54 protein-coding genes and 1 pseudogene (1 of these 55 cut by a window edge) are annotated in these 57,157 nt (G+C 68.2%); 31 read left to right on the top strand and 24 right to left on the bottom strand.

Features of this window, described 5'->3' with window-relative positions; all coding sequences use genetic code 11:
• Positions 1-1,238, bottom strand: the 5' portion of a protein-coding gene (locus tag JO059_RS13240; protein ID WP_293319359.1) for a PE family protein. 373 nt of this gene lie to the left of the window's left edge; only the first 1,238 of its 1,611 coding nucleotides appear in the window; its start codon is at positions 1,236-1,238; its stop codon lies beyond the left edge, outside the window.
• A 154-nt stretch (positions 1,239-1,392) separates the two neighbouring features.
• On the opposite strand from JO059_RS13240, the gene JO059_RS13235 reads away from it, so the two are divergent.
• From JO059_RS13235 to rfbA, 3 genes are read left to right on the top strand one after another with little or no spacing between them, the layout of a single operon-like run.
• On the top strand, positions 1,393-2,157 hold the full coding sequence (locus JO059_RS13235; protein ID WP_293319358.1) for a maleylpyruvate isomerase family mycothiol-dependent enzyme: 765 nt from the start codon (positions 1,393-1,395) through the stop codon (positions 2,155-2,157).
• 29 nt (positions 2,158-2,186) lie between these two features.
• Positions 2,187-2,555 carry a nuclear transport factor 2 family protein gene (locus JO059_RS13230; protein WP_293319357.1) on the top strand — a complete coding sequence of 123 codons (369 nt, stop codon included), beginning with the start codon at positions 2,187-2,189 and terminating at the stop codon, positions 2,553-2,555.
• A gap of 18 nt (positions 2,556-2,573) precedes the next feature.
• Positions 2,574-3,440 carry a glucose-1-phosphate thymidylyltransferase RfbA gene (gene rfbA / locus JO059_RS13225; RefSeq protein WP_293319356.1) on the top strand — a complete coding sequence of 289 codons (867 nt, stop codon included), beginning with the start codon at positions 2,574-2,576 and terminating at the stop codon, positions 3,438-3,440.
• Here rfbA and JO059_RS13220 read toward each other — a convergent pair.
• From JO059_RS13220 to JO059_RS13170, 11 genes are all read right to left on the bottom strand, one after another.
• Complete coding sequence (locus tag JO059_RS13220; RefSeq protein ID WP_293319354.1) at positions 3,391-4,656, bottom strand: YibE/F family protein; 1,266 nt, start codon at positions 4,654-4,656, stop codon at positions 3,391-3,393. The genes rfbA and JO059_RS13220 overlap by 50 nt on opposite strands.
• A gap of 214 nt (positions 4,657-4,870) precedes the next feature.
• Complete coding sequence (locus JO059_RS13215) at positions 4,871-5,389, bottom strand: hypothetical protein (protein WP_293319352.1); 519 nt, start codon at positions 5,387-5,389, stop codon at positions 4,871-4,873.
• On the bottom strand, positions 5,386-5,796 hold the full coding sequence (locus JO059_RS13210) for a hypothetical protein (RefSeq protein WP_293319350.1): 411 nt from the start codon (positions 5,794-5,796) through the stop codon (positions 5,386-5,388). The genes JO059_RS13215 and JO059_RS13210 overlap by 4 nt, the downstream gene beginning before the upstream one ends.
• A gap of 372 nt (positions 5,797-6,168) precedes the next feature.
• Positions 6,169-7,470: a pyridoxal phosphate-dependent aminotransferase gene (locus tag JO059_RS13205; RefSeq protein ID WP_293319348.1), complete on the bottom strand. Its 1,302-nt coding sequence runs from the start codon at positions 7,468-7,470 to the stop codon at positions 6,169-6,171.
• 30 nt (positions 7,471-7,500) lie between these two features.
• Positions 7,501-10,395: a (Fe-S)-binding protein gene (locus tag JO059_RS13200; protein ID WP_293319346.1), complete on the bottom strand. Its 2,895-nt coding sequence runs from the start codon at positions 10,393-10,395 to the stop codon at positions 7,501-7,503.
• Positions 10,396-10,494: 99 nt separating this feature from the next.
• Positions 10,495-12,177, bottom strand: a complete 1,683-nt coding sequence (locus JO059_RS13195) for an Hsp70 family protein (protein ID WP_293319344.1) — start codon at positions 12,175-12,177, stop codon at positions 10,495-10,497.
• 75 nt (positions 12,178-12,252) lie between these two features.
• Positions 12,253-12,774 carry a hypothetical protein gene (locus JO059_RS13190; RefSeq protein WP_293319342.1) on the bottom strand — a complete coding sequence of 174 codons (522 nt, stop codon included), beginning with the start codon at positions 12,772-12,774 and terminating at the stop codon, positions 12,253-12,255.
• 35 nt (positions 12,775-12,809) lie between these two features.
• The gene (locus tag JO059_RS13185; RefSeq protein ID WP_293319365.1) at positions 12,810-13,331 is read right to left on the bottom strand and encodes a hypothetical protein; all 522 of its coding nucleotides are present in this window, start codon (positions 13,329-13,331) and stop codon (positions 12,810-12,812) included.
• Between the two features lie 344 nt (positions 13,332-13,675).
• Positions 13,676-14,158, bottom strand: coding sequence for a (2Fe-2S)-binding protein (locus tag JO059_RS13180; RefSeq protein ID WP_293319340.1), 483 nt, complete (start codon positions 14,156-14,158; stop codon positions 13,676-13,678).
• Positions 14,151-15,038 (bottom strand): xanthine dehydrogenase family protein subunit M, encoded by an 888-nt coding sequence (locus JO059_RS13175; RefSeq protein WP_293319338.1) that lies wholly within the window; start codon positions 15,036-15,038, stop codon positions 14,151-14,153. The genes JO059_RS13180 and JO059_RS13175 overlap by 8 nt, the downstream gene beginning before the upstream one ends.
• Positions 15,035-17,356, bottom strand: a complete 2,322-nt coding sequence (locus JO059_RS13170) for a xanthine dehydrogenase family protein molybdopterin-binding subunit (RefSeq protein WP_293319336.1) — start codon at positions 17,354-17,356, stop codon at positions 15,035-15,037. The genes JO059_RS13175 and JO059_RS13170 overlap by 4 nt, the downstream gene beginning before the upstream one ends.
• Before the next feature lie 51 nt (positions 17,357-17,407).
• Between JO059_RS13170 and JO059_RS13165 the strand changes: the two genes are divergently transcribed.
• Positions 17,408-17,971 (top strand): nucleotidyltransferase family protein, encoded by a 564-nt coding sequence (locus tag JO059_RS13165; RefSeq protein ID WP_293319334.1) that lies wholly within the window; start codon positions 17,408-17,410, stop codon positions 17,969-17,971.
• Here JO059_RS13165 and JO059_RS13160 read toward each other — a convergent pair.
• Positions 17,968-19,422 carry an amino acid permease gene (locus JO059_RS13160; RefSeq protein ID WP_293319333.1) on the bottom strand — a complete coding sequence of 485 codons (1,455 nt, stop codon included), beginning with the start codon at positions 19,420-19,422 and terminating at the stop codon, positions 17,968-17,970. The genes JO059_RS13165 and JO059_RS13160 overlap by 4 nt on opposite strands.
• Positions 19,423-19,771: 349 nt before the next feature.
• Between JO059_RS13160 and dnaK the strand changes: the two genes are divergently transcribed.
• The 4 genes from dnaK to JO059_RS13140 are packed head-to-tail and all read left to right on the top strand — an operon-like array spanning position 19,772 to position 23,960.
• Complete coding sequence (dnaK, locus tag JO059_RS13155) at positions 19,772-21,652, top strand: molecular chaperone DnaK (protein WP_293319332.1); 1,881 nt, start codon at positions 19,772-19,774, stop codon at positions 21,650-21,652.
• A complete protein-coding gene (gene grpE, locus JO059_RS13150) occupies positions 21,649-22,332 on the top strand; it encodes a nucleotide exchange factor GrpE (RefSeq protein WP_293319331.1) in 684 nt (227 codons plus the stop codon). The genes dnaK and grpE overlap by 4 nt, the downstream gene beginning before the upstream one ends.
• Before the next feature lie 39 nt (positions 22,333-22,371).
• Positions 22,372-23,553 carry a molecular chaperone DnaJ gene (dnaJ, locus tag JO059_RS13145; RefSeq protein ID WP_293319329.1) on the top strand — a complete coding sequence of 394 codons (1,182 nt, stop codon included), beginning with the start codon at positions 22,372-22,374 and terminating at the stop codon, positions 23,551-23,553.
• Positions 23,553-23,960: a helix-turn-helix domain-containing protein gene (locus tag JO059_RS13140; protein WP_293319327.1), complete on the top strand. Its 408-nt coding sequence runs from the start codon at positions 23,553-23,555 to the stop codon at positions 23,958-23,960. Before dnaJ ends, JO059_RS13140 begins: the two co-directional genes overlap by 1 nt.
• Positions 23,961-23,962: 2 nt before the next feature.
• Here the strand turns inward: JO059_RS13140 and JO059_RS13135 are convergent, their stop codons facing one another.
• Together JO059_RS13135 and JO059_RS13130 are read right to left on the bottom strand one after the other, a co-directional pair.
• Positions 23,963-24,853, bottom strand: coding sequence for an aldose 1-epimerase (locus tag JO059_RS13135; protein WP_293319325.1), 891 nt, complete (start codon positions 24,851-24,853; stop codon positions 23,963-23,965).
• A gap of 3 nt (positions 24,854-24,856) precedes the next feature.
• The gene (locus JO059_RS13130; RefSeq protein ID WP_293319323.1) at positions 24,857-26,014 is read right to left on the bottom strand and encodes an FAD-binding oxidoreductase; all 1,158 of its coding nucleotides are present in this window, start codon (positions 26,012-26,014) and stop codon (positions 24,857-24,859) included.
• Positions 26,015-26,144: 130 nt separating this feature from the next.
• Here JO059_RS13130 and clpB point away from each other — a divergent pair, with 130 nt between their 5' ends.
• The 6 genes from clpB (at position 26,145) to JO059_RS13100 (ending at position 32,691) form a co-directional block, all read left to right on the top strand.
• Positions 26,145-28,703 (top strand): ATP-dependent chaperone ClpB, encoded by a 2,559-nt coding sequence (clpB, locus tag JO059_RS13125; protein ID WP_293319321.1) that lies wholly within the window; start codon positions 26,145-26,147, stop codon positions 28,701-28,703.
• 151 nt (positions 28,704-28,854) lie between these two features.
• Positions 28,855-29,703, top strand: coding sequence for a trehalose monomycolate transport factor TtfA (gene ttfA, locus JO059_RS13120; RefSeq protein WP_293319319.1), 849 nt, complete (start codon positions 28,855-28,857; stop codon positions 29,701-29,703).
• Positions 29,703-30,464: an SDR family oxidoreductase gene (locus tag JO059_RS13115; RefSeq protein ID WP_293319317.1), complete on the top strand. Its 762-nt coding sequence runs from the start codon at positions 29,703-29,705 to the stop codon at positions 30,462-30,464. Before ttfA ends, JO059_RS13115 begins: the two co-directional genes overlap by 1 nt.
• Positions 30,451-30,999 (top strand): orotate phosphoribosyltransferase, encoded by a 549-nt coding sequence (gene pyrE, locus JO059_RS13110; RefSeq protein WP_293319315.1) that lies wholly within the window; start codon positions 30,451-30,453, stop codon positions 30,997-30,999. Before JO059_RS13115 ends, pyrE begins: the two co-directional genes overlap by 14 nt.
• Positions 31,000-31,150: 151 nt before the next feature.
• Complete coding sequence (locus JO059_RS13105) at positions 31,151-32,050, top strand: hypothetical protein (protein WP_293319313.1); 900 nt, start codon at positions 31,151-31,153, stop codon at positions 32,048-32,050.
• On the top strand, positions 32,047-32,691 hold the full coding sequence (locus JO059_RS13100) for an RNA methyltransferase (protein WP_293319311.1): 645 nt from the start codon (positions 32,047-32,049) through the stop codon (positions 32,689-32,691). The genes JO059_RS13105 and JO059_RS13100 overlap by 4 nt, the downstream gene beginning before the upstream one ends.
• Before the next feature lie 10 nt (positions 32,692-32,701).
• Here JO059_RS13100 and JO059_RS13095 read toward each other — a convergent pair whose 3' ends face one another.
• The gene (locus JO059_RS13095; RefSeq protein WP_293319309.1) at positions 32,702-33,667 is read right to left on the bottom strand and encodes a LysR family transcriptional regulator; all 966 of its coding nucleotides are present in this window, start codon (positions 33,665-33,667) and stop codon (positions 32,702-32,704) included.
• A 22-nt stretch (positions 33,668-33,689) separates the two neighbouring features.
• On the opposite strand from JO059_RS13095, the gene JO059_RS13090 reads away from it, so the two are divergent.
• The 8 genes from JO059_RS13090 (at position 33,690) to JO059_RS13055 (ending at position 42,359) form a co-directional block, all read left to right on the top strand.
• Entirely contained in the window at positions 33,690-34,865 is a 1,176-nt protein-coding gene (locus JO059_RS13090) for an XdhC family protein (protein ID WP_293319307.1), read from the top strand.
• Between the two features lie 31 nt (positions 34,866-34,896).
• Positions 34,897-35,775, top strand: a complete 879-nt coding sequence (locus JO059_RS13085) for a xanthine dehydrogenase family protein subunit M (protein WP_293319305.1) — start codon at positions 34,897-34,899, stop codon at positions 35,773-35,775.
• Positions 35,776-35,836: 61 nt separating this feature from the next.
• Positions 35,837-36,316 carry a (2Fe-2S)-binding protein gene (locus JO059_RS13080; RefSeq protein ID WP_293319303.1) on the top strand — a complete coding sequence of 160 codons (480 nt, stop codon included), beginning with the start codon at positions 35,837-35,839 and terminating at the stop codon, positions 36,314-36,316.
• Positions 36,313-38,721 carry an aerobic carbon-monoxide dehydrogenase large subunit gene (locus JO059_RS13075; RefSeq protein ID WP_293319301.1) on the top strand — a complete coding sequence of 803 codons (2,409 nt, stop codon included), beginning with the start codon at positions 36,313-36,315 and terminating at the stop codon, positions 38,719-38,721. The genes JO059_RS13080 and JO059_RS13075 overlap by 4 nt, the downstream gene beginning before the upstream one ends.
• Before the next feature lie 12 nt (positions 38,722-38,733).
• Entirely contained in the window at positions 38,734-39,603 is an 870-nt protein-coding gene (locus JO059_RS13070; RefSeq protein ID WP_293319299.1) for an XdhC family protein, read from the top strand.
• The gene (locus JO059_RS13065; protein WP_293319297.1) at positions 39,600-40,478 is read left to right on the top strand and encodes a MoxR family ATPase; all 879 of its coding nucleotides are present in this window, start codon (positions 39,600-39,602) and stop codon (positions 40,476-40,478) included. The genes JO059_RS13070 and JO059_RS13065 overlap by 4 nt, the downstream gene beginning before the upstream one ends.
• Positions 40,479-40,493: 15 nt before the next feature.
• Positions 40,494-41,141, top strand: a complete 648-nt coding sequence (locus JO059_RS13060) for an SRPBCC family protein (protein WP_293319295.1) — start codon at positions 40,494-40,496, stop codon at positions 41,139-41,141.
• A 6-nt stretch (positions 41,142-41,147) separates the two neighbouring features.
• Positions 41,148-42,359: a VWA domain-containing protein gene (locus JO059_RS13055; protein WP_293319293.1), complete on the top strand. Its 1,212-nt coding sequence runs from the start codon at positions 41,148-41,150 to the stop codon at positions 42,357-42,359.
• On the opposite strand, the gene JO059_RS13050 is transcribed toward JO059_RS13055, so the two are convergent.
• Positions 42,337-43,050, bottom strand: coding sequence for a molybdopterin cofactor-binding domain-containing protein (locus tag JO059_RS13050; protein ID WP_293319291.1), 714 nt, complete (start codon positions 43,048-43,050; stop codon positions 42,337-42,339). The two genes, JO059_RS13055 and JO059_RS13050, sit on opposite strands and share 23 nt — an antisense overlap.
• Positions 43,051-43,403: 353 nt before the next feature.
• Here JO059_RS13050 and JO059_RS13045 point away from each other — a divergent pair, with 353 nt between their 5' ends.
• Together JO059_RS13045 and JO059_RS13040 are read left to right on the top strand one after the other, a co-directional pair.
• A complete protein-coding gene (locus JO059_RS13045) occupies positions 43,404-44,534 on the top strand; it encodes a glycoside hydrolase family 76 protein (RefSeq protein ID WP_293319289.1) in 1,131 nt (376 codons plus the stop codon).
• On the top strand, positions 44,531-46,492 hold the full coding sequence (locus JO059_RS13040) for an acetoacetate--CoA ligase (RefSeq protein WP_293319287.1): 1,962 nt from the start codon (positions 44,531-44,533) through the stop codon (positions 46,490-46,492). The genes JO059_RS13045 and JO059_RS13040 overlap by 4 nt, the downstream gene beginning before the upstream one ends.
• Here the strand turns inward: JO059_RS13040 and JO059_RS13035 are convergent.
• Positions 46,451-47,164, bottom strand: a complete 714-nt coding sequence (locus tag JO059_RS13035; RefSeq protein WP_293319285.1) for a DedA family protein — start codon at positions 47,162-47,164, stop codon at positions 46,451-46,453. The genes JO059_RS13040 and JO059_RS13035 overlap by 42 nt on opposite strands.
• A gap of 86 nt (positions 47,165-47,250) precedes the next feature.
• On the opposite strand from JO059_RS13035, the gene fbaA reads away from it, so the two are divergent.
• On the top strand, positions 47,251-48,285 hold the full coding sequence (gene fbaA / locus JO059_RS13030) for a class II fructose-bisphosphate aldolase (RefSeq protein ID WP_293319283.1): 1,035 nt from the start codon (positions 47,251-47,253) through the stop codon (positions 48,283-48,285).
• 7 nt (positions 48,286-48,292) lie between these two features.
• On the opposite strand, the gene JO059_RS13025 is transcribed toward fbaA, so the two are convergent.
• Positions 48,293-49,138 (bottom strand): hypothetical protein, encoded by an 846-nt coding sequence (locus JO059_RS13025; protein WP_293319281.1) that lies wholly within the window; start codon positions 49,136-49,138, stop codon positions 48,293-48,295.
• Between the two features lie 47 nt (positions 49,139-49,185).
• Here JO059_RS13025 and JO059_RS13020 point away from each other — a divergent pair, with 47 nt between their 5' ends.
• Positions 49,186-49,611: a DUF3151 domain-containing protein gene (locus JO059_RS13020; RefSeq protein ID WP_293319279.1), complete on the top strand. Its 426-nt coding sequence runs from the start codon at positions 49,186-49,188 to the stop codon at positions 49,609-49,611.
• Here the strand turns inward: JO059_RS13020 and JO059_RS13015 are convergent.
• The 4 genes from JO059_RS13015 to JO059_RS13000 are packed head-to-tail and all read right to left on the bottom strand — an operon-like array spanning position 49,605 to position 52,188.
• Positions 49,605-50,507, bottom strand: a complete 903-nt coding sequence (locus tag JO059_RS13015) for a cation diffusion facilitator family transporter (RefSeq protein WP_293319277.1) — start codon at positions 50,505-50,507, stop codon at positions 49,605-49,607. The two genes, JO059_RS13020 and JO059_RS13015, sit on opposite strands and share 7 nt — an antisense overlap.
• A 42-nt stretch (positions 50,508-50,549) precedes the next feature.
• Positions 50,550-51,326, bottom strand: coding sequence for a site-2 protease family protein (locus JO059_RS13010; RefSeq protein ID WP_293319275.1), 777 nt, complete (start codon positions 51,324-51,326; stop codon positions 50,550-50,552).
• Complete coding sequence (locus tag JO059_RS13005) at positions 51,323-51,790, bottom strand: hypothetical protein (protein ID WP_293319273.1); 468 nt, start codon at positions 51,788-51,790, stop codon at positions 51,323-51,325. Before JO059_RS13005 ends, JO059_RS13010 begins: the two co-directional genes overlap by 4 nt.
• Positions 51,787-52,188: a DoxX family protein gene (locus JO059_RS13000; protein WP_293319271.1), complete on the bottom strand. Its 402-nt coding sequence runs from the start codon at positions 52,186-52,188 to the stop codon at positions 51,787-51,789. Before JO059_RS13000 ends, JO059_RS13005 begins: the two co-directional genes overlap by 4 nt.
• A gap of 183 nt (positions 52,189-52,371) precedes the next feature.
• On the opposite strand from JO059_RS13000, the gene JO059_RS12995 reads away from it, so the two are divergent.
• The gene (locus tag JO059_RS12995; protein WP_293319269.1) at positions 52,372-52,707 is read left to right on the top strand and encodes a hypothetical protein; all 336 of its coding nucleotides are present in this window, start codon (positions 52,372-52,374) and stop codon (positions 52,705-52,707) included.
• 6 nt (positions 52,708-52,713) lie between these two features.
• On the opposite strand, the gene JO059_RS12990 is transcribed toward JO059_RS12995, so the two are convergent.
• Positions 52,714-53,361, bottom strand: a complete 648-nt coding sequence (locus tag JO059_RS12990; RefSeq protein WP_293319364.1) for a peptidase M50 — start codon at positions 53,359-53,361, stop codon at positions 52,714-52,716.
• A gap of 128 nt (positions 53,362-53,489) precedes the next feature.
• Here JO059_RS12990 and JO059_RS22950 point away from each other — a divergent pair.
• The 4 genes and pseudogenes from JO059_RS22950 to purT form a co-directional block, all read left to right on the top strand.
• Positions 53,490-53,582, top strand: a pseudogene (locus JO059_RS22950) (hypothetical protein); the annotation flags it as partial.
• Between the two features lie 204 nt (positions 53,583-53,786).
• A complete protein-coding gene (locus JO059_RS12985) occupies positions 53,787-55,130 on the top strand; it encodes an adenylosuccinate synthase (RefSeq protein WP_293319267.1) in 1,344 nt (447 codons plus the stop codon).
• Positions 55,127-55,765, top strand: a complete 639-nt coding sequence (locus tag JO059_RS12980) for a PaaI family thioesterase (RefSeq protein WP_293319265.1) — start codon at positions 55,127-55,129, stop codon at positions 55,763-55,765. Before JO059_RS12985 ends, JO059_RS12980 begins: the two co-directional genes overlap by 4 nt.
• A gap of 107 nt (positions 55,766-55,872) precedes the next feature.
• On the top strand, positions 55,873-57,157 hold a 1,285-nt coding region (gene purT, locus JO059_RS12975), incomplete at its 3' end, for a formate-dependent phosphoribosylglycinamide formyltransferase (protein WP_293319263.1).

Raw genomic sequence — 57,157 nt, 5'->3', positions numbered from 1 at the left:
CCGCCCATCACGGGCCCGGCGCTGCCGCCGTTACCGCCTGCCCCGCCGGAGCCGCCGAGGCTGGCCCCGCCGTCGCCGCCGAGTCCGCCGTTGCCGGAGATTCCACGGGTGTCGCCGCCGGTACCGCCGGCGCCGCCGATGCCGCCGACGCCGCTGGCGGTGCCGCCGGACCCGCCGGCGCCGGCAGAGCCCTCAAAGATGCCGGAGACGCCGCCATCGCCGCCTCTTCCCCCGGCGGTGACCCCGCTGCCGCCGTGGCCGCCGGGTCCGCCGTTCCCCCAAATCGAGCCGGCCCCGCCGTGGCCGCCGGCACCGCCGTTGCCGGCATTGCCGACCCCACCTTCGCCGCCGGCCCCACCGGAGCCAAGGAACCCGGCATTGCCGCCGGCCCCCCCGCTACCCCCGTTGATGGCGCCGGCGCCACCGGCGCCGCCGGCGCCACCGGTGGGCTGCGTCGGTCCGCCGATGCCGCCGGTGCCGCCGAGGCTGACAAGTCCGGCGTTCCCGCCGGCCCCGCCATTCCCGCCGGACCCGAGCGATGACGAACCACCGGCGCCGCCGGTGCCGCCGGCGCCCAGCAGCCCACCGTTTCCGCCTGCACCGCCGTTCCCGGCGGCTTGAGCGAAGGTCGAGGACCCGCCGGCACCACCGGCCCCGCCGCCGCCGAACAGCGCGCCGGTCCCGCCCTTCCCGCCGTTGCCGGCCGGGCTAGTGGCGGTTGCGGCGCCGCCTGCTCCGCCGGCGCCGGCGGAGCCGAACAGGCCGGCGTCACCGCCGTTGCCGCCGTTTTGGCCGGGCGCGCCGGACCCGCCGGCCCCGCCGTTGCCGATCAAGATCCCGCCAGGTTGCCCGTTCTGCCCGGTCCCAGGGGCCCCGTTGGCGCCGTTGCCGATCATCGGGCGCCCGAACAGCGCCTCGGTCGGCGCATTGACGAAGCCCAACAGGGTGTCCTGGACATTGGCGGCCTCGGTGCCGGTGTACGCCGCCGCGCCCGCGCTCATGGTCTGCACAAACTGGTCGTGGAAGGCCGCGGCCTGAGTGCCCAGCTTTTGAAAGGCCTGCGCGTGGGCGGAAAACAGCGATGCGATAGCAGTCGACACCTCGTCGGCACCCGCGGCCAACAGGCCCGTGGTCGGGGCCGCGGCGGCCGCATGGGCCGCGCTGACCGTCGTACCGATACCGGCCAAATCCGAAGCCGCCGCACCCAGCGCCTCCGGTGCCGCGATCAAAAACGACATACCCACACCTTTCATCAGCTGATCACAGGCGAGGCTCGCCCCCGGTCACGATCGAAACAATCTCCCCGGACGGACGTTATCGTGATCGCCGGCTCCCCGGGCTGTCTTTCGCGCTTTCCGGGGGCGATGCGGGCCGGCGGGTAGCCTGACCTCCGTGGACCATGCCGCCGCGTTTCTCGCCGAGAACCGCGCTTTTGCGGAGCTCTTCCGCGATGTCGATGCGTCCGTTCCGGTGCCCACATGCCCGGGCTGGAGCCTGGCGCAACTGCTGCGGCACGTCGGGCGCGGGGACCGCTGGGCGGCGCAGATCGTGCGCCAGCGCCTCGACGCCTTCCTCGATCCCCGCGCGGTCGAGGGTGGCAAACCCCCGCCTGATCCCGCCGGTGCGATCTCCTGGTTGCACGGCGGAGCGCACGAGCTGGTGACGGCTGTCGAGGCGTGGTACCTGGAAACCCCGCCAACGCCGGTGTGGACCTTCCTCGGCCCGCGCCCGGCCGACTGGTGGATCCGGCGGCGCCTGCATGAGACCGTGGTGCACCGCGCCGACGCCGCCATTGCCACCGGGGCCGAGTTCAGGATCGAAGCCGATATCGCGGCCGACGGAATCACCGAATGGCTTGAGCGAGTTGCGATTCAGGCGGGGAGCGACGGGTCGCCACTCCCCCTCGCCCAAGGCAACACCCTCCACCTGCACGCCACCGACCCGGGGCTGGGCGACAGCGGCGAATGGACCGTCCGAGTCCAGGAGGGCGCCATCGTGTGGTCGCACGCCCACGGCAAGGGCAGCGCGGCGCTGCGCGGGGGCGCCGCCGAGCTGCTGCTGGCGCTCACGCGTCGGCTGCGTGTGAGCGACGCGGGAATCGAGCTGTTCGGCGACGACAAGGTGTGGCAGGACTGGCTGGACCGTACGCCTCTCTAGCCGGGCATGCACGCGGTAACTTGCTGACCATGAGCACTTCGGAGATCGCCACCGTGCTGGCGTGGCATGACGCCCTCAATGCCGGCGACCTGGACACCTTGGTGTTGTTGTCGAGCGACGACATCGAGATCGGCGACGCGAACGGCGCCGCACAGGGCCATCAGGCCCTCCGTAGTTGGGCCGGTTCGCGCGAGGGCACGGCGGAGCCGGGCCGGATGTACGTGCACGACGGCGTCGTGGTCGTCGAGCAAAAGGTCAGCACCCCGGACGGGGCCGTCTACAACGCGGCATCCGCATTCCGGGTGGTCCACGACCGTGTCACCTCGATATTCCGGCACGAGGACCTGGCGTCTGCCCTGGCGGCAACCGAGCTCACCGAGTCCGACTTCGTCAACTAGGGGGAATGCGAGTCCGTCATGCGCGGGATCATCTTGGCCGGGGGCTCGGGCACCCGTCTTCATCCGATCACGATCGGTATCAGCAAGCAGTTGCTGCCGGTCTACGACAAACCGATGATCTACTACCCGCTGTCCACGCTGATGATGGCCGGAATCCGCGACATTCTGGTGATCACCACGCCACACGACGCGGGCGGCTTTCAGCGCCTCCTCGGCGACGGTTCGCAATTCGGCATCAACCTCAGCTATGTGACGCAAGAGCGCCCCGACGGTCTCGCGCAAGCTTTCGTGTTGGGCGCCAACCACATCGGCAACGATGCGTCTGCACTGGTATTGGGGGACAACATCTTCTACGGTCCCGGCCTTGGCACCAACCTTAGACGCTTCCAAAGCGTAAGCGGCGGAGCAATTTTCGCGTATTGGGTGGCGAACCCGTCGGCGTACGGCGTAGTCGAATTCGGGCCCGACGGCATGGCGCTGTCGCTGGAGGAGAAGCCGGCCACCCCGAAGTCCAAGTACGCGGTACCAGGCCTGTATTTCTATGACAACGACGTGATCGAAATCGCCAAGAGCTTAAAGAAATCGGCGCGCGGCGAATACGAGATCACCGAAGTCAACCAAATCTATCTGAACCGGGGCAGGCTGGCGGTCGAGGTGCTGGCCCGTGGCACGGCCTGGCTCGACACGGGGACTTTCGACTCGCTGCTGGATGCCAGCGACTACGTCCGGACGCTGGAACGGAGGCAGGGACTGAAGGTCAGCGTTCCCGAGGAAGTCGCCTGGCGCCAGGGCTGGATCACCGACGACGAACTCGCGGCACGCGCCCGCGACCTGCTCAAGTCCGGATACGGCGGCTACTTGCTGGAGCTGTTGGAACGGAGTTGATGCCGGCGGGTTTGGCCAACACCGCGGCGATCGCCGTTGTCAACGGCACCGACAGCGCCAAAGCGATGCCGCCCACCGCCGAGCGGGTCAGCTCGATGGCCACACTTTCGCTCGTCACCACGTCACCCAGCGAGCGATTGGAGACGCTGAACAGCAGCAGCAGGGGGAGCGACGTGCCGGCGTAGGCCAGCATCAGGGTGTAGACCGTGCTGGCGATGTGGTCGCGGCCGACCCGGATCGCGCCCGTGAAGATGGCCCGCCGGGAGCCGCCGAGGTGGGCGAGCTCGAAGACCGTCGACGCCTGGGTGACGGTCACGTCATTCAGCACCCCGAGCGACCCGATGATGAACCCGGCGAGCAGCAACCCGCTGATGGACACGTTGCCCAAATAGGCCGACACCTGGCTGTTCTGGTCATCCGACAACCCGGTGAGGTGTGCTAAATCGACTGCGGCCCAGGATAATCCAGCCGCCAGCAGTAGCGACGACAAGGTGCCCAGCAGGGCGGCGCTCGTTCGCAGGTTGATGCCGTGGGCGAGGTATATCACCGCATAGAGGATCGCCGCCGACGACACCAGCGCGACGGGCACCGCGGGGGCGCCGCCGCGCAGCGCCGGCAGCAGGAACACCACCAGCACCGCGAACGCGACCACGATGCCGACCAGCGCAAGCAGCCCGCGCCAACGGGCCACCGCGACGATCACCACGGCGAATGCCAGCCCGAACGCGACCAGCTGCCAGCCGCGTTCGAAGTCGTAAAACGCGTAGTTGGTCGTGCCCTGGTCGTCGACCTGCCGGACGAGCCGCACGCGATCACCGGCCGCGAAGTGGGCCTGTCCCGGGCCCGGAGAGGATTCCAACAGCGTGTCGGCGCCGGCGTTCGGCCCGGAATCGATCGCCATCAGTGTTTGTACGCACCGCCCGGCGCCGGGGGCCGCCGGTTTGGGGGCCGTGGTGAGCACCTGACCCGCCGACGCGCTGCCGCAGTCGCCCAGCGCGCTGGACAGAACGTGCCCCCGTTGGGTGCTCACCGAACCGCCGGAGGAGTTCTGGAACGGCAGCGGGATGTCGACGTGCTGCCTGCTCGGCCACAGCCAGGCCGCACCGGCTACCACTGCCGCACCGATCAAGACCAGCAACCCGATGACAATCTTGGCGGGCAGGGGAGCCGGCGGAGACGGTCCCGACGACAGCGTGTGCGAATGCGAGTGCGTCACCCGGTCGAGGGTAAAGGGCGCCGCGACCCGCGTACTGATGCGTGGGGCAGTCTGGTGCCAAATCGCCAAACCGACACATCAATGGGCCGGGAAATTCCACACCACCATCGACGACTCATTTCACGGAGTCGTGGGCGAACGCGTATACACCTGCGTAGAGGGTGGCCCGTTCCCAACACATGTGAGTCGGTGCGCTTGCTGCAACGCCCGCGGCCTATACCGCCGCGTCAAGTGGCGGAATTGACCCGAAATTGCCGATCGACCAGCCATCAACGCAAGCGAGCCGACCACGCCACACAGCTTGCGTCAACGGCTCTGCGCCGCCAACGAAGGCCTGCGCATGGCGCAAGTGAATATGTCGGGGAGTCGGAGGCGGTGTTTTGGATGCCCTACTCTCCTTGACTTCTTTCTCTGCATTCGCCAACTGTGGTCGGTAAAGATCCGCGAAACTCTGCGCAGCGGCTCGGTCCGAGTGGGGGCTCAGCGTGCTTTCGTCAGTGATGTTTTTGATGAGCAGTCGGTAGAATTGTGCCGTGGAAATCAACATTCCCGAAACGACACAGCCACCGACATACAACGTCACTCCGATCTCCGCCGCGTCTACAACATTGAGGAAATGGACTAGACGCATGAGCTCGGGGTCAAACGGTCGGGTCGTTTCCCGCTCCTCGCGAAGGAAGGTAGCCTCCGCCTCGCTGATGGCCGCTGACGACCCTGGTCCTTCTTCAGTCATGTACTCACTCGATCTCTTAGGAGTAGCGGCTCAAACTCCTTGAACGACTCGACCACTTCCCTGGTTTGCGCCGGTAGCGAAGCGTTCGTATGGAGCTCTAAGATCGTTTGATAGACGCTTGTAACCGACGCGGCGGTCACCGATGGTGACGTGGGTATCGGTCCGCCAAATAAGGATCTGGGCTCGACATGGTGCTCGATCCATCGCCTAATGAGGGCGGTCGTCTTGATGTTCTCCTGTGCAGCCCGCTCGCGGACCCGTTGAAGTACCTCAGCCGGCAACCGCACGGTAATCCCAACCATCGGCGACTGGACGATCTCATCGTCGAGTTCAGCGTCGACGATTTCTGCACTCGTGTCAGTGTTGTCATAGTATTCGCGTAATTCTTTCAATTTCTTCTTATTCATGTGCTCTACCTCGCTTTCTTTCTGAACTCTCGCTTTTCCGCGTCGACCATGTCTCGTGCGGTCACGATGTACATTCCGCCATCCAGGGCCTAAGAGGTCACTACGAAGAGGTATCGACCGGCTTGGCTCTGACCGTAGAAAAGCATCGTGTCGCTCCGCCCCCGCTTCTTCAGGCGTGGGCGGGTATAGATTGCCTCTTCCACTTCGTGCGGTGACACGTCGTGTTCGGCGATATGGTCTTCGCTCTCCTCGGTCCAGGTGATCGGAGGCAGCACACTTAGCAAGTGTAACGCGTTGCGTTACGAAATGTTCCCTCGGGTCTGTGACGAGCACAAATCGACTGGGGTTAGAGGGCGTCGGGCTGGCACTCGCCTACTGGCGATAGCTGGTCAAGAAGTTGCCGAGCCGTTCGATCGCGGCCGCGAGATCACGCGACCACGGCAAGGTCACAAGGCGCAGGTGGTCCGGCTCCGGCCAATTGAACCCGGTGCCCTGGGTGACGAGAATCTTCTCCGAGAGCAACAGGTCGAGAACGAGTTGCTCGTCGTCCTCGATGTCGTAGACCTCGGGGTCGAGCCGCGGGAACGCATACAGGGCGCCCTCGGGTTTGACGCACGAAACCCCGGGAATCTCGTTGAGCTTCGTCCAGGCCACGTCGCGCTGCTCGAGCAGCCGCCCGCCGGGTAGCACCAGGTCTTCGATGCTCTGGTGGCCGCCGAGCGCGACCTGTATTGCGTGTTGCGCCGGCACGTTCGGGCACAGCCGCATGTTGGCCAGCAAGCTGATTCCCTCGATGAAGCTCTCGGCGTGGTCCTTGGGGCCGGTGACGGCCAGCCAGCCGGCTCGGTAGCCGGCGACGCGATAGGCCTTCGACAGGCCGTTGAAAGTCAGACACAGCATGTCGGGCGCGAGCGAGGCCACATTGATGTGCTTGGCGTCGTCGTAGAGGATCTTGTCGTAGATCTCGTCGGCCAGCAGCAACAGCTGGTGCTTGCGTGCCAGCTCGACCATCTGAGTGAGGACCTCGCGGCTGTACACGGCGCCGGTCGGGTTGTTCGGGTTGATCACCACCAGCGCCTTGGTTCGCTCGGTGATCCGGGATTCCAAATCGGCGATATCGGGCTGCCAGTTCTGGGTCTCGTCGCACAGATAGTGCACCGGGGTACCTCCGGCCAGGGAGGTCGACGCCGTCCACAGCGGGTAGTCGGGCGCCGGGATCAACACCTGATCGCCGTTGTCGAGCAGCGCTTGCAGCGTCATCGTGATCAGCTCGGAGACGCCGTTGCCCAGGTACACGTCGTCGACGTCGAACCGGGGAAATCCGTCGACCAGCTCGTAGCGGGTCACGACCGCCCGCCGCGCCGGCAGGATGCCCTGCGAGTCGGAGTAGCCCTGGGCGTACGGCAGGGCCTGGATCATGTCGCGCATGATCACGTCGGGCGCCTCGAACCCGAATGGCGCCGGATTGCCGATGTTGAGCTTGAGAATGCGGTGCCCCTCGGCTTCCAGCCGCGCGGCATGCTGGTGCACCGGTCCGCGGATTTCGTACAGGACGTCCTGCAGCTTGGACGACTGCGCGAACGCGCGCTGCCGGTGGTGCCCGCCGTGATGGCCGGAGCCGTGCGCGGGCAGCTGGTGAGTAGTCACCTCACCTATGGTGCCATCGTTGTCCACCGGAATTTGCTGAACGACCTCAATCTGTGATCAGCGCTTGCCCGGTGGGCGCGCACCGCGTGCGATGCCCAAGCCTTTTACGGGTGCCGCCGGCGGTGCCGCGTCGCCGTCGGGGTGCGCCGACGGCTCCGGCTTTTGCTCGGGCTCTGTCTTGGCCTCCGGTTGCTCGGCCGGGGCCTCGGTTGCCACAGCCTTTTCCGCGGCCGCCGGGGCCGCGGATTTCTTGGCGCCGGGTCGCTTGGCGCCGGCGGCGATGCCGAGCCCCTTCACCGGCGCGGCGGGCGCCGCGGGCGCCTTGGTTTGTGCGGCCGGTTCGGCAGGCTCGGCGGGCGCCTCGGTTGCCTTGGCGGCCGGTGCGGCCTTCTTGGCGCCGGGTCGCTTCGCGCCCGCGGCCAGGCCGAGCCCCTTCGCGGGCGCGGCGGGCGCCGCCGGAGCACTTGTTTCGGCGGGCGGCTCGGCCGGCGCCTCGGTTGCCTTCGCCGCGGGCGCGGCCTTCTTGGCGCCCGGGCGCTTGGCGCCGCCGGCGATGCCCAAACCCTTGGCCGGCGCGGGAGACGCGGCCTTGGCCGGCTCCGGCTCGGCGGCCTTGGCGGGCGCGGGCTCCTCGGCCTTGGCCGGCGCCTCGGCGGGCGCGGCCGGAGCGGCGGCCTTGGGCGCAGCGGCGGCCCGCTTTTCCGCCTCCTTGGCGGCCGTGCCCTTCGCCGGCAGCGTCGCCTTGTCGTATTCGAGCGAACCGAGCAGCACCTGCGCCACGTCGAGCACCTCGACGCCGCTGCGACCGGCTTCTTCCTGGCGGTCGTTGACGCCGTCGGTGACCATCACCCGGCAGAAGGGGCATCCGGTGGCGATCGTGGCGGCGTTGGTGGCCAGTGCCTCGTCGACGCGCTCGTGGTTGATCCGCTTGCCGATGTGCTCTTCCATCCACATGCGCGCACCGCCCGCGCCGCAGCAGAAGCTGCGTTCGGCGTGGCGGGGCATTTCGGTGAGTTTTGCGCCCGCGGCGCCGATCAGCTCACGCGGCGCCTCGTACACCTTGTTGTGTCGGCCCAGGTAACACGGGTCGTGGTAGGTGACGTCCTGCGAGACCGGGGTGACGGGCACCAATTTCTGGTCGCGGACCAGCCGGTTGAGCAGCTGGGTGTGGTGCAACACGGTGTAGTTGGACCCCAGCTGCCGGTACTCCCTACCGAGGGTGTTGAAGCAGTGCGGGCAGGTGACGACGATCTTGCGGTCGACGGTCTCCACACCCTCGAACACCCCATCCAGGGTTTCGACGGCTTGGGCCGCCAGCTGCTGGAACAGGAACTCGTTGCCCGATCGGCGCGCGGAGTCGCCGTTGCAGGATTCGCCGGTCCCCAGCACCAGGTACTTCACGCCGGCGATGGCGAGCAGTTCGGCGACGGCCTTGGTGGTCTTCTTCGCCTTGTCGTCATAGGCGCCCGCGCAGCCCACCCAGAACAGGTACTCGAAGCCGTCGAAGCTGTCGACGTCCTCGCCGTAGACGGGGACGTCGAAGTCGACCTCGTTGATCCAGCTGGTCCGGTCCGAGGCGTTCTGGCCCCACGGGTTGCCCTTGGTTTCCAAGTTCTTGAACAGCGTGGACAGCTCGGACGGGAATTCCGACTCCATCATGACCTGGTAGCGGCGCATGTCGACGATGTGGTCGACGTGCTCGATGTCCACCGGGCACTGCTCGACGCAGGCGCCGCAGGTCACACAGGACCACAGCACGTCGGGGTCGATGACGCCGCCCTGTTCGAGGGTGCCGACCAGCGGCCGGGTTGCCTGCTCCGGACCGGAGCCCATGACTCGGCCGAAGCCCGACTCGGGTACGTGATGCTCCTCGGCAGCCTTCTCGCCGCCCAGTTCCTCGCCGATCCCACCCTCGGGGGTGTTCTCGAGGGGTGTCTCCTTGTCGCCCAGGATGTAGGGCGCTTTGGCCATCCAGTGGTCGCGCAGGTCCATGATGACGAGCTTGGGGGAGAGCGGCTTTCCGGTGTTCCAGGCCGGGCACTGCGACTGACAGCGTCCGCACTCCGTGCAGGTCGCGAAGTCGAGCATGCCCTTCCAGGTGAAGTCCTCGATCTTGCCGCGCCCGAATTGCGCGTCGTCAGGCGGGTTTTCGAAGTCGATCGGCTTGCCGCCGGACTCCACCGGCAGCAGCGGGCCCAGGCCGTCGGGCAGCCGCTTGAACGTGACGTTGATCGGCGCCAGGAAGATGTGCAGGTGCTTGGAGTGCAGAACGATCAGCAGGAAGGCCAGCATGACGGCGATGTGCAGCAGCAGGGCGGTCGTCTCGATGTATTCGTTGGCCGGCTCACCGAGCGGGCGCAGGATTGCGCCGAACAGGTGCGACAGGAACGCCGGCTTGCCGTAGGGCAGCGTGCCGTTGTTGACCGCGGACCCGCGGACCAGCACGTACGTCCAGATGACGTTGAAGATCATGAACAAGATCAGCCACGCACCGCCGGTGTGCGAGCCGTAGAAACGCGACTGGCGGCCGTACTCTTTCGGCTCGCTGCGCAGCCGGATGATGGCGAAGGTCGTGATGCCGAGGAAGACGGCGGTCGCGAAGAAGTCCTGCAGGAAGCCCAGCGCGTCCCACCGCCCGATGATCGGGATGTGGAAGTTCGCCTGGAAGAGGAAGCCGTACGCCTCGATGTAGACCGTGAGCAGGATGAAGAAGCCCCACATTGTGAAGAAGTGGGCCAGGCCCGGGATCGACCACTTCAGCAGCCGGCGCTGCCCGAAGACCTCGGCGATCTGCGTCCAGATCCGGGTGCCGAGGTTGTCGGTGCGTCCGGTGGCCGGCTGGCCGGACATGATCAGCTTGTACAGCCACAGGACCCGCCGTACGGCGAGTACGAGCACGACCACCGTCATGCCCATGCCAATTAACAGTCTGATGAGCATCTGCGTGGTCACAGAAGATTTCTCCCATGCATCGTCAAACAGCGCGTTTTTGCCTGCTTAGGCCCAGCTCATAGTGACACCCGCCCGACTTTCGGTGCCAGGTAGGTGGACCTAACCGAACGGCGGGACCGGTACCGGCAGCGGCAGCGGCCGTTGTCGAGTGGGGGTCGGCGCCGCGGTGGTCGGCGCCGCGGTGGTCGGCGCGGCGGTCGTGGTCGGCGCCGCTGTCGTGGTCGGTGGCGCGCTGGTCGTGGTCGGCGGCGCCGTCGTCGTGGTGGGCGCGGGTTGGCTGGTGGTCGCGGGTGGGGGCGGCGGCGCGGAGGACGACGGTGGCGGCGGTGGCGGCGGGATCACCGTCACGGTGGTGCTGTTGTCGGGGCCGGTGATGGTCACCGTTTGCGACGTTTGCGGGGGCGCCGGCTGACCCGGCGGGGTGGTGTTGACGGGATTGGTCTTGTTGTGGCCGAGCGTCAGCCCCAACAACACCGCCACGAGCACGGCCGCGGCCGCGCCGACCACGCTCAACACCAGCGCGGTGCGCTTGTACCACGGCAGCCGCGCGTCCTCGGCGGCGTACCGGTCGCCGTCCGGATGGCCCGAAGTCGCCGGCTCCCTGGCGTATTCGCCCGTCATGTCGGGACCGGTGTACGGCACCGGCTCGGCCGCATCGTCGGCGTCCTCCGACCAGGCCATGGGGCGCGCCTCGGCGACTCGGGCGGTGTCAACCATTTCGGTCGGGGTCTCGACCAGCGGGCTCGCGGCGGTCGCGAAGCCCGCGGAGCCTTGTTGCTGGCCGAGCACCGCAGCGCCCAGGGCGGCGCTGGCGGCGGGTTGGGCAGCGCTGTGGATCGGTACCTGCAGACCGGCCAGTCGCGTGGCGAGCAGCGGGATGCCGGCACCGCCGCCGACCATCGCCACGGCCGCCAGCGCAGATCGGGGAAGTCCCTTGCGCTGCAGCACATCTTCGAGATTGCTGAGGAACCGGTCCAGCGGTCCGGAGATCAGGTGCTCTAAATCGGTCCGCGACAGCGCAATATCGCCGGAACCCGTCGCGATCGTGGCCGCCGTCGCCGTCGACAGCCGCTCCTTGGCGCGGCGACACTCGCCGATCAGACGGGTTTGTCCGCCGATGCGGCTGGTGCTCGCAAGGTCCGCCGTTGTGACGCCGGACGCGGCCGTCCGCACGTGGTCGGCGATGAGCTGATCGATCAGGTCGCCGGAAAAATCGGCGTATCGCACCGACGGGCCGATTTGCTGAAAGTTCGACGAGGCGTTAGCCGCGGTGATGGTCGTGCCGCCCGCGCCGAAATCGCACAGCGCGACGACGCCCTCGGTGGGGAATCCCGGTTCTGCGCCCAGCACGGCGAGCGCCGCCGCGGCGTCGGAGATCAAATTCGGCGGCTCCCCGCCCCGCGCTAGATCCTGCTGGGCGAAAAACTCCTCGCGCAGCGCGTCGGCCTGGGACTCGGACCAGTACGCGGGAACGGCGACCGTCACCGGTGTGCCGTTCCCCACCGTGCGTGCCATCGCCTCGATCGCTTCGACCGTCAGCACCGCGCCCGGGTACTTCGTCCCGTCGGCCGCCACCAGCGGACTCCGGTCGCCAACCCGCTCGACGAATCCCCGCAGCACCAAGCCGGGTTCGGTCAGATTTGGGTTTTCTTCCGGCAGCCCGACCTCGGTCGGCCTGTGCTCGAACAGCGTCAACACCGAACTTCGGATCACCGGGGTGCCACCTGCGCGGACCGCGACCAGGTTGGCCATCCCGATCGACAACCCGAGCGCCTCGCTCATATCGCACACCCCTGTGTCTGTTGGATTCCAGCGAGTCTAGGAGCAAGCCCGATCACGGCCGCGGCGCTGAGGTGATCAGTAATCGGGCATGCCGGGCGGAAGCGTGATCGCGGGCATCCCGGGAACGTTGATGACCGACGGCAACGACGGCAGATGGTGCCGATGCGTTGGCGGCTGCTGGGTGGGCTGGCGTGTCGGCTGCTGGGTCGGCCCCTGCGTCGGCTGCTGCGCCGGCGACTCGACCGGGGTGCTCGTGGGCGGCGGCGCGGGCGATTCGGTGGTCGTCGGCGGAGCCGTGGTGGCCGACGTCGTCGGGGTCGTGCTGCTGGGGGCCGGGCTGGTTCCTTCGCCCCCGTGAATCAGGTCCATGACGCCGTAAACGATGAGGCCGATCAGAATGAGGACGACGATCAGCCAGGCGATGAGCCCGACCGGCTTGCGATACCAGGGCGTCGGCTCGGTGGCCTGGTCGAAGGGATCCAAAGACTCGGGCGGCTCCGGTTGCCCGGGCGGGGTTTCCTGCTGCTCGCCAACACCGTATTCGGCGTACCGCGTCCGCTGATCCTGGAAGTCATTCGGTGGGCCATTGCTTGCCACGGCACCGATGGTACTGACGTCGGCTATCCGCCTGCTCAGAACGTATTCACTTTCTCGATGCTGACGAACATGCCGTGGCCCGTGCGGTCATTGGTGAAGCGGGTGCCGTCGGCTGTCGCGCTTATCGTCCAGCCCTGCGCCTGGTAGGTCTTGTAGTCGATGGTGACGGTCGGAATCGCACCCAGGTTGCCCAGCACCCATTGCACTGAGCCGCTGGAATTGATGCTGACGCCGTTGGCGTGTTCGCCGTCCTGCAGGGGGGAATTGGTGAACGGTGCCTCGCAGCCCACGCTTTCCTTATTGATCTGGCAGCGCGTCATGCCCGACTTCGTTTCGATGAAGACGTAACCGTTCTGGTCGGGCGCAAGCGGGATGGCGCCGGCGGGCGCGGTCGGGTTCGCCGGAGAGCTGGACGGCGCCGGTGTCGAGCTGGGCGCCGACGGCGCGGCGGTCGGGGTGGTCGGCCTGGGCGTGGGAAACGTGGGCTCGGTCGGCCCCGCGCCGGGGGCCGCGACCGGCCGGCCGTCTATGTGGGAGCTGCAGCCGGAAACCGGCATGGCGCTCACGAGCACCGGCGAGAGCAGCAGCGAACCACCGGCGAGACCCCATCGTGCCTTCTGCGATAACCGCACGCGTTACTCCCGAAAAGTCTCAGATATCGGGACCAGATTACGCACGCGGTGACGAAAGTGACTGCAGTGACGCGCCTACCGATGCGGGCAGATGCCGCACCGATGGTGAAGTTTTACCGCCGCGTGACCGACCGGGGCGCCGCGCAGACCTTCGGAGAGTGCGCGCATGATCGCCGGCGTGGTCGGCCGCCGTTTGCGCCAACTCCCGGCGGGGACCGGCGGCGCGAAACACCGACTCGGCTTCCGATGCCCGTGGGACACAATGGATGTCAATGCGTTGCGCGCATCAATTCGGCGGCTCGACGGGCGGCCGCGATGATGCCCTGGTAGCCGGTGCACCGGCAGAAGTTTCCCGACAAGCCCTGCCGTATCTCGTCGTCGGTGGGGTCCGGGTTGTCGCGCAGCAGTGCGGTGAGCGACGTGACGAAGCCGGGAGTGCAAAAGCCGCATTGCAGTCCGTGGCATTCCCGCAACGCCGCCTGTACCGGCGACAGCGTGCCATCCGGCGACGCGATGCCCTCGACTGTTGTCACCTCCATGTCATCTGCCTGGACCGCGAACATCAGGCACGACCGCACGGCCTCGCCGGCCACCAACACCGTGCACGCACCGCACGCCCCATGCTCGCAGCCGAGGTGGGTGCCGGTGAGCCCGCACCGTTCCCGCAAAAAATCGGCCAGGGTCATGCGCGGCTCGACGCCTGCCGCGACGGGATTGCCGTTGACCGACAACTGGACGGGTTGTTCATGCATTGCGCGGCCCCAGGATGGCCTCGGTGGTGGCCTCGTTCCAGGCGCGCTCGGCCATCGCGGCGCCGACCCTGGTGCGATACGAGGCCGACCCCTGCAGGTCGGTCGGAACGTCGTCGAGCCCGGTCATCGCGAGGCGGCCGATCTCGTCGGGGGTCAGCTCGCCGATCGGCTTGCCGACGAGCGCAGCCTCGGCCGCCGTAGCGCGCTTTGGCGTGGCCCCCAGGCCCAGCAGGCCGATGGCGCAGCGGGACACCCGGTCAGCGGCGTCGAGCTGGACGGCGACCAGCGCCCCGGCGATCGCGAAATCGCCGTGCCTGCGCGAGAATTCGTGGATCGAAAAGCCGGATCTGCCGTTCCACACCGGGAATCGGACCCCGGTCAACACCTCATCGGATTCCATCGTCGTCTCCCACAACCCGGCGAAGAAGTCGGCCGCGGCGATCTCCCGCCGCCCCCGCGGCGACATCACCTCCATCACCGCGCCCAGCGTCAGCGCGACGGCCGGGTATTCGCCCGCGGCGTCGGCGTGCGCGATCGACCCCCCGACGGTGCCGCGGTTGCGGATCTGGAAGTGTCCGACGAACGGCGTCACCCGCGTCAGCAACGGAACCGCTTGCCGCACTTGGTCATCGGAGCCCACCCTGGCCTCGGTGGTTCCGGCGCCGATCCACAGCTCATCGCCCCGACGCTCGATGCCCTGCAGCTCGCTCAGTCGGGAGATATCGACCAGATGGTCGAAGTAGGCCAGCCGCATGGACAGCATCGGCACCAGGCTCTGCCCGCCGGCCAGGATCTTCGCGTCATCGCCCAGTTCCGCCAGCAGGCCAACGGCGTCCTCGACCGTGTCGGGGCGGTGGTAGTCGAATGCGGCGGGCTTCACCGGTCGGCCTCCGCGAGCAGCGACGCGATCGCCGCCGGGGTGGCCGGGAGCCGGGTGATCGTCACGCCCAGCGGCGCCAGCGCGTCGTTGATCGCGTTGATCACCGCGGGCACCGAGCCGATCGCTCCGCCCTCGCCCGCGCCCTTGTACCCGCCGGGGCCGGGACCGGGGATCTCGACGTGGCCGAACTCGATCGGCGGGACCTCGGTGGTGGTCGGCAGCAGATAGTCGACGAACGTGGTGGCCAGGGGGTTGCCGTCCTCGTCGTAGGCGAGGTTCTCCAGCAACGCGCCGCCGATGCCCTGGACGGTGCCGCCGGCGATCTGGCCCTCGACGATCGCCGGGTTGATCATGGGCCCGACGTCCTCGCTGACGATGTAGCGCAGCAGGGTGACTTTGCCCGTCGCCGGGTCGACTTCACAGGTGCAGACATGGGTTGCGTTGGACCACAGGATGGGCGCCTTGGCGACGTAGCGGGCGGTTGCCTCGAGCTCGGGCGACATTCCCGGGGGCAGCATCTGAGGCTGGTAGTACGCGAGGTAGGCGAGCTCGCCGAAGGTCACCCGCTTCGACGCGTCGCCGCGCACCAACGCCGTCGAATGCGCCAGCTCCACCTCGGATTCGGCCACCTTGAGGCGATGCGCCGCAAGCGCGACGATTTTCTGGCGAAGGATTCTTGCCGCCTCGTCGACGGCTCCTGCGGTCATCGGCCCGCTGCGGCTGCCCTGTGTCCCGGCGCCGTAGGGCGTGATCGCGGTGTCGCCCTGGATGGTGGCCACGTCGTCGATATCGGCGCCCAGGGCGTCGGCGGCCAGCTGAATCACGGTGGTTTCCAAGCTGTTTCCGCTCGAACCGCCGTTGACGTAGACGTTGATCGTGCCCGTCGGCTCGATCCGGATGGTCGCGCCTTCGGTGGCCAGGTGGCCGGTCGCCGCGCCCGTCGGCTCGATGTAGGCCGAGAAGCCGACACCCAGGTAGCGGCCCTGGCCCAGCGCATCGGCCTGCTCCTTGCGAAAACCCTCGTGGTCAAGGACTTTCACCGCTTGCTCGAATGTCTCGATCGGGGCGACGTGGTCATACGGCATGCCGTTGGGGTTGAGGTAGGGCATCTCGTCGCGGCGCAGCAGGTTGCGGCGGCGGAGCTCGACCGGATCGATGTTCATTGTGCGTGCGGCGACATCGAGGAGGATTTCGCGCGCCAGCGACTCGAACTGCCACGGGCCCCGGTAGGCGGCCAGACCGCTGGTGTTGGAGAAGACCGTCTGATATTTGAAGCTGGCCTTCGGCACGCGGTAGGGCCCCGGGAAGAACATGCCGATCGCGGCCGTGGTCAGCACGGGGTAGGGCGTCGGATATGCGCCCACGTCCTGCAGGAAGTCGATGTCGGCCGCTGCGATGTTGCCCTCGTCGTCGAACGCCATCCGCGCGGTGCCCGTGACATGACGCGCCTGCCCGGCCGACATGAGGTTCTCGCGCCGGTCTTCGATCCACTTGAGCGCCGCGGGCACCTTGCGGGCGGCCAGCATGATGCACATGTCCTCGCGCATCGGCACCACCTTCTGGCCGAAGCCGCCGCCCGTGTCGCGCGCGATCACCCGAACGCGTTGCGCCGCAATGCCCAACAGGCGCGCACAGAAGGCCCGCAATTCGTGCGGGGTCTGGGTGGACGCCCACATGGTGAGCTCTTCGGAGGCCGGCGCCCACTCGACGATCAGTCCGCGCGTCTCGATCGGCACCGGCGCGTAAATCTGTTGGTAGATGCGCTCTTTCACCACGCACGCCGCCGATGCGAATACCTCCTCGTCCGGCGGGGCTCCGGCCAGTCCGCCCGCGACGTTGTTCGCGTAGCTCTCGTGCACCAGCACATCCGAGGACTGCGCCCGGGTGAAGTCGACGATTGCCGGCAGCGGCTCGTAGTCGACGTCGACCAGTTCCACGGCGTCCTCGGCGATGTAGCGGTTCTCGGCGACGATCAGGGCGACCGGGTCGCCGACGAACTTGACCTCGCCGTCGGCCAGCGGCGGCCGCGGGGTGTCCGGAACGTCCTTGCCGGCCACGGCGTGCCACGCCTCGCAGGCGTCGGGGTTGAGGTCGGCCGCGGTGAACACCGCGCGCACTCCCGGCAGCGCCAGCGCCGCCGAGGCATCAATGCCGTTGATCGCTGCGCGCGCGAACGGGCTGCGGACGAAGCAGGCGTGCAGCATGCCCGGGCGGGAGATGTCGTCGACGAAGCTCCCGCGGCCGGTCAGCAGCCGGCCGTCCTCCACCCGTTGAACGCGCGTTCCGGCGTACCGCGGCGCCGGGGCGTCGTGAGCCATCGCGCTCCATCCATTGTCGTCAAATGAGAAGCCCAATGGCATTATAGGAGAGTGCCGTTATCGCAGTCGAGGGGCAAGACGCCACACACCGTCGGCGTGCTGCTCGCCGCGGGGGCCGGACGGCGCTACGGCAAGCCGAAGGTGCTGGTCCATGGCTGGCTGGCGACTGCGCTCGACGCGCTGCGGGGCGGTGGCTGCGAGGAAGTCGTCCTGGTCTTGGGCGCCGCCGCCGTGCCGGCCCCGCCCGGCGTGACCGCGGTCGTCGCGCCCGACTGGCAGGTGGGATTGAGCGCCTCGGTCCGCGCGGGCCTGACCCAGGCCGACGCAATGCAGGCCGACTACGCCGTGCTACACGTCATCGACACTCCGGACGTCGGTCCCCCGGTGGTGACGCGGGTCGTGGACCGGGCCATGGCATCACGCGGCGGGTTGGCCCGGGCGTATTTCGGCGACCGCCCCGGGCATCCCGTCGTGATCGCGCGCCGGCACTGGCCGGACGTGCTGGCCGAGCTGTCCGGGGATGCCGGCGCGGGGGCCTACCTGGGGGGCCGGCGGGACGTTGAGGTCGTTGACTGTAGCGATCTTGCCGACGGACGTGACATCGACTCTCGCTAGACAGCGAGCGGCGGGTCCGTCGTGGGGACCGCCGCCGCGGCGTCGCGAACATCCCGCACCCGATTGCGGACCAGGAACCAGCCCCCGACGAGCGCGGGCACGCCGATGACGGTCGCGCCGAGCAGGTACGGGCCCTGCACCTTGTCGAAGAACATCAGGACCACCACGCCGACCAGGAAAGCCAGCGTGAGGTAGCCGCTGTACGGCGACAGCGGCATCCGGAAACGCGGCCGCTCGACCCGCCCAGCCTTCGCCCACCGGTAGAACTGCAGCTGGCTCGCCACAATCGTCCCCCAGGCGAACACGATGCCCACCGCCGCGATGTGCAGCACGATCTCGAACGCCTGGCTCGGTTTGACGGCGTTGAGCACGATGCCCAGCAAGCCCACGCCGCTCGTGAGCAGGATGCCGCGGTAAGGCACGCCCCGCTTCGACATCGGCGCGGTGAACTTGGGGCCGCTGCCGTTGATGGCCATCGACCGCAGGATGCGGCCCGTGGAATACAGCCCCGCGTTCAGACTCGACAGCGCGGCGGTCAGCACCACCACGTTCATCACGCTGCCCGCCCCGCTGACACCGGCCTTGGAGAAGAACGTCACGAACGGGCTGACGTTGGCCTTGTAGGCGGTGTAGGGCAGCAACAGGCCCAACAGGACGGTGGACCCGATGTAGAAGACCGCGATGCGGAACACCACCGAGTTGATTGCCCGCGGCATGACCTTCTCCGGGTTTGCCGTTTCCCCGGCCGCGATGCCGACCAATTCGATGGCGGCGTAGGCAAACACCACTCCCGAGGTGACGAGCACCAGGGGCAGCAGCCCGGTGGGTACCAGCCCGCCATGGGTGTTCCATAAGCCGGTCCCGGTGTCATGACCGTCGATCTTGATGCGCCCGACCAGAAAAACCGTGCCGACAACGAGAAAGGTCACCAGTGCCAGCACCTTGATCAACGAGGCCCAGAACTCCAGCTCACCGAAGGCCTTCACCGAGATCAGGTTCATCGACAGCACCACCAGCAGCGCGATCAACGCGATGGTCCACTGCGGGACGACGTGGAATGCCTTCCAGTAGTGGCAGTAGTGCGCGATCGCGGTGGTGTCCACGATCCCCGTCATCGACCAGTTGAGGACATACATCCAGCCGGCAACGAAAGCCAGCTTCTCGCCGAAGAATTCGCGAGAGTAGGACACGAACGATCCCGTCGACGGGCGGTGCAGCACCAGCTCGCCGAGCGCGCGCAGGATGAGGAAGACGAAGATGCCGCAGACGCCGTAAACGAGGAACAACCCCGGGCCCGCCGATGCGAGCCGTCCGCCGGCGCCGAGGAAAAGACCGGTTCCGATGGCGCCACCGAGCGCGATCATCTGAATCTGACGGTTCTTGAGGGTCTTGTGATATCCCGTTTCTTCGCGCGCGAACGTCGATGGCCGGGGCGGCTCCGGGGTCGTCAATCGGGCTCCTATCGCCGTCGGTTCAGGTATTGCCGCGCGACGCGGCGCACCCGGGAACGGACTGGCAGTAGGCTATATCACCGGACGCAGTCGGGCATTGGCAGTTTGCCCAACACCACTGAAACGATGGGTGCGCTGGGCGCGCGCACCCCACTGCCGGGGGGCGACCGAAGTGCTCATGTGAACCCCCGGGAACAAGACGGCGGCGATGGCCGTTACCATGGTCAACAAGTTGAGTGGATCCGACTCAAGTCGAGGGTTGACACCCGTGCGCCCGGGGGCGCAGGCTTGAGCGGGGTTCACTCAGCATAGTGCACAGCAGAAGCTCTACAACTCAGGAGGAATCACTATGGCTCGTGCGGTCGGCATCGACCTCGGGACCACCAACTCCGTCGTCTGTGTCCTCGAGGGTGGCGACCCCGTCGTGGTCGCCAACTCCGAGGGCTCGCGGACGACCCCGTCCATCGTCGCGTTCGCGCGCAACGGTGAAGTGCTGGTCGGCCAGCCCGCCAAGAACCAGGCGGTGACCAACGTCGACCGCACCGTGCGTTCGGTCAAGCGGCACATGGGCACGGACTGGTCCATCGAGATCGACGGCAAGAAGTACACCGCGCAGGAGATCAGCGCCCGCGTGCTGATGAAGCTCAAGCGCGACGCCGAGGCCTACCTCGGTGAGGACATCACCGACGCGGTCATCACGGTGCCCGCCTACTTCAACGACGCCCAGCGCCAGGCCACCAAGGAGGCCGGCCAGATCGCCGGCATGAACGTGCTGCGCATCGTCAACGAACCGACCGCCGCGGCACTGGCGTACGGCCTGGACAAGGGCGAGAAGGAGCAGACGATCCTGGTCTTCGACCTGGGCGGCGGCACCTTCGACGTCTCGCTGCTCGAGATCGGCGAGGGAGTGGTCGAGGTCCGGGCCACCAGCGGCGACAACCACCTCGGCGGCGACGACTGGGACGACCGGATCGTCAACTGGCTGGTCGACAAGTTCAAGGGCACGACCGGAATTGACCTCACCAAGGACAAGATGGCCATGCAGCGGCTGCGCGAGGCCGCCGAGAAGGCCAAGATCGAACTGAGCTCGAGCCAGAGCACGTCGATCAACCTGCCCTACATCACCGTCGACGCGGACAAGAACCCGCTGTTCCTCGACGAGCAGCTGACCCGCGCCGAGTTCCAGCGCATCACTCAGGACCTGCTGGACCGCACCCGTCAGCCGTTCAAGTCGGTGATCTCGGACGCCGGTATCTCCGTCGCCGACATCGACCACGTCGTGCTGGTGGGTGGCTCGACCCGGATGCCCGCGGTGACGGACCTGGTCAAGGAGCTCACCGGCGGCAAGGAGCCCAACAAGGGCGTCAACCCCGATGAGGTCGTGGCCGTGGGAGCGGCCCTGCAGGCCGGTGTCCTCAAGGGCGAGGTGAAAGACGTTCTGCTGCTTGACGTTACGCCGCTTAGCCTGGGCATCGAGACCAAGGGTGGCGTGATGACCAGGCTCATCGAGCGCAACACCACGATCCCGACGAAGCGGTCCGAGACCTTCACCACGGCCGACGACAACCAGCCGTCGGTGCAGATCCAGGTGTATCAGGGTGAGCGCGAAATCGCCTCGCACAACAAGCTGCTCGGCTCGTTCGAGCTGACCGGCATCCCGCCGGCGCCCCGTGGCGTCCCCCAGATCGAGGTCACGTTCGACATCGACGCCAACGGCATCGTGCACGTCACGGCCAAGGACAAGGGCACCGGCAAGGAGAACACGATCAAGATCCAGGAGGGCTCCGGCCTGTCCAAGGAGGAGATCGACCGGATGATCAAGGACGCCGAGGCGCACGCCGAGGAGGACCGTAAGCGTCGCGAGGAGGCCGACGTACGCAACCAGGCCGAGACGCTGGTCTACCAGACGGAGAAGTTTGTCGCTGAACAAAGGGGCGCAGCGGCCGAGTCCGGCGGAACCAAGGTGCCCGAGGACACCCTGAACAAGGTGGATGCCGCGGTGGCCGAGGCCAAGACGGCGTTGGCTGGCACCGACATCGCCGCGATCAAGTCGGCGATGGAGAAGCTGGGCCAGGAGTCGCAGGCGCTCGGGCAGGCGATCTACGAGGCCACTCAAGCCGCGGGCGCTCAGGGCGCAGGTCCTGGCGGCGCCCAGTCCGGCGGTGCGTCCGGCTCCGCTGACGATGTCGTGGACGCGGAGGTGGTCGACGACGACCGGGAGTCCAAGTGACCGAAAGCAATCCGGAACACGTGACGGTCACCGACAAGCGGCGGATCGATCCCGAGACCGGCGAAGTTCGGCACGTCCCTCCCGGCACTGGACCGGGAGGGACGCCGGGGGGGACTGCGCCCGGGAACTTTTCGGGTGAGTCGCCCGAGGAGGCCAACAAGGCGGCCGAATTGCTCTCCGATCTGCAACGCGTACAGGCCGACTTCGCCAACTACCGCAAGCGTGCGCTGCGCGATCAGCAGGCCGCGGCGGATCGGGCCAAGGCAAGCGTCATCAGCCAGTTGCTGGGCGTGCTCGACGATCTCGACCGGGCTCGCAAGCACGGCGATCTCGAGTCGGGACCGCTGAAGTCGGTGGCGGACAAGCTGATGAGCGCGCTGACCGGGCTCGGCCTGACGGCGTTCGGCGACGAGGGCGAGGACTTCGACCCGGTGCTGCACGAAGCGGTGCAGCACGAGGGTGATGGCGCCGACGGCTCGAAACCGGTGATCGGCACGGTCATGCGGCAGGGCTACAAACTGGGCGAGCAGGTGCTGCGCCATGCGCTGGTCGGTGTCATCGACACCGTTGCCGGCGCCGGTGAGACGGTTGTCGAGCCCGATGGCACCGAAAGCACCGAAGGCGCCGAGAGTGCGGGGAAATCCGATTCGGACGAAAAGGCCGACGCCAGCGGCGAATAGGAACAGAATCAACGACAGAAGGTGAGGGGGTGACGCAACGTGGCCCAACGTGAATGGGTCGAGAAAGACTTTTACAAGGAACTGGGCGTCTCCTCTGACGCCAGCGCCAAAGAGATCAAGACCGCCTACCGCAAGCTGGCATCCGATCTGCACCCGGACAAGAACCCCGCCGGGGCCGACCGGTTCAAAGCGGTTTCCGAGGCATACAGCGTGTTGTCCGATGAGGCTAAGCGCAAGGAGTACGACGAGACCCGCCGGCTGTTCGCCGGCGGCGGGTTCGGTGGCGGCCGCCGGTTCGACACGGGCGGCTTCGGGGGCTTCGGCGGGGGCGGCTATAACTCTGATGGCGCCGAATTCAACCTCAACGACTTGTTTGAGGCGGCCGGACGGTCCGGCGGCGCCAACATCGGCGACCTATTCGGCGGCTTGTTCGGCCGCGGCGGGAGCCCGCGTCCCAGCCGGCCGCGGCGCGGTAACGACCTGGAGACCGAGACCGAGCTGGACTTCGTCGAGGCCGCCAAGGGCGTGGCCATGCCGTTGCGGCTGACCAGCCCGGCGCCGTGCACGAATTGTCATGGCAGCGGGGCACGCCCGGGCACCAGCCCGAAGGTCTGCCCGACGTGCAACGGCTCCGGTGTGGTCAACCGCAACCAGGGCGCGTTCGGGTTCTCCGAACCGTGCACCGATTGCCGGGGCAGCGGCTCGATCATCGAGCACCCGTGCGACGAGTGCAAGGGCACCGGCGTGACCACACGGACGCGCACCATCAACGTGCGTATACCGCCCGGTGTCGAGGACGGACAGCGGATCCGGCTGCCCGGACAGGGCGAGGCCGGGTTGCGGGGTGCGCCGTCGGGTGACCTTTATGTGACGGTGCATGTGCGGCCGGACAAGGTCTTCGGCCGCGAGGGCGACGATCTCACGGTCACCGTTCCGGTCAGCTTCACCGAACTGGCTTTGGGCTCAACGCTTTCCGTTCCCACCCTGGACGGCAAGGTCGGTGTCCGGGTGCCCAAAGGCACCGCGGACGGTCGCATCCTGCGGGTGCGCGGCCGCGGTGTGCCCAAGCGCACCGGCGGCAACGGAGACTTGCTCGTGACCGTGAAGGTGGCGGTGCCGCCCAACCTGGAGGGCGCCGCCAAGGAGGCGCTCGAGGCCTACGCCGCGGCCGAACGGTCCAGTGGTTTCAACCCACGAGCGGGATGGGCGGGTAATCACTGATGGCGAGAAACCCTGGGGGCAAAAGGGAATCGGAATCCCGAACATTTTTGATCTCCGTGGCCGCCGAGCTGGCCGGCATGCACGCGCAGACCCTGCGCACCTACGACCGCCTCGGGCTCGTGAGCCCGAGGCGGACTTCCGGTGGCGGCCGCCGCTATTCGCAGCGCGACGTTGAACTGCTGCGTCAGGTGCAGCGGCTCTCTCAGGACGAGGGCGTCAATCTCGCTGGGATCAAACGGATTATCGAACTGACCAATCAGGTCGAGGCGTTGCAGTCGAGGATCAAGGAAATGTCGGAGGAGTTGGCGGCGCTGCGTGCCAGCCAGCGCCGCGACGTCGCGGTGGTGCCCAAGAGCACCGCGCTGGTGGTTTGGCAGCCGCGCAAGCCCGCCCGTGAGCGTGGGTGAAGCTAGACGCGGATGGAGAACTGCGTCGCCGCCGGTTCGCAAGGACGCGCGGTCCGGTAGCCGCCGCGGCGCAACGCGTCGGTAGGTGCGGCCATCGGCTCGAAGCAGACCAGGTCCTCCGCCGGCGGAGCGAAGATTTGCGCCGCCGGATAGCCGTGTTCGAAATGCACCTCCAGCCGGCGCCCGCCGCCGGATACGGCGAACACCGCGCCGTGGGGCACTTGGTCGTAGGCGTCGTCGAAGCCCTTGTCTCCCAACGGCTCCTGGATGGCAGGCTGGGGGTTGGTTTCCCCGGTGGGCAGTCCTCGGTCATCGAGGCGCAAATGCCGCAGCGGCGGCGTCTCGATGATCCATTCGCCGCGGGCCACGCCGGGTAGGCGCAGGTAGGGGTGGAAGCCAAAGCACAGCGGAACCGCCCGGTCGCCGGTCGCGGTGACCGTCGTCCGAACCGTCAGCGTCCGATCGGCCAGGCGCACGGCGATCGTGAGCACATGCGGGTACGGGAAGCTGGCGAGCAATCCCGGGTCATCGCCGAAGTCCACCTCGGCGGTCAGCTCGTTCTCCGATTGCGCGGTCACTCGCCAACCCGGATAGGCGGCCAGCACGCCGTGGATGGGCAAGCCGTTGGGGTCCGGACGAACGTGGTTTTCGCCCGGGGTCAGCGTGACCGTCACGTGCTCGGCGGTATAGGTGTTGGCGCCCAATCGATTCGCCCACGGATACAGGATCGGGATGCCCATCGTCTTGCCGGCGCTGATATAGGCGTCCAGGCCGCGCCGTTGGCCGAGCAGCTCCACGCCGGCGTCGGTCAGCGAGATGCCGATCATGCCGGCCTCGGGCACGAACTGCGCGGCCACCGGTGCGGACGGGTCGGTCAGTGTGACGATATGCATGGCCTACCTCGATAGCGGATCGTGCTGGATACGTTGCAGCGGAGCGCCTTTGGCGACCAAAGCGGCTTTCGTCGCCCGGACCATGGCCGGCCCGCCGCAGATCAGGATCTGCCGATCGCCCCAGCCGCCGTATGTGGTCACCACCTCGGGGAGCCGGCCGGTCTGGCGCACATGCAGGCCGCGCGGCGGGGTGACCTCCGGATAGTCGGCCGCCCACGACGGGTCGCGGCTGTACTCGGAAACCGGCGAGACGGACAGCCACGGATTGTGCTGCGCGACCTGCCACAGCGTGGGCAGGTCATAGAGCTCGCAGGGGTAACGCGCGCCGAAGAAGAGGTGCACGCGCGGGTTCTCAGCGTAACGACTGAGGTCCATGATCAGCGCCCGCAGCGGGGCCAGGCCGGTGCTACCCGCGACCATCAGCACGTCGCCGCCCGACCGGTCGACCCGCAGTCCGCCGTGCGGAGCGGACATGCGCCATCGGTCGCCGAGGCGGGTTTCGTCGACGACGGCGGTGCTGACCAGGCCGCCGGGCACCATGCGGACATGGAACTCGATGCCGCCGTTCGGGTCGGCCGGAATCGCGGGGCTCAGATAACGCCAGCGGCGCGGGCACTGCGGAACATGGACGTTGACGTACTGCCCGGGGTGGTAGTGCATCGGGCGGTCCAGTTGCAGCCGGACAACGGCGAGGTCGCGCGAAACCCGCAGATGCTCGATCACTGTGCCGTCCCACCAGGCGGGTCCCTCGTCTGCCTGCGCGGCCCCGCTCATCACGCCGGTGATCAGGTTGAGTGAGGAAGCGGCCGCCGCGTCGACGGAATCGGACCATGCTCTTCCCAGATGGTTCCGCAGCGTCGCATAAAGGGCGCGGCGCAACGTGTCGTAGTGGCCCGGCAGCACCCCGTATTTGCGGTGGTCGCGCCCGAGCTGGGCCAGGAAGGCGACCGGTTCCGCGGCGCGCTGAGCGACCAGTTCCCCATACACCCAGTGCAGGGCGTGCGCGAAGGCCGCTCGCTGGGCTGCCATTTCGGGGGGAAACAGATCGCGCACCGAGGGGTCGAGTGCGAACCAGCGGGTATAGAACCGGTGCACGAGATCGTCGTCTGCCTTGAAGGCGTCGCGCAGCACCCCGAGCGCGTTCCGGTCGTCAAGGCTCACGGGCCTCGATTGTAGGCTTTCGCGCTCTCGCAGAATCCGGCAGACTTGAGCGGAACAGACTCAACCTTGACGGCGTTGAACAACGCGAGAAGCATTTTAACGCCCACCTTTTTGACCGAATGGAGGTCTCGTGGACTCTTTCAACCCGACAACCAAGACCCAGGCGGCCCTGACGTCGGCCCTGCAGGCGGCCTCGGCCGCCGGCAATCCCGAGATCAGGCCCGCGCACCTGCTGCTGGCGCTGCTGACCCAGAACGACGGGATCGCGGCGCCGCTGCTGGAGGCTGTCGGCGTCGAGCCCGCCGCCATTCGCGCCGAAGCGCAGCGAATTCTGGATCGGCTGCCGCAGACCAGCGGCGCCAGCTCGCAACCGCAGCTGTCCCGCGAATCGCTGGCGGCCATCACCACGGCTCAGCAGCTTGCCACCGAGATGGACGACGAATTCGTCTCCACCGAGCACCTCATGGTGGGCCTGGCCACCGGCGACTCCGACGTCGCCAAGCTGCTCACCGGACACGGGGCGTCCCCGCAGGCGCTGCGGGAGGCGTTCGTCAAGGTGCGCGGCAGCGCGCGGGTCACCAGCGCCGACCCGGAGGCCACCTACCAGGCGCTGGAGAAGTACTCGACCGACCTGACCGCCCGGGCCCGGGACGGCAAACTCGACCCGGTCATCGGACGGGACAACGAGATTCGGCGCGTCGTTCAGGTGCTGTCCCGTCGCACCAAGAACAACCCGGTGCTCATCGGCGAGCCGGGCGTCGGTAAGACGGCGATCGTGGAGGGCCTGGCCCAGCGCATCGTCGCCGGCGACGTGCCGGAGAGCCTGCGCGACAAGACGGTCATTGCCCTGGACCTCGGGTCGATGGTGGCCGGGGCCAAATACCGCGGCGAATTCGAGGAACGGCTCAAGGCCGTGCTCGACGACATCAAGAACTCCGCCGGCCAGATCATCACGTTCATCGACGAGCTGCACACCATCGTCGGCGCCGGTGCGACGGGTGAGTCGGCGATGGACGCCGGCAACATGATCAAGCCGATGCTGGCCCGCGGCGAACTGCGGCTGGTGGGTGCCACCACGCTCGACGAGTACCGCAAGTACATCGAGAAGGACGCCGCACTCGAGCGGCGCTTCCAGCAGGTGTTCGTCGGCGAGCCGTCGGTGGAGGACACCGTCGGCATCCTGCGCGGGCTCAAGGAGCGCTACGAGGTGCACCACGGTGTGCGCATCACCGACTCGGCGCTGGTCGCGGCGGCCTCGCTGAGCGACCGCTACATCACCGCGCGGTTCCTCCCGGACAAGGCGATCGACCTGGTCGACGAGGCGGCCAGCCGGCTGCGGATGGAGATCGACTCCCGCCCGGTCGAGATCGACGAGGTCGAGCGGCTGGTCCGCCGGCTGGAGATCGAAGAGATGGCGCTGGCCAAGGAAGAGGACGAGGCGTCCAAGGAACGGCTGGAGAAGCTGCGCGCCGAGCTGGCCGACAAGAAGGAAGAACTGGCCGAGCTGACCACCCGCTGGCAGAACGAGAAGAACGCCATCGACACCGTCCGCGAGCTCAAGGAGCGGCTGGAGACGCTGCGCGGCGAGTCCGAGCGGGCCGAGCGGGACGGCGACCTGGCCAAGGCCGCCGAGCTGCGCTACGGGCGCATCCCGGAAGTGGAGAAGAAGCTCGACGCCGCAGTACCTTTGGCCGCCGGCAGCGGCACAGCCCGCGAGAAGGTGATGCTCAAGGAGGAGGTCGGCCCGGACGACATCGCCGACGTGGTGTCGGCGTGGACCGGCATCCCGGCCGGCCGGCTGCTCGAGGGCGAGACCGCCAAGCTGCTGCGGATGGAGGACGAGCTGGGCAAGCGCGTCGTCGGGCAGAAGAAGGCCGTGCAGGCCGTGTCCGACGCCGTGCGGCGTTCCCGGGCCGGCGTCGCCGACCCGAACCGGCCCACCGGGGCGTTCATGTTCCTCGGCCCCACCGGCGTCGGCAAGACCGAGCTGGCCAAGGCGCTGGCCGAGTTCCTGTTCGACGACGAGCGCGCCATGGTTCGCATCGACATGAGCGAGTACGGCGAGCGGCACTCGGTGGCCCGGTTGATCGGCGCCCCGCCGGGCTACGTCGGCTACGAGTCCGGCGGCCAGCTGACCGAGGCGGTGCGCCGGCGGCCCTACACGGTGGTGCTGTTTGACGAGATCGAGAAGGCGCACCCGGATGTGTTCGACGTGCTGCTGCAGGTCCTCGACGAGGGCCGGCTCACCGACGGGCAGGGCCGCACGGTCGACTTCCGCAACGCGATCCTGATCCTCACGTCCAACCTCGGTTCGGGCGGCAGCGAGGAGCAGGTGATGGCGGCCGTGCGCTCGGCGTTCAAGCCCGAGTTCATCAACCGGCTCGACGACGTGCTGATCTTCGAGGGCCTCAACCCCGAAGAACTGGTGCAGATCGTCGACATTCAGCTCGAGCAGCTGGCCAAGCGCCTGGCGCAACGGCGGCTGCAGCTGGAGGTGTCGCTGCCGGCCAAGCGCTGGCTGGCCCAGCGCGGATTCGACCCCGTGTACGGCGCTCGGCCGTTGCGCAGGCTGGTGCAGCAGGCCATCGGCGACCAGTTGGCCAAGCAGTTGCTGGCCGGCGATGTGCATGACGGGGACACCGTGCCGGTGAACGTCAGCCCGGACGGCGACTCGCTGATCCTGGGCTGAGTCGGGATCCAACGTCGACTGTGGTCGGCATTTCATCCGGAATCGCCCCGCAAGTCGACGTTCGGCGCGCTCGCGATCGTGACGACCCGTGACGGGGTTGTGACCTGGCCGGTTTCTGTATTCCGGCCCCACAGCAGATACCCTGTCTGGAATGGTCCCGCTCTGGTTCACGCTGTCCGCACTGTGCTTTGTCGGTGCGGTGGTGCTGCTGTACGTGGATATCGACCGCCGCCGCGGGCGCAGCAGGCGCCGAAAGTCGTGGGCGCGCTCGCACGGATTCGATTACGAACGCGAATCCACCGACATCCTCAAGCGCTGGAAGCGCGGCGTGATCTCGACGGTGGGCGACGTTCCCGCCCATAACGTCGTGCTGGGCCAGATCCGCGGCGAGGCGGTCTACATCTTCGACCTCGAGGAGGTCGCCACCGTGATCGCGCTGCACCGCAAGGTGGGCACCAACGTGGTGGTCGACCTGCGGCTCAAGGGACTGAAGGAACCGCGGGAGAACGACATCTGGTTGCTGGGGGCGATCGGGCCGCGCATGGTGTACTCCACCAATCTCGACGCGGCCCGGCGGGCCTGCGACCGCCGCATGGTCACGTTCGCACACACCGCGCCGGACTCCGCCGAGATCATGTGGAACGAGCAGAACTGGACATTGGTTGCCATGCCGGTGTCGAGCACGCGTGCCCAATGGGATGAGGGCCTGCGCACCGTGCGCCAGTTCAACGACCTCCTGCGGGTGTTGCCGCCGGTGCCCGAGGAGACCCTTCAAAAGGAGGGTGCGCCGTCGGTGCTGCGCAACGCCGCACCTAGCCGGCCGTTGGCGCCGGCGGGTCGCGTGGAGTTGCCACCCGGGCGCGCACAGCAGGATGTTGCCGGGTTACTCGGCCCGGACATTCAGGCGGAGCGCCGCGCACCCGAGCCGGTGCGCCGGGAACAGAGTCGCCCGCCGCAAGTTGGGCGCAACGGCCGTCAGGCCAGCAATTACCAGCGCTGATGCCTCGCCCTGTAGCCCTCATCACCGGGCCTACGTCGGGGATTGGTGCCGGCTACGCACGGCGTTTCGCGGCCGACGGCTATGACCTGGTTTTGGTCGCCCGCGACGTCGACCGGTTGACCAAGCTCGCCGCCGAGCTTGAGGGCCGGGCGTGCAGGGTCGAGGTCCTGCCCGCGGACCTGGCCGATGCAGCCGACCGTCGCAAGGTCGCCGACCGCCTGGCCGCCGGAGTGCGTGTGCTCGTGAACAACGCCGGCTTCGGCACGTCGGCTGAATTCTGGACCGCCGATCCCGGTGTGTTGCAGGCGCAGCTCGACGTCAACGTGACGGCGGTCATGCACCTCACCCGGGCCGCGCTGCCGGCGATGCTCGCCGCCGGCGAAGGGACGGTCATCAACATCGCCAGCGTTGCCGGGCTGCTCGGGGGGAGGGCGCCCACCTACTCGGCGTCCAAGGCGTGGGTGATCTCGTTCAGCGAGGGCTTGGCCGCCGACTTGCAGGGGACCGGCGTCGGTGTGCACGCGGTGTGTCCGGGGTTCGTACACACTGAATTTCACACCAGGGCAGGCATGGACATGGCCGGCCTGCCATCGTTTATGTGGCTCGAGGTCGACGATGTGGTCAGGCAGAGCCTGGCCGATATCGCCCGCGGCAAGGTGATCAGCATCCCGGGACTGCAATACAAGGGGATCGTCACCGCGGGGCGGATGATGCCCCGGGACCTGCTGCGGGCAGTGACCAAACGAGTTGGCCGTGGGTGAAGGCGACTCCCGCGAGGAGCTCGCCGAGCTGGTGCGGCGCCTGTCGGTGGTGCACGGCCGCGTCACGCTGTCGTCCGGCAAGGAGGCCGACTACTACGTCGACCTGCGCCGCGCGACCCTGCATCACCGTGCCTCCGCGTTGATCGGCAGGCTGATGCGTGAACTCACCGGCGATTGGGATTACGCGGTGGTCGGCGGCCTGACCTTGGGGGCCGACCCGGTCGCGACGGCCATCATGCATGCGCCGGGCCGTCCGATCGACGCGTTCGTCGTGCGTAAATCCGCGAAAACCCATGGCTTGCAACGGCTTATCGAAGGATCCGAGGTCGCCGGTCAGCGGGCGCTGGTGGTCGAGGACACCAGCACCACGGGCACATCGGCGTTGACGGCGGTGCGTGCCGTCCAAAACGGCGGCGGACATGTGATCGGCGTGGCCACGGTGGTGGACCGCGCCACCGGCGCCGCCGAGGCCATTCAAGCGGAGGGGCTGTCGTACCGCAGCCTGCTGGGGCTTGCCGATCTGGGGCTGGGCTAGGCCGCCGGCGGGGTTATCAGATGCACCGATCGTCCCACATGCCTCGGCGCTATCTTCGGCGGCCGACCTCGGTGGTGCCTGCCGCACAGCGGCAAAGGCCCCGAAGGCCCCGAAGGCCCGGTAACCGGGATTCGGGCCGCTGAAGCACGCCATGCGCCGCGTAATCGTCCCGGTCTTGTGGCTGGTGGCTTGCCTGGTGGGGTGCTCGGACGCGGGCCATCCGGTTCGGCCTTACGGTGCCCAGGGAGCGCGGCTCGGTGAATCGCTGGCGCTGCTCGGCTGGAACATGGCGGTGTCGAATCTGCGCTGGGACGGCGATTACGTGCTGATCGATGTCGATGCGTCCCCGGCGGATCCCAAGGCGCCGCACGCCAAGCCCGAGGACATCCGCTTCGGCCTCTACGGCGCGCTGGCGCATCCCCTGGAGGCCAACGGGTTGGGCAGCTGCGACAACGCCACCGCCGGCCTGCACGACCTTCGGTCGCCGTTGTCGGCGCCGCCGGACCGGCTCACGGGCTCGGTTTGCCTTGGGCCGCTTAAGGATCGAAGTCAGGTCCGCGGGGTGTACGGCTATTCGCCCCGAGACCGGATCCCGAACACCTCGGCGGCGTACCCGGCGGCGTTTCCGGTGGGATTGCCGCCGACGAATGGCAACGACACCGGCCTGGTGGTCAAGACTGTCAGCCTGTCGGCGTGGCGCGCCGACGGCACCCCGGTGACCAAGGCGCAGCTCGGCGACCCCGCCGCATTCACCGGCAACGGCTACATGCTGTTAGGACTGGAGGCCGACGCGATCGCGGCCCGCTATCGCGACGACTCCGCCACCCGGGGCGGCCCGATGATGCTGCTCGCCTCGCCGACCCTGCCCGGCCGGGGATTGAACCCGGCGTGCGCGGCGTACGGGTCCTCGGTGCTGATCCTGCCCGATGCCGCGCTGGACTCGGTCCACGTCAACGCCTCGCTTTGCACCCAGGGGGAAATCAACGAGGCGTTGCTGTACGCGACGGTGGCCATCGACGGCACCCACGCCGGTGTGTGGACGCAACGATGAGCGAACCCGGTCCCACCGAATGGGGCATATCGGCGGGCGGCGTCGGGCCGTGGGTGGGCGACCCGCCCGATGACCCGCGATACGATCCAGACCTGTTGCGGGAGGGCGATACTCGCAACGTCGTCGACGCCTACCGCTACTGGACCCGGGAAGCGATCATCGCCGACATCGACCAACGTCGGCATCCGCTGCACGTGGCCATCGAGAACTTCGGCCACGACGCGAACATCGGTTCCGTGGTGCGCACCGCCAACGCCTTCGCGGTGCACACCGTCCACATCGTCGGGCGGCGGCGGTGGAATCGGCGCGGCGCCATGGTGACCGATCGTTATCAGCGGCTGTGCCACCACGACGGCACAGCGGACCTGCTGGACTTCGCGGCCGAGGCCGATCTGACCGTGGTGGCCGTCGACAACGTCCCGGGCGCGGCGCGGCTGGAGGAGACGGCGCTGCCGCGGGACTGCCTGCTGGTGTTCGGTCAGGAGGGCCCCGGCATCACCGGCGACATCCGGGCCGGCGCGGCGCTTACGGTGTCGATCGCCCAGTTCGGCTCGACGCGCAGCATCAATGCCGGCGTCGCCGCCGGGATCGCGATGCATGCCTGGATCCGCCGGCACGCAGACCTGTCCCGCGCGTGGTGAACGCGGCGCGTCAGCTCCAGAGGGTGACGTGCACCTTGGGGCGAAACCGGGTCACGCCGACGCCGGATCCGCGGATCATCGCCTGGGTGCACCGCGGTGTGGTGATGAAGCGGACCAGTTCCGACACCGCGGGCTGGCGCGCCGCCGGCGCCAACGTCGCCGCGCACCATTCGCCCGACCTGTCCAGCCGCGGACCCGTCACGTGCGTCAAGCGTCCCGCCGCGAGGTCCTTGGCGACAGCGAAACCGATCGTGAGCGTGACACCGCCGACGCGCTGGACCTCCTCGAGCGCGGCGGCGTCGCTTTGGAAGATCCGTTGCTGTGACTCCGGAATAGCCAAGTCCCGCAGCATGTTTGCGATTTCACCGTCCACACTGCCCGCCGACGGCCCAAGCATCCACTGCTGCTGGCGCAGCAGCGCCGGTGTCGGAATGCCCGCGGCCAGTGGGCTGTTCGGCGCCGCAACGGCGATGATCTGATATTTCAGAAAGGGCCGCAGGAAGATCGATTCGTCCGCAGCGATGCAGCTCTCGCTCGCCGGGCCGATCGCGATGTCGACCGCGCGCGAGCAGATCAGGTCACGGAACCGGCTCGTCGGGTGCACGCTCAACTCCACCGACAGGTCGTCCGCCCGCGACGAGAAAAGCTCGATCAGGCCGGGCGCCGCGTGTTCGGCGAACGCGCTGGAGGCGGCGATGCGCAGCAGCCGGCGCCCGTGGGCGGCCTCGGTCACCTCGATCGCGGTTTGTTGTTGCAGACCCAGGATTTCGACCGCGCGGCTGGCCAGCCGGAGCCCGCCGGGGGTGAACGCCAGCCCGGCTCCCGTCCGCGTGAACAGCGGGTCGTCCAGTTCCTTGCGCAGCGACGCCACCAGCATCGAGACTCCGGCGTCGGAAACCCCCAACTCCGCCGCGGCGGCTCGCACCGAGCCCAGTCGAACCACCGCCGAAAAGGCCCGAAGTTGAGCCGGGGTCATGAAACGAGCCTACGTTGGATGGGTGCGCGACGTGCTTGCCGAGCTGATGTCGATCTGGCGTGGCGGTCAGATCGCGGCGCTGGCAACGGTGGTGCGAACCTATAAGTCCGCCCCCCGGCAGCCGGGTGCGTCGATGGTGGTGGCACCGGATGGTTCGGTGACCGGCTCGGTGTCGGGTGGTTGCGTCGAGGGTGCGGTGTACGAACTCGCCATCGAGGTCGCCCAGACCGGCTCGCCGAGGCTGGCACGGTACGGGGTCAGCGATGGTGACGCCTTCGCGGTCGGCCTGACGTGCGGCGGCGTCATCGACGTCTTCGTCGAGTCGATCTCGCAGGCGACGTTCCCCGAACTCGGCGCGCTGGCCGAGGACATCGACGAGCACCGCCCGGTGGCGATCGCGACCGTCATCGCCCACGCCGACGCGTCCCGGGTTGGCCGCCGGCTCGTCATCCGGCCCAATCCCGACAGACCAACGGTGGGATCGCTGGGTGCCGCGCGTGCCGACGCCGCGGTCGCCGACGACGCGCGCGGCCTGCTGGCCGTGGGCCGCAGCGAAGTCATCGAGTACGGACCCGACGGGCAGCGACTCGGGGAAGGCATGGAGGTCTTCGTGTCCAGCTACGCGCCGCGCCCGCGCATGTTGGTGTTCGGTGCCATCGACTTCGCCGCCGCCCTGGCGCGACAGGGGTCGTTCCTCGGCTACCGGGTGACCGTGTGCGACGCGCGCGCGGTCTTCGCCACGCCGGTGCGCTTCCCGACGGCCGACGAGGTCGTCGTCGAGTGGCCCCACCGCTACCTCGCGGCCCAGGCGGAGGCCGGGGCCATCGACGAGAACACGGTGATCTGCGTGCTCACCCACGACCCGAAGTTCGACGTACCGGTGCTCGAGGTGGCGCTGCGACTGGGGGTCGGATATGTGGGCGCGATGGGATCGCGCCGCACCCATGGCGACCGGATGGTCAGGCTGCGGGCCGCCGGGCTGACCGATGCCGAGCTGGGCCGGCTTTCCAGCCCCATCGGACTGGACCTCGGCGCGCGCACCCCGGAGGAGACCGCCGTGTCGATCGCCGCGGACATCATCGCCAAGCGCTGGGGCGGCGGGGGACGTCCGCTGGCCGAGACAGCGGGACGGATCCACCACGACGCGCCGGAGCCGCAGGTAGAGAGCAAGTTCAGCGATCACTTAACTCGGCATTGACGCACAGTGTGACGCCGACCACACTGCTCCCATGCAAGTACCTGGCCCCTTCGAATACGAACGTGCGACCAGCGTCGACCACGCCGTTGGGCTGCTGGACCGGCTGGGGGAGGGGGCGCGCGTCATCGCCGGCGGGCACAGCCTGCTGCCCATGATGAAACTGCGCATCGCCAACCCCGAATACCTCGTCGACATCAACGACCTGGCACCCGAACTCGGATACGTCATCACCGATCCGACCCTGGTGCGCATCGGCGCCATGACGCGGCACCGCGAGATCCTGGAGTCCGACACCCTGGCCGCGGTCTGTCCGATCTTCCGCGACGCCGAGCGCGTGATCGCCGACCCGGTGGTCCGCAATCGCGGCACACTCGGCGGCTCGCTGTGCCAGGCGGACCCCGCCGAGGACCTGGTCACGGTCTGCGCCGTGCTGGACGCGGTGTGCCTGGCCCGCGGACCGGCGGGCGAGCGCGAAATACCGATCGACGATTTCGTCGCCGGGCCGTACGAGACCACCCTGGCGCACAACGAGATCCTGGTCGAGGCCCGAATCCCGGTGCGGCTCAACACCTCCAGCGCCTACGCCAAGGTGGAGCGCCGGGTCGGCGACTGGGCGGTGACGGCCGCCGGGGCGGCCATCACGCTCGACGGCACCGGCATTGTGGCCGCGCGGGTGGGCCTGACCGCGGTCAACCCCGACCGGGCCGCGCTGGTCGAGCTTTCCGCGGCGCTGGTGGGCCGGCCTGCCACCGACGAGACGTTCGCCGAGGCAGGCCACCTCGCCGCCGCGGCCTGCGAGCCGGTGACCGACGTCCGCGGCACCGCCGACTACAAGCGCCACCTGGCCTCCGAGCTGACCATCCGCACCCTGCGCACTGCCGCCGAACGGGTGCGCGAACAAGGGAGCTAGTGGTGATCGCAAGCGCGGCGAAGCCGGGCGCAGCGGGTCACCACCAGAAAGGAGAGGCGCCATGCAAGTCAACATGATCGTCAACGGCGAGCAGGTGACCGCCGACGTGGAACCACGGATGCTGCTGGTGCACTTCCTGCGAGATCAATTGCGGCTCACCGGAACCCACTGGGGTTGCGACACCAGCAACTGCGGAACCTGCGTGGTCGATGTGGACGGCGTGCCGGTGAAATCCTGCACGATGCTGGCCGTAATGGCGTCCGGGCACAGCGTGCGGACCGTAGAAGGGTTGGCGGGACCGGACGGCACCCTGGATCCGATCCAGGAAGGGTTCATGCGCTGCCACGGGCTGCAGTGCGGCTTCTGCACACCGGGAATGATGATCACCGCCCGCGCCCTGCTGGACCGCGACCCCAACCCCGACGAGCAGACCATCCGGGAGGCGATTTCCGGGCAGATCTGCCGGTGCACCGGATACACCACCATCGTGCGGTCCATTCAATGGGCCGCACAACACGCAACAGAGGCGGCCACGTCATGACGACGTTCAAGGAAGGGGCGTCCAGCCCGCCCTCACCGGAAGACACCGCGGACAACGACCAAAAGCCTTGCGGCCATGGGCGGATGCTCCGCAAGGAGGATCCCCGGTTCATCCGCGGGCGGGGCACTTACGTCGATGACATCGTCCTGCCCGGCATGCTGCATTTGGCGATTCTGCGCTCGCCGTACGCGCACGCCCTCATCGCCGGCATCGATGTGACCGCGGCCCTTGCCCATCCAAAGGTCAAGGCGGTCGTGACGGGCGCGGACCTGGCCGAGAAGGGCCTGGCGTGGATGCCGACGCTGTCCAACGACGTGCAGGCGGTGCTCGCCACCGATAAGGTGCGCTTCCAGGGACAGGAGGTGGCGTTCGTCGTTGCCGAGGACCGGTATTCGGCCCGGGACGCACTGGAGCTGATCGACGTCGACTACGACCCGCTGGACCCGGTCGTCGATGCCCGCATGGCGCTCGATCCGTCGGCGCCGGTGATCCGCACCGACCTCGACGGCAAGACCGACAACCACATCTTCGACTGGGAGACCGGTGACGCGGCCGCCACGGAGGCGGCGTTCGCGCACGCCGACGTCGTCGTCAAGCAGGAGATCGTGTACCCCCGGGTGCATCCCGCGCCGATGGAGACCTGCGGCGCCGTGGCCGATCTGGATCCGGTGACCGGCAAGCTGACGCTGTGGACCACCTCCCAGGCTCCGCACGCGCACCGCACCCTGTACGCGTTGGTCGCCGGTCTTCCCGAACACAAGATCCGCGTCGTCTCGCCTGATATCGGCGGCGGTTTCGGCAACAAGGTGCCGATCTACCCCGGCTACGTGTGCGCGATCGTCGGCTCGCTGCTGCTGGGTAAGCCGGTCAAATGGATGGAGGACCGCAGCGAGAACCTGACGGCCACCAGCTTCGCGCGCGACTACATCATGGTCGGCGAGATCGCCGCCACCGACGACGGGAAGATCCTGGCCATCCGGTCCAACGTCCTGGCCGATCATGGCGCGTTCAACGGTCAGGCGGCGCCGACGAAGTACCCGGCCGGCTTCTTCGGGGTGTTCACGGGCAGCTACGACCTGGAGGCCGCGTATTGCCACATGACCGCGGTGTACACGAACAAGGCTCCGGGCGGCGTGGCCTACGCGTGTTCGTTCCGGATCACCGAGGCGGTGTACTTCGTCGAACGACTGGTGGACTGCCTGGCCTTCGAGCTCCAGATGGATCCGGCCGAGCTGCGGTTGCGAAACCTGCTGCGGCCCGAGCAGTTTCCGTACCACAGCAAGACCGGCTGGGTGTACGACTCGGGTGATTACGAGGCCACCATGCGCAAGGCCATGGACATGATCGGCTACGACGCGCTGCGCGCCGAGCAGAAGGAGCGGAGGGCCCGCGGCGAGCTGATGGGCATCGGCATGTCGTTCTTTACGGAAGCCGTCGGCGCTGGCCCGCGCAAGGACATGGACATCCTCGGTCTCGGTATGGCCGACGGGTGTGAGCTGCGCGTGCACCCGACGGGCAAAGCCGTTGTGCGGCTGTCGGTTCAAACGCAGGGTCAGGGACACGAGACGACGTTCGCCCAAATTGTCGCCGAGGAGCTGGGCATCCCGCCCGACGACATCGAGGTGGTGCACGGCGACACCGACCAGACGCCGTTCGGGCTGGGCACCTACGGCAGTCGGTCCACGCCGGTGTCCGGCGGCGCGGCGGCACTGGTCGCCCGCAAGGTCCGGGACAAGGCAAAGATCATCGCCTCGGGCATGCTCGAGGTCTCGGTGGCCGACTTGGAATGGGAGAAGGGCACATTCAGGGTCAAGGGTGACCCGTCGGCGTCGGTGACGATCCAGGACGTCGCGATGCGCGCGCACGGTGCCGGCGAGCTGCCCGACGGCATCGAGGGCGGCCTGGACGCCCAGGTCTGCTACAACCCGGAAAATCTTACCTACCCCTACGGTGCGTATTTCTGCGTGGTGGACGTCGATCCGCGCACCGCGGTGGTCAAGGTGCGGCGCTTCCTGGCGGTCGACGACTGCGGCACCCGCATCAACCCGATGATCATCGAGGGCCAGGTGCACGGGGGCATCGTCGACGGCATCGGGATGGCGCTGATGGAGATGATCGCCTTCGACGAGGAAGGCAACTGCCTGGGCGGGTCGTTGATGGACTACCTGATCCCGACCGCGATGGAGGTGCCGCGCCTGGAGACGGGGTACACGGTGACGCCGTCGCCACACCACCCCATCGGCGCCAAGGGCATCGGCGAATCGGCCACCGTGGGATCGCCGCCGGCGGTGGTCAACGCGGTGGTGGATGCATTGGGCCCGTTGGGGATTCGGCACGTCGACATGCCCCTGACGCCATCCCGGGTCTGGGAGGCGATGCAGGGCCGAGCGAGGCCGCCGATCTGATATGGGCCTCGGATGACGATCAGTGAGCGGGTGCAGCAGCTGTTGGCGGCGCGGACACCGTTCGTGCACGCGACGGTGGTACGGGCCCAGCCGCCCACCTCGTCATACCCGGGCGACGAGGCAATTCTCTTGGCGGACGGCACGATCGAGGGTTTCGTCGGTGGCCAGTGTGCGCAGAACTCCGTCCGCAAGGCGGCGCTGGGCGCCCTGCAGGCGGGCGAAAGCGTGCTGCTGCGCGTGCTTCCCGACGGCGACGTGCACTTTCCCGAGGCGCCCGGCGCCTGCGTGGTGGTCAACCCGTGCTTGTCCGGCGGGTCGCTGGAGATCTTCCTCACTCCGCAGCTGCCCGCCCCCTTGATCCGCATCCACGGCGCCACACCGATCGCCGACGCGCTGGCTCAACTATGCGGCGCGTTGGGGTATGACGTTCGGCGCGACGACCAACCGGGCGACGCGACGGCCGTCGTGATCGCCAGCCACGGCGGCCCGGAGGCGGAGATCATCCGCGCGGCACTCGATGGCGGCGTCCGGTATATCGGCCTGGTGGCCAGCCGCGTTCGCGGCGCATCGATTCTGGACTCGCTCGACCTCGCCGAGGCCGAGCGCGCCCGGGTGCATACCCCGGTCGGGCTGCCGATCGGCGCGAAGACCCCCGCGGAGATCGCCGTGTCGATCGCGGCCGAGCTCGTCGCCAGCATTCGCCGCGGCGGCCTGAGCGGCGACGCCGCCCCGGCGGTCCCGCGGGAGGCGCTCGACCCGGTGTGCGGCATGACGGTAACGATCGGGCCCGCCACCGAGCACCTGCAGCTGGCCGGCGCCGACTACTGGTTCTGCGGCCCGGGATGCCGCACGGCGTTTGCGAACCGGCCCGTCGGCGCATGACCTTCAGCGATGTCGAGGACGTGATCGGTCGGTTCGACGCCCACGATTATCTGCTGGATACCGGGACCGCTTCGGCGCTCTATCTCGCGGTCACGCTCGGGCGGCCGCTGCTGCTGGAGGGCGAACCGGGCGTCGGCAAGACGACGGCAGCGAAAACCCTTGCGGCCGTGTTGGATACCGCGCTGGTGCGGCTGCAATGCTATGAAGGGCTGACGGCGAGCGAGGCGCTCTACGACTGGAACTATCAGCGGCAGCTGTTGTCGATCCGGCTGGCCGAGGCGCGCGGTGCCAACCTTGACGAGGCGGATCTCTACACCGAGACCTATCTGATGGATCGGCCCATCCTCAAGTGTGTGCGGCATCGCGGTCCCAAGCCGCCGGTGCTGCTGATCGACGAGATTGACCGGGCCGACGACGAATTCGAGGCATTGCTGCTGGAATTCCTCGGTGAATCAGCGGTCACCGTGCCCGAGTTGGGCACCTTCGTCGCCGAGCGCCGCCCGATTGCGGTGCTGACCTCTAACCGCAGCCGCGACCTGCATGACGCGCTGCGCCGCCGCTGTCTGTACCACTGGATCGACTATCCGGAGCCGGCCCGGGCGGCCGCCATCGTCCGCAGGACGGTACCCGGGGCGACCGCGCCGTTGATCGAGCAAGCCACCCAATTCGTCGGCAGTGCGCGCGATCTGGACCTGGACAAGCCGCCGGGCGTGGCCGAAACCATCGACTGGATCGCCGCCCTGGTGTCGCTCGGGGTGGCAGACCTCGTGAACCCGGCCGCACTGACCAGCCTGGGGGCGCTGGCCAAGACGCCCGACGACCGTACTCTGATACGCGACGCGTTCACCGCCTTTGCTGGTTACAGCCGCACGTGAGAAAGGACCCACCGCATGAAGATCGCCAACCAGTTCACCGTCAGCGCCCCCATTGAGCGGGCTTGGGATGTGCTGAGCGACCTGGAGCAGGTGATCCCGCTCATGCCGGGGGCGCAGCTGACCGGCCATGAGGGTGACGACTACCTCGGGAAGGTGAAGGTCAAGGTGGGGCCGGTGACCAGCGAGTTCAGCGGCAAGGTGCGCTTCGTCGAACGGGACCGCGCGCAGCATCGTGCCGTCATCGACGCCAAGGGCAAGGAATCGCGGGGAACCGGCAACGCGGCGGCCACGGTGACGGCCCAGCTGCACGAGGACGGCGAGCGCACCGGCGTCACCGTCGACACGGACCTGAAGATCGTCGGCAAGCTGGCCCAGTTCGGCAGCGGAATGCTGCAGCAGGTGTCGGAGAAACTGCTGGGGCAGTTCGTGGAGTCGCTGGAAACCAAGCTGGTCGCCGAAAACGTGGCGGTGCCGGCCACCCCGGAGGGGCCCTCGCACATCGGCCGCATCGAGGAGCCGCGCCACGCCGCGCCCGCCGCCGAGCCGCAGCCCATCGATCTGCTCGACCTCGCCGGGGGTGACCGGCTGAAGAAGTACGGCGCGGCGGCGGCCGCCGTGCTCGGGCTGCTGCTGCTGGTCTGGGTGCTGCGCCGGAGGCGGTAGCGACCCATGAGCACCCCAATCCTGTTGCGGGGAGCCGATTTGGCGGCGTTCGCGGCCGCCCTGGTGACGCGCCTGCGCGGTGTCGGGGTCCTTGTCCCCCCCGATGGCCCGGCGAGTTTCGTGCAGGCGCTCCGCCGGCTGGCGCCGGACACCACGTCGGCACTGTATTGGGCGGCGCGGCTGACCTTGGTCAGCCGGATGGAAGATCTTGTCTCCTTCGACGCCGTCTTTGAAGCGGTGTTCGGTGCGGCGCGGCCCGACGCTGCAACCAGGCCCGAGCCGCTCCTGTCCGGTTGGGGCCCGAAAACACCCTCGGCCGGCAGTGTCCAGCTCGCGGAGAGCCCCGCCGGCGCCGGCTCCCGAAAACTGCCCTGGGCCACCCGGGCCGTGAGCGACGACGCCGACGCCGCACAAGCGAGCGTCCTACTGCCCGATCTGTTGCCCAGCCGCCTGGCCGCACTCGCCGACGAACCGTTGGACCGCTTGGATCCCGACGACCTTCGGCTGCTCGGTTCCTGGCTGGAGGCGAGCATCGCGCGCTGGCCGCGGCGCCGCAGCATGCGGTTCGAACCCAGTGCCGGCGGAAAGCGCATCGACCTGCGGGCGACCATGAACGCATCGCGCGCGACCGGCTGGGAACCGGTTGTCCTGGCGCGAACGCAGCCCCGCCGCCGGCCCCGCCGCGTCGTCCTGGTGTGTGACGTGAGCCGCTCGATGCAGCCCTATGCGGCGGTATATCTGCACCTGATGCGCGCCGCGGTGGTACGCCGGGCTGGTGCCCGGACGGAGGTCTTCGCGTTTTCGACGTCGCTCACCCGGCTCACCTCGGTGCTGTCCCACCGCTCCGCCGAGGTGGCGCTGCAGAAAGCCAACGCGAAAGTCGCCGACCGGTACGGGGGCACCTTCATCGGGCGCAGCCTCGCCGCCCTGCTGACGCCGCCGCACGGCAATGCGCTGCGCGGCGCGGTGGTGATCATCGCCTCCGACGGGTGGGACGCCGACCCGCCCGATGTCCTCGCGCACGCGATGGCCAGGCTGCGCCGCCGCGCCGCGATGCTGGTGTGGCTGAATCCCCGCGCGGCGCATGGTGGCTACGAGCCGCTGGCCGGTTCGATGGCCGCGGCGCTGCCGTTCTGCGACTTGCTCCTGCCCGCCCATTCGCTGACCGGGCTGCGGGAGTTGCTGGCCGCGCTGGCTAGTTGGCCATCGCGGCGATGAGCCGATCGCGGGTCAGCGGCAGTGACCGCACCCGGACGCCGAGCGCGTGGCACACGGCGTTGGCGATTGCGGCGGCGGTCGGTCCCTGGGCGCACTCGCCGACACCCAGCGACGGGTTAGCTCCGGCCGCAGCAAGTTCCACCTCGACCGAGGGCACATCGGAGAAGCGCAGGATGGGGTAGGTCTCCCACGTGTCACTCGTGACGTTGAAGCGGTCGAAGCGCACCCGCTCCTTGAGCGTCCAGCTGGTGGCCTGGACCGCGCCGCCTTCGATCTGATTGGCCGCGCCGTCCGGATTGATGATCAGCCCAGCATCCACGGCGATGACGAGCCGGCACACCCGCACCTGATCGACCGCCTCCACCTCGGCAACGACCGCGCAATAGGCGGCCGAGTTCTTGTAGCGCGCATAGCTGATGCCGTGACCCGCCGCATCGCTCGGCGTCCACTCGGTCCAGCCGGCCCGCGATGCCGCAGCCCGCAGCACCGCTCGCGCGCGGGGATCCGACAGATGCGCCAACCGGAATTCGACCGGATCGCGACCCGCGGCCGACGCCAGTTCATCCATGAACGACTCCGCCGCAAAGACATTGATGAACGCGCCGAGGGAACGCAGTGCCGAGGTACGCAGGGGCATCTCGGTCACCAGGTGGTTGGTCACCCGGTAGGCCGGAAAGTCATAGCCCGGCACGGAGTTTCGCCCAGGTGGTTGCGCAATACGTATAGCAGCGGCGTGTCGTCCTCGGCGTCGACGTCGTGGCGCGCGTCAGTCGCTGAAGAATCTGCAGGCGTTCGCCCATCTGATCGACGACGACTAGCGCCGCGAGCCGAACCGCACGGCGAGAAATCGGGCGGTAATTCGCAGCCAGGTTCGGCTCGCGACGGCGCTCACGCTGCGTGAGAGAGTAACCCGCATGGGGGACACGGCCACGGTGGCGCTCGCCATTGACGCTCAAAGTCCTCATGGGCTCCAGCATGCCCGTGCGGTCGTGGGTGGCTGGGCGTCGCGTGTGCGGGGAGGGCACGCTAGGGCAGGATCGCGGTATGGATCAGTTGTGGGCCAATCGTGCCGCCAGCTCCGAAGCCGCCGTAACCCAACGCCACCTCAAACGACTCTGGGGGTTGCCGGGAACGCAGCTGGGAGTGGTCGCCTGGCCGGCGGTGCGGCGCGACCGGTTGTTCGGCACGTGGCACTACTGGTGGCAGGCGCACCTGCTCGATTGCCTGGTCGACGCGCAGCAGCGCGACGCGCGGCCGGACAGGCGTGCCAAGATCAACCGCCAGGTCCGGTCACACCGGATGCGCAACAATTTCTCCTGGACCAACGACTACTACGACGACATGGCGTGGCTGGCATTGGCGCTGGAGCGCGCCGCGCGCATAGTCGGCGTCCAGCGCCGGCGCGCGCTGCCCAAGCTGTGCGACCAATTCGTCAGGGCCTGGGTGCCCGAGGACGGCGGCGGTATCCCATGGCGCAAGCAGGACCAGTTTTTCAACGCTCCCGCCAACGGTCCGGCGGGAATCTTCCTCGCCCGCTATCCCGCCGAGGGAGACCGGCTGAAGCGGGCCGAGCAGATGGCCGACTGGATCGACCGCACCCTCATCGACCCGGAGACGCACCTGGTGTTCGACGGGATCAAGGGCGGCTCGCTGGTTCGCGCGCAGTACACCTACTGCCAGGGTGTGGTGCTCGGCCTGGAAACGGAGCTGGCCGCGCGCACCGGGGCTGAAGTCAGGGCCCGCCACGGGGCGCGGGTGCATCGGCTGGTCGCGGCCGTCAGCGAGCAGATGGCGCCGTCGGGGGTGCTGAGGGGCGCCGGCGGCGGGGACGGCGGCCTGTTCGCCGGCATCACCGCCCGCTACCTCGCGCTGGTGGCGACCACGCTGCCCGGCGACTCCGCCGACGACGCCGTGGCCCGCGACACCGCCCGCACGATCGTGCTGGCCAGCGCGAAATCCGCGTGGGACTACCGGCAAACCGTGGACGGGCTGCCGTTGTTCGGCGCGTTTTGGGACCGCGACGCGGAGCTGCCCACTGCGGGTGGCACGGAGGCGGAGTTCGTCGAGGGTGCGGTCAACGCTTCTGAGATCGCCGAGCGTGATCTGTCGGTGCAGCTTTCCGGCTGGATGCTGATGGAGGCCGCCTGTAACGTCACCGCCGTGAGGGACAAATGACCGAAACCGGCGGCTGGGTTCCCGACGAGGCAACGCTCGCCGGCGCCAACCTCACCCGCTTCCTGGCCTGGCTGGCGGAAACCGATCGCGGCGAGTACGGCGATTACCACGAGCTGTGGCACAAGTCAGTGGATGACATCGAGTGGTTCTGGGACGCGGTCTGGAATTTCTTCGACATTCGGGCGCACAGCCGGCCGGGGGCCGTGCTGGGCAACCGTTCCATGCCCGGCGCCGAGTGGTTTCCGGGCGCCACGCTGAACTACGCGACCGAGGTGTTCCGGAACGCCACGGACGAGCGGCCCGCCCTGGTCGTCGTCGGTGAAGACGGTACGGGCGAGTGGTCGTGGGCCCGTCTGCAGCGGGAGACCGCGGCGTTCGCCGCCTACCTACGCGGCCTCGACGTCAAACCCGGCGACAGCGTCGTCGGATACCTGCCCAACGTCGCCGAGGCCGTCGTCGCCGCCCTGGCCGCCGCCAGCGTGGGTGCGGTGTGGGCGGTGTGCAACCAGGACATGGCCGTCGACGGCGTGATCGCGCGGCTGGGTCAGCTGGAACCCACCGTGCTGGTCGCCAGCGACGGCTCGGTCTACGGGGGCAACCGCGTCGATCGCCGCGAGGAATTGACCGAGATCCGGTGCGCCATGCCCACTCTGCGGGCGACGGTGGTGGTGCCGCGGTTAGGCCTCGAATTGCCCGACGACTTGGGCAAGGAAGCGGTGCCGTGGGCGCACGCGGTGGAATCCGATGCGGCTCAAGATATTACGCCGGTGCCGTTCGCCCACCCGCTGTGGGTGCTGTTTTCGTCGGGAACCACCGGCAAGCCGAAGGGCATCGTGCACGGGCATGGCGGTATCGTGCTCGAGCACCTGAAGTATCTGAGCCTGCAGCTCGACCTGCACCCCGACGACCGCTTCCTGTGGTATTCGTCCACCAGCTGGATGATGTGGAACCTGCTGTTGTCCGGGCTGCTCGTCGGCGCCACGATCGTGCTGTACGACGGCAGCCCCACCCACGGGACGACCGATGCCCTCTGGCGGGTCGCGGCCGAGGCCGGTGTGACGGTGCTCGGGGCCGGGGCGGGCTACCTGTTGGCGTGCGCCAAGAAGGAGTTGAAGCCGGGTGCCTCCTACCGGCTGGAGGCGGTGCGCGCCGTGGGCTCCACCGGATCGCCGTTGCCGGCGTCCGGATTCCGCTGGGTACAGGAGGGACTCGGCCGGTCGGTGCCGGTGGTATCGATGAGCGGTGGCACCGACGTCTGCACGGCCTTCATCGGTGGGTGCCCGATCCTGCCGGTCGTGGCCGGGGAGCTGAACTGCATCTGCCTGGGCGCGGCCATCGAATCCTGGTCCGGGCCAAACAATCCGGTGGTCGGCGAGGAGGGCGAACTCGTGCTGACCAAGCCGATGCCCTCGATGCCGGTGTTCTTCTGGAACGACGACGACGGCAGCCGCTACCACGCCGCCTATTTCGACCGATACCCGGGGGTGTGGTGGCACGGCGACTGGATCACCATCACCGAGCGGGGATCCGTTGTAGTGCACGGCCGTTCGGATGCCACCCTGAACCGGCTCGGCATCCGGATTGGCAGCGCGGAGATCTATACCGCCGTCGAACGGCTGCCCGAGGTGCGTGACTGTCTGGTGGTCGGCATCGAGCAGGACGACGGCGGCTACTGGATGCCGCTCTTCGTCGACACCGAAGACGGTGTCACCCTCGACGACGAGCTGCGGTCGCGGATCGCGGCGGAGATCCGCCGGCACGCGTCGCCGCGGCATGTGCCCGACGACATCCTCGAGGTTCCGGGCATACCTCGAACACTGACCGGCAAACGGCTGGAAATCCCGATCAAGCGGATCTTGCTCGGGACGGCCCCGGGCGACGCCGTGCAGCAGAGTTCGATCGACCGACCCGAACTGCTAGACGCTTTCGTTGCGTACCGCAGAACTCGGGTGCCCTGACTCGGGATCCGGGTTCCCCGCGCGACCCGCGCGGCGCCGGCCCTGGAACCCGCGCCACGCCGCGATCATGGCCGGCATCAGCGAGACGATCAGGATTCCCAGGATGATCTTTTCCAGGTTCTGGTGGACGAACGGCGCGCCGCCCAGGAAGTAGCCGGCCAGCGTCACGCCGCCGCCCCACACGATGCCGCCGACGATGTCGAACCCGAGGAATAGGGGATAGCGCATGTACGACACCCCGGCGATCACCGGAACGAACGTCCGGATGAACGGCGCGAATCGGGCCAGGATGACCGCCCATGGCCCGTACTTCTCGAAGAATGCGTGTGACTCGGTCACATAGTGCTTTTTGAAGAACCGGGAATCTTCCTTCTTGAACAGCGCCGGTCCGATACGACGCCCGATGAAATAGCCCGTCTGGTCGCCCAGCACCGCGACCGTGGCGACGGCGGGCGCCAGCACCCAGATGCTCGTTGGCGGGTTGGGGTGCGCGCACAGCAGGCCGCCGGTGAACAGCAGCGACTCGCCGGGCAGCAGCGGAAACAGCAGCCCCGTCTCGATGAAGACGATGACCAGGATCCCGGGCAGCACCGCGGAGCCGAAGACGCCATTGGCGCCCAGCCAGTACATCGGGTCGAGGATGGCCGGCAGAGCGGTCACGGCGGTGCTCATGACGTCTCAACATACCGGCTCCGGGTGAAGCGTTGACCCGGGCTGGACAATACTTAAGTCGACCCAGCCGTTCGACAGGAGTGCTCATGCCCATCGCAACGCCCGAGGTCTACGCCGAAATGCTGGCGCGGGCCAAGGAGAACTCGTACGCCTTCCCGGCCATCAACTGCACCTCCTCGGAAACGATCAACGCCGCGATCAAGGGCTTCGCCGACGCGGCCAGTGACGGCATCATCCAGTTCTCCACCGGGGGCGCGGAGTTCGCGTCGGGCCTCGGGGTCAAGGACATGGTGACCGGCGCCGTGGGGCTGGCCAAGTTCACCCGCGTCGTCGCGGACAAATACCCGGTCAACGTCGCGCTGCACACCGACCACTGCCCCAAGGACAAGCTGGACACCTACGTGCGGCCGCTGCTGGAAATCTCGGCCAGGCGGGTGGCGGCCGGCAAGAACCCGTTGTTCCAGTCGCACATGTGGGACGGCTCGGCCGTGCCGCTGGACGAGAATCTGGTCATTGCGCAGGAGCTGCTCAAGCAGGCCGCCGCCGCCAAGATCGTGCTGGAGATCGAGATCGGTGTGGTGGGTGGTGAGGAGGACGGCGTCGCCAACGAGATCAACGACAAGCTGTACACCACCCCGGAGGATTTCGAGAAGACCATCGACGCGTTGGGCCACGGCGAGCACGGCAAGTACCTGCTGGCCGCGACCTTCGGCAACGTGCACGGCGTTTACAAGCCCGGCAACGTCAAGCTCCGCCCGGACATCCTGGCCCAGGGGCAGAAGGTGGCGGCGGCCAAGCTCGGATTATCCGAGGGCGCAAAGCCTTTCGATTTCGTCTTTCATGGCGGCTCGGGCTCGGCGAAGTCGGAGATCGAGGAGGCGTTGGGCTACGGCGTGGTGAAGATGAACGTCGACACCGACACCCAGTACGCCTTCACCCGCCCGATCGTCGGTCACATGTTCAGCAACTACGACGGTGTGCTCAAGGTCGACGGCGAGGTGGGCGTCAAGAAGATCTACGACCCGCGCAGCTACCTCAAGAAGGCCGAAGCCGGCATGAGCGAGCGGGTCGTGGAGGCCTGCAACGACCTGCACTGCGCCGGCAAGTCGCTCGGCACCTAGCCGAGCCCTAACCGGTCGTGGACTGGCAGACCTTCCACTGGTCGTCGCGGTACTGCAAGTCGAGGCTGCGCGTCGAACGGACCGACGGGTCGTACGCCATGAACGTGGTGACGTTTGCCTCGGCATGCTGCCCGTTGACGACCACCTGGTCGATGCTGGCGATCACCGGATACTGCTTGGCCGCCGACACCCGCTGGTAGGTGTCCTGCCACGCGTGCTCGTCGTAGTCGACGTAGCCGTCGCGGGCGGTCCCGCACGTGATGGTGCGCAGCGCGGTCAGGTCGCCCCTTTGCACCGCGACGTCGTATTCGGAGATGGTGTGCCGAACCCGTTCTTCCTCAGAGACTTTCGAGCGTTTGTCGCGGGTGAGTAGCACGGTGCCCAGGATCGCGATGGCCGCCAACGCCAGCACGATCACTATCAGCGCCAGCACCCAGCCCCAATTGATTTGCCGCGAGATCTTTAGCTTTGCCCCCAGTCGGGGTGGGATAGATTGTGGCACAGCCGATTTAGGGGACGCACTGACCTCCGGCGGCGGAGCTTCGGGTGTCGGCGGCGGCGACGCGAACACCTCGGTGGCGGGCTCCGCGGGAGTCGCGATGACCTGCGTTTCCTTGGCGTCGAATCCTGGGGCGGTAAACCGGCGCTCGCGCGGCCGGCCCTGGGTGTCGGCCTCGGCGTCGTCATCCGCGCCGGGTTTGTTGATCACCACGGTCTCGGTCTCGGCGTCGCTGGGCACCAGCGGCTGGTTCTGGCCCGCCCCCTCGCCGGCCCACTCCGCGCTCGGCTCGTGTGGATCGAACCCGGGTCGCTGCGGCATGCCGCCCCGGTCGGGTTCGAGTGGATTAGGCATGAAGCGAGCTTAGCGATCCGGCCCCACGGAACGGCAAAATAAGGACCATGACGTCGATGGGAGATCTCCTCGGACCGGATCCGATCCTGCTACCCGGCGATAGCGAGGCCGAGGAGCAACTGCTCGCCAACGAGAGCCCGCACGCCGTCGCCGCCGCGCACCCCTCGGCGTCGGTGGCGTGGGCAGCGCTCGCCGAGCAGGCGCTCGCTGCACAAAACATGGACCAGGCCGTCGCCGCGTACGCGTATGCCCGCACGGGCTACCACCGCGGGCTGGACCAGCTGCGGCGGAACGGGTGGAAGGGTTTCGGCCCGGTGCCGTATTCGCACGAGCCCAACCGCGGCTTTCTGCGGTGCGTGGCCGCTCTGGCTCGCGCCGCCGAGACGATCGGTGAGACCGACGAGTACCAGCGCTGCCTGGATCTGCTGGACGATTGCGACGCCGCCGCCCGCCGAGCGCTGGGACTTCAGTAGCTCTCCTGGCAGCCGCCACCGGCCCCGGGGCACTCGATCTGCACGGTGGCATGGTCCAGCCCACGGGCCGACAGCACCGTGCGGGCATCTTGCAGCACCCGGGCCGAGTCGCCGTCATCGCTCGTCAAGTGCGCGGTGCACATGTCTTTGCCGGGGGAAAGCGTCCACACGTGCAGGTCGTGCACTTCGGTGACGCCGTCGACGGCACCCAGCGCCGAGCGCAACTCCTCCACGTCGATGTGCGCGGGCGAGGACTCGGAGAGAATCCGCAGGGCCGCGCGGGCGAGGGAGATGGCGCGCGGCAGCACCCAGATCGCGACCAGGACGGCCACTGCCACGTCGGCATAGGGCCAACGGGTCGTGACGGTGACCACGCCGGCGATCAGCACGCCCAGGCTTCCGACCGTGTCGGCGATCACCTCCATGTAGGCGCCCTTGACCGCCAGGCTGCCCTCCGAATGCGAACGCAGCAGCAATGCCACCACGAGGTTGGCCGCCAGCCCCGCCAGCGCGACCACGATCATCGGCACGCCCGGGACCGACAGGGGCTCCTTCAGACGTTGGATGGCCTCGTAGACGATGAACACCGCGACGCCGATCAGCAGCGCCGCGTTGGCTACCGCGGTGAACACCTCCGCGCGATGCCAGCCGTAGGTGCGCGCCGGTGACGAGCTGCCGCGCCGGGCCAGGATGACGGCGATCAGCCCCATGAACACGGCAACGACGTCGGTCAGCATGTGCCCGGCATCGGCCAGCAGGGCCATCGAGTTGATCAGCAGCGATGTGGTCAATTCGACCACGAAGAACGCCACCAGAATCGCCGCGGCGGCGACCATGCGGGGGATCATCCCTGACCCGTCCACCTCTGCGGGGGTGTGGCTATGACCGGCGCCCATAGCTTTGCAATATATGCGTCACTACGCATATATTGCAAGCGCTCAGAGCCAGCGGTTCCAGAACAGGGTCAGCGAATAGCCCGCGGCCATCAGCCCGCGCGGCACGCCCGAAATGTCGAACAACCACAGCACGACCCCGAAGAACTGCCGGTTTGCGGCGACCAGCAGGAACAGCACGACGAAAAAGCCCCACTGCTTGGCCGGCGCCAACGCGCGCTGCGTCTGGGGACTCAGATGCGGCTCCAGCGCGTCGTATCCGTCCAGGCCCGGGATTGGCAGCAGGTTCAGCAGTACCGCCGTGAGCTCCAGGAATCCGAGAAACGCCACCCCCGCCCACAGCACGGCGTGGGTGGGATCGTAGAGCAGCCGGGTGAGCGTCAGCAGCAGCACCGCCAGCACGAGGTTGGCCGCCGGGCCCGCCAGGCTGACCAGGCTGCGGCGCATCGGCGTCATGAACCAGGTCCGCACGTAGACCGCCGCACCGGGCAGCCCGATGCCGCCCAGCAGGATGGCCACCATCGGCAGGACGAGCGAAAGCCCGGGGTGGCTGTAGCGCCGCGGATCCAGCGTCAGATAGCCGCGCACCGCGACGTCGTGATCGCCGAACCGCCAGGCGGTGAACGCATGGCCGAACTCGTGCAGGCACAGCGAAACCAGCCAGCCGGCGATCACGAAGATGAACACCCCGGCATACGACAGCGGGCGCACGCTGGATCCGGCCAGCCACGCCAGCGCGCCGCCGAGAGCCGTCAATCCCACCAGCGCCAAAAAGACCGGGCTGGGCCGCACCGATTCGTGTTGCCGGGCGGGGAAGCTCACCGGTCGAAACTACCGGACCGTGCGCGATGCGCGGCGAACAACGCGGCACCCGTGGCCACGATGCGAACCCCATTGAGCACGTACCAGGTGCGAATGAGGGCGTCCCGCTGGGCGGGCGGGGGCGGGTCGGCCGCGAACATCACCGGGAGATTCACCGTGCGGATCAGGTAGCCGCTGAGCGCCACGCCGACGGTCGAGCCGGCGGCCATCAGGGCCAGCCAGCGCCTCGCGCCGCCGATGTCCCAGCCGGTGCGAACGGCCGCGGCGGTGGTCGCCAGCGTGACCGGTGCGAGGGGGGCGTAATAGCGCAGCGGGCTCCCCGGGCCGAGAACTGAGCCGGTATGCGGCTCGCCGGCGAGCCGTTCCGGCATCCTGACGGCGGCCTCGTAGATGTTGCCGAACAACCAGTGCGCATAGCCGAGCTCGGCGAGGCCGAGCAGCCGGGCGGTCACCGTCGTGTTCACGATCGCCAGTCTCGTCTGGATTCCCGCCGCTGTCGCGGGCGCAGCGCCCAGGAGACCACGGTCAGCCCCGCGAGGGTCAGCGGACCCAGTAGCGTTTCGGCGCCGTCGCCGACCCAGACATGTGAGGCCGTGGCCCCGGCGTAGATGAACATCAGACCCGCGTATGCCCACTCCTTGACCAGGGGCATACGCGGCGCCAGAAGTACGACCCCGGCCGCAACGTAGCAGACGCCGAGAATGGTCATGAAATACAGCGGATACCCCAGATGGGTCACGACGCGCGTGAACGGCTGCAGGCGCAGGGCCCCCATCACTCCGCCCGCGAAACACTCGGCGGCGAGCGCGGCGGTTGCGGTCCAGTAGATGCCGGTGCGTCGACCGGAAGCGGAAGGTGTCATTCGGCAAAGCCTCCTCACACCTTCGACACGTGGGCCCATCACAATGTGACCAGCAGTCAACCATTCGACGTTGCGGGCCCAGCGCGAAAACCCACGTTTGCATCGGGTGGCCGCGGCCGGCCACTACCGTCGCATGCCAGAACGGCCGGGGCCCTGCTGCCACGGGCCCGGAAGGGAAAAGACATGACGAACACAAGCGCCGGTTCGCTCGAGGTTTGGCTGCGGCTGGACGACACGACGATCACGTGCACGGTGGTCCGCGACGACGAAAGCACCTACGAGCTGGATGTGGACTCGCTGTCGATGCGTGGCGCGCAACGCGAGATGACCGGCTACTTCATCGACGAAGGCTACGAGCCGGCGGACCAGTGGCAGGTCGAGGTGGACGGCCGCAACGGCCCATTGGAGACGGTGCGCAGGTTCCAACCGGCACGGTTCGTCGACCCGGGCCACACCGACGCCGTCGCGGTCGACGCGCTCGACGCGCTCGAGTTCGGTGTCGGCGAGGTGTCGCCGTAACGCCGGCTACCGGACCGGCAGCCAGCCTTCGACGTTGCGGTAGAACGTCGATCGGCGTGCCGCGCGCGGCGCCGCCACCCCGTCGCGCACCACAGTGACCCCGGTGCTGCCCAGCTGGGCCGCGCGGCCGGCGACCCACCGCCACCGGATTCCGCGCCCACCCTTTCGGGCCGCGGCCCGCAGCCCCGGCATCGCCGGCGTCGGCTCAATCCACACGGCGGCCACCTCGCCGTCGAACACCGTGGTGTCATCGACGACCGCTTCGCCGTGAATGACCGGTCGGTCGTCGGCCGGCAACCAGCCGCCGCGACCCACGATGACGGATCCGGTCTCGTCCCGGATCAGCGTTGCCCGCCCGGCCGAGCCCCGCAAGGCCCGCCGTGCCGCCCGGCGGCCGACCGGCAGGCCGTAGATCCGCGTCGCGCGGGTACGGCGCGGCGGCGCGTAAGCCACCTCGATGTCGAGCCGGTCGGCGCGCAGCATTCGGGTCAGGACCGCGGCCAGGTCGGCGTCTTCGCCGACGACGACGAGGCGTCGGTAACGCCTGGTGGCGGCGTCGATGTCGGCCGGGCTGGCGGCTCGGTGGGCCGGCAGGCCGGTCAGCCGACGCGGCACCCGGTGGTCATCGAACACCAATACCGCCGCGGCGTTCATGGCTCCTCGCACAAGGCTGATCGTGGCATCTTCGCTGATCGTGGCATCTTCGCTGAAACTATCGGTGACCGTCGCCCTCCCAGTTGCCCGATCGGACGCCGTAACAACGTGCTGCAGCGCCATCGACCCAAGACCCGCATATGCCGAACGGCGCAATGGGAAACCGTGGATTTATCGGCCGGGGATACTGTGACGGCAACAAATATCCAGACGGCAGCTATTCATGTGTGAACGCATCCGGTCGACCGCCTCGGCGAACGCGACGTTTAGGATCGTCGCGTGAGCCCAGCACCCACCACCGTGATCGCCGGGGAATTCCTCCCGCAACCGGGACGAGCGGATTCTGAAAAACGTTGGGGTGCTGCAAAATTCGCTGCTTTCGCGGCAGCGCGTCAATAAGCACTCAAGACCAGGCGGGAGCAGGTATGCCGGCAGTCGTCCTCATCGGCGCCCAATGGGGCGACGAGGGCAAAGGTAAGGCCACCGACCTGCTCGGCGGGCGCGTGCAGTGGGTGGTGCGCTACCAAGGTGGCAACAATGCCGGGCACACCGTCGTCCTGCCCACGGGAGAACATTTCGCCCTGCATCTGATCCCGTCCGGGGTGCTCACGCCGGGGGTCACCAACGTCATCGGCAACGGGGTGGTGGTGGATCCCGGGGTGCTGCTCGACGAGCTGAAAGGCCTCGAGGATCGCGGCGTCGACACCTCCCGGCTGCTGATCTCCGCCGACGCCCACCTGCTGTTGCCCTACCACGTCGCCATCGACAAGGTCACCGAGCGCTACATGGGCAACAAGAAGATCGGCACCACGGGCCGCGGCATCGGCCCGTGCTACCAGGACAAGATCGCCCGCCAGGGCATCCGGGTGGCCGACGTGCTCGACCCCGGCCAGCTGACCCATAAGATCGAGGCCGCCCTCGAACTCAAGAACCAGATCCTGGTCAAGATCTACAACCGCAAGGCGCTCGATCCGCACCAGGTGGTCGACGCCCTGCTGCACCAGGCCGAGGGCTTCCGGCATCGCATCGCCGACACCCGGCGGCTGCTCAACACCGCGCTGGAGGACGGCGAAACGGTCCTGCTGGAGGGCTCGCAGGGCACCCTGCTCGACGTCGACCACGGCACCTATCCCTATGTGACGTCGTCGAATCCGACGGCGGGCGGCGCGGCCGTCGGCTCCGGGATAGGCCCGACCCGGATCACCACCGTGTTGGGAATCCTCAAGGCCTACACCACCCGAGTGGGCTCGGGACCGTTTCCCACCGAGCTGTTCGACGAGAACGGCGAGTACCTGTCCAAGACGGGCGGCGAATTCGGTGTCACCACCGGACGGCGGCGCAGGTGTGGCTGGTTCGACGCCGTCATCGCCCGGTACGCCACCCGAGTCAACGGCATCACCGACTTCTTCCTGACCAAGCTCGACGTGCTGTCCACCCTGGAAACCGTGCCGGTGTGCGTCGGGTATCGGATCGACGGGGCCCGCACTCACGACATGCCGATGACCCAGAGCGACCTCGCTCGTGCAGAACCGATCTACGAGGAGCTGCCGGGCTGGTGGGAGGACATCTCGAACGCCCGCGAGTTCGACGACCTGCCCGCCAAGGCGCGTGACTACGTTCTGCGATTGGAAGCACTTGCCGGAGCGCAGGTTTCGTGCATCGGTGTCGGTCCCGGACGTGACCAGACCATTGTGCGCCGCGACGTTCTGCTGGGGGTACGCCCCCAGAGGGAGGTACCCCCACCCGCTGGCGGGGGAGTTCGCCCGTGACGGATGTCGATCCCACACAGCTCGACCCCGATTACGAACATCACGGCGGCTTTCCAGAATACGGCCCGGCCAGCCCCGGACCGGGGTTCGGCCGATTCGTGGCGGTGATGCGCCGGCTGCAGGACCTCGCTGTGTCGGCCGACCCCCGTGACGACGTCTGGGACGACGCCGCCGACCGGGCGGCGGCATTGGTGAACCTGCTGGGACCGTTCGAGGCCGACGAGGGCAGGGCACCGGCCGGACGGACGCCCGACCTGCCCGGCATGGGCAGCCTGTTGCTTCCGCCCTGGACATTGATGCGGTACAGCCCCGACGGTGTCGAAATGACGGGCTATTTCAGCCGGTTTCACGTCGGCGGCAACCACGCGGTGCATGGCGGAGTGCTGCCGCTGCTGTTCGACCACATGTTCGGGATGATTTCCCACGCCGCGGGTCGGCCGATCAGCCGGACGGCATTCCTGCACGTCGACTACCGCAAAATCACCCCGATCGATGCGGCGTTGGTGGTCCGCGGTCGCGTTACCAAAGTCGAAGGGCGCAAGGCGTTTGTCGCCGCGGAGTTGGTCGACGGCGACGAAACGGTGTTGGCCGAGGGCAACGGATTAATGGTGCGGCTGCTACCCGGCCAGCCCTAGTGGTGACCGCGAGCGCGGCGGAGCCGGGCGAAGGGTCGCCACCATTGGGACTAGCGGGTCGCCACAGTCTCGCCTAGGGGTGCTCGCGGCCGACCTATCCTTGAGCGGTGACTGACGGCTCTACCGAAAAGCAGCAGCCCACCGCGCAGCCGGTGCCTGGCTACGACGACAAGACGAAAGCAATCGTGGCGCCGCCGCAGGCTCCGCAAGCCCGCCCCGATAGCGAAGCCGGTCGCAAAGCCGGCCCGGAAGACCACGCCGAAGCCGACACCCGGCCCACCGTGATGTTGCTGGGATCCGGCGAATTGAGCCGGGAGCTGGCGGTCGCCATTCGGCACCTTGGCGCGCGGGTCATCGCCGTCGATGAGCACCCGCACGCGCCCGCGCACGGGGTGGCCGATCAGTCGCTGACTGTTGCGATGACCGACACCGGTGAGCTGTCGAAGGTGTTCGGACAACTCAGGCCGGACTACGTGGTGACCGCCACAAACGCGGTCGCCGTCGAGGCCATCGAGGCCCTCGAGGGCCGGGCCCCCGACCGTCACCCCAGCCAACTGGTTCCCAACGCCCGGACCGTCCGGCTCACCGCCGACCGGGAGGGTCTGCGCCGGCTGGCCGCCGACCAGCTGGGGCTGCCGACCGCGCCGTTCTGGTTCGCCGGATCGGTCGGAGAGCTCAACGCGGTGGGCGTGCACGCCGGGTTCCCATTGCTGATCAAGCCGGTGGCCGGGCGCGGACATTCGGTCGTGTCACGGCCCGATGACATCGAGCCGGCCTGGCGGCGTGCGGTAGGCGGTGGGAGCGGGGCGCAGCGTCAGCGGGTGATGGCGGAAACGGTGGTCGAGGTCGAGTTCGACGTGACGCTGCTGGTGGTGCGCAGCGACGGTCCGAGCGGTCCGCTGATCGAGTTCTGCTCACCCATCGGCCATCGGGACGCCGACGGCGTCGTGCTGGAGTCGTGGCAGCCCCAGCAGATGAGCGAGGTCGCGGTGGATGCGGCCAAGTCGATTGCCGCCCGCATCGTCAAGGCGCTCGGTGGCCGCGGCGTCTTCGCCGTGGAGCTGATGGTCAACGGCGACGAGGTCTATTTCGCCGATGTCACCGCACGCCCCCACCCGAGTGCCTGGGTCACCCTGCGCAGCCAGCGGCTTTCGGCGTTCGAACTGCAGGCCCGGGCCATCTTGGGCGTACCCGTCGACGCCATGATGGTCTCGCCGGGCGCGGCGCATGCCATACATGGCGGCCGTGGCGCAGGGACGCCGCACCCCGCAGGGCTGGCCCGCGCGCTGGGAGTCCCGGAAAGCGATCTTCGCTCCTTCGGGCGCGGATTCTCGCCCGCCGGCGCAACGAACATGCTGGGCGTTGCGCTGGCGACGGCACCGGATGTGGCGG

This window comes from Mycobacterium sp. (assembly GCF_019247615.1).
Taxonomy (GTDB): domain Bacteria; phylum Actinomycetota; class Actinomycetes; order Mycobacteriales; family Mycobacteriaceae; genus Mycobacterium.
Note: the sequence above shows the minus strand (reverse complement) of the source record. Positions and strands in the feature narration are given on the sequence as shown.

What these genes read in the sequence shown, in the direction of transcription:
- JO059_RS13105 (WP_293319313.1), top strand. Translation starts at nt 31,151, where the DNA reads ATGCGCCGCGTAATCGTCCCGGTCTTGTGGCTGGTGGCTTGCCTGGTG.
- ttfA (WP_293319319.1), top strand. Translation starts at nt 28,855, where the DNA reads ATGGTCCCGCTCTGGTTCACGCTGTCCGCACTGTGCTTTGTCGGTGCG.
- JO059_RS13115 (WP_293319317.1), top strand. Translation starts at nt 29,703, where the DNA reads ATGCCTCGCCCTGTAGCCCTCATCACCGGGCCTACGTCGGGGATTGGT.
- JO059_RS13015 (WP_293319277.1), bottom strand. Translation starts at nt 50,507, where the DNA reads ATGGGCGCCGGTCATAGCCACACCCCCGCAGAGGTGGACGGGTCAGGG.
- JO059_RS13095 (WP_293319309.1), bottom strand. Translation starts at nt 33,667, where the DNA reads ATGACCCCGGCTCAACTTCGGGCCTTTTCGGCGGTGGTTCGACTGGGC.
- JO059_RS13025 (WP_293319281.1), bottom strand. Translation starts at nt 49,138, where the DNA reads ATGCCTAATCCACTCGAACCCGACCGGGGCGGCATGCCGCAGCGACCC.
- JO059_RS13195 (WP_293319344.1), bottom strand. Translation starts at nt 12,177, where the DNA reads ATGAGCGAGGCGCTCGGGTTGTCGATCGGGATGGCCAACCTGGTCGCG.
- JO059_RS12995 (WP_293319269.1), top strand. Translation starts at nt 52,372, where the DNA reads ATGACGAACACAAGCGCCGGTTCGCTCGAGGTTTGGCTGCGGCTGGAC.
- fbaA (WP_293319283.1), top strand. Translation starts at nt 47,251, where the DNA reads ATGCCCATCGCAACGCCCGAGGTCTACGCCGAAATGCTGGCGCGGGCC.
- JO059_RS13100 (WP_293319311.1), top strand. Translation starts at nt 32,047, where the DNA reads ATGAGCGAACCCGGTCCCACCGAATGGGGCATATCGGCGGGCGGCGTC.
- JO059_RS13045 (WP_293319289.1), top strand. Translation starts at nt 43,404, where the DNA reads ATGGATCAGTTGTGGGCCAATCGTGCCGCCAGCTCCGAAGCCGCCGTA.
- JO059_RS13075 (WP_293319301.1), top strand. Translation starts at nt 36,313, where the DNA reads ATGACGACGTTCAAGGAAGGGGCGTCCAGCCCGCCCTCACCGGAAGAC.
- JO059_RS13065 (WP_293319297.1), top strand. Translation starts at nt 39,600, where the DNA reads ATGACCTTCAGCGATGTCGAGGACGTGATCGGTCGGTTCGACGCCCAC.
- JO059_RS13180 (WP_293319340.1), bottom strand. Translation starts at nt 14,158, where the DNA reads ATGCATGAACAACCCGTCCAGTTGTCGGTCAACGGCAATCCCGTCGCG.
- JO059_RS13035 (WP_293319285.1), bottom strand. Translation starts at nt 47,164, where the DNA reads ATGAGCACCGCCGTGACCGCTCTGCCGGCCATCCTCGACCCGATGTAC.
- JO059_RS13135 (WP_293319325.1), bottom strand. Translation starts at nt 24,853, where the DNA reads ATGCATATCGTCACACTGACCGACCCGTCCGCACCGGTGGCCGCGCAG.
- JO059_RS13140 (WP_293319327.1), top strand. Translation starts at nt 23,553, where the DNA reads ATGGCGAGAAACCCTGGGGGCAAAAGGGAATCGGAATCCCGAACATTT.
- rfbA (WP_293319356.1), top strand. Translation starts at nt 2,574, where the DNA reads ATGCGCGGGATCATCTTGGCCGGGGGCTCGGGCACCCGTCTTCATCCG.
- dnaK (WP_293319332.1), top strand. Translation starts at nt 19,772, where the DNA reads ATGGCTCGTGCGGTCGGCATCGACCTCGGGACCACCAACTCCGTCGTC.
- JO059_RS13000 (WP_293319271.1), bottom strand. Translation starts at nt 52,188, where the DNA reads ATGACACCTTCCGCTTCCGGTCGACGCACCGGCATCTACTGGACCGCA.
- JO059_RS13040 (WP_293319287.1), top strand. Translation starts at nt 44,531, where the DNA reads ATGACCGAAACCGGCGGCTGGGTTCCCGACGAGGCAACGCTCGCCGGC.
- JO059_RS13230 (WP_293319357.1), top strand. Translation starts at nt 2,187, where the DNA reads ATGAGCACTTCGGAGATCGCCACCGTGCTGGCGTGGCATGACGCCCTC.
- JO059_RS13055 (WP_293319293.1), top strand. Translation starts at nt 41,148, where the DNA reads ATGAGCACCCCAATCCTGTTGCGGGGAGCCGATTTGGCGGCGTTCGCG.
- JO059_RS12985 (WP_293319267.1), top strand. Translation starts at nt 53,787, where the DNA reads ATGCCGGCAGTCGTCCTCATCGGCGCCCAATGGGGCGACGAGGGCAAA.
- JO059_RS13060 (WP_293319295.1), top strand. Translation starts at nt 40,494, where the DNA reads ATGAAGATCGCCAACCAGTTCACCGTCAGCGCCCCCATTGAGCGGGCT.
- JO059_RS13215 (WP_293319352.1), bottom strand. Translation starts at nt 5,389, where the DNA reads ATGACTGAAGAAGGACCAGGGTCGTCAGCGGCCATCAGCGAGGCGGAG.
- JO059_RS13080 (WP_293319303.1), top strand. Translation starts at nt 35,837, where the DNA reads ATGCAAGTCAACATGATCGTCAACGGCGAGCAGGTGACCGCCGACGTG.
- JO059_RS13210 (WP_293319350.1), bottom strand. Translation starts at nt 5,796, where the DNA reads ATGAATAAGAAGAAATTGAAAGAATTACGCGAATACTATGACAACACT.
- JO059_RS13020 (WP_293319279.1), top strand. Translation starts at nt 49,186, where the DNA reads ATGACGTCGATGGGAGATCTCCTCGGACCGGATCCGATCCTGCTACCC.
- JO059_RS12990 (WP_293319364.1), bottom strand. Translation starts at nt 53,361, where the DNA reads ATGAACGCCGCGGCGGTATTGGTGTTCGATGACCACCGGGTGCCGCGT.
- JO059_RS13070 (WP_293319299.1), top strand. Translation starts at nt 38,734, where the DNA reads ATGACGATCAGTGAGCGGGTGCAGCAGCTGTTGGCGGCGCGGACACCG.
- JO059_RS13170 (WP_293319336.1), bottom strand. Translation starts at nt 17,356, where the DNA reads ATGGCTCACGACGCCCCGGCGCCGCGGTACGCCGGAACGCGCGTTCAA.
- JO059_RS13085 (WP_293319305.1), top strand. Translation starts at nt 34,897, where the DNA reads ATGCAAGTACCTGGCCCCTTCGAATACGAACGTGCGACCAGCGTCGAC.
- JO059_RS13185 (WP_293319365.1), bottom strand. Translation starts at nt 13,331, where the DNA reads ATGCCGGTTTCCGGCTGCAGCTCCCACATAGACGGCCGGCCGGTCGCG.